Annotated in this window: 52 protein-coding genes and 1 pseudogene (2 of these 53 cut by a window edge); 24 read left to right on the forward strand and 29 right to left on the reverse strand. The window is 59.7% G+C overall.

What is annotated here, in order from left to right; translation table 11 throughout:
- The 7 genes from L904_RS10540 to L904_RS10570 form a co-directional block, all read right to left on the reverse strand.
- Positions 1–389, reverse strand: the 5' portion of a protein-coding gene (locus L904_RS10540; RefSeq protein WP_035264892.1) for an SDR family oxidoreductase. It extends 367 nt beyond the left edge of the window; 389 of the gene's 756 nt are visible here — the first part of the coding sequence; the start codon lies at positions 387–389; its stop codon lies beyond the left edge, outside the window.
- Positions 386–1,372 carry a D-erythronate dehydrogenase gene (denD, locus tag L904_RS10545; protein ID WP_035264895.1) on the reverse strand — a complete coding sequence of 329 codons (987 nt, stop codon included), beginning with the start codon at positions 1,370–1,372 and terminating at the stop codon, positions 386–388. The genes L904_RS10540 and denD overlap by 4 nt, the downstream gene beginning before the upstream one ends.
- 42 nt (positions 1,373–1,414) lie before the next feature.
- A complete protein-coding gene (locus L904_RS10550) occupies positions 1,415–2,926 on the reverse strand; it encodes a tripartite tricarboxylate transporter permease (RefSeq protein WP_035264897.1) in 1,512 nt (503 codons plus the stop codon).
- Positions 2,923–3,375 carry a tripartite tricarboxylate transporter TctB family protein gene (locus tag L904_RS10555; protein ID WP_035264901.1) on the reverse strand — a complete coding sequence of 151 codons (453 nt, stop codon included), beginning with the start codon at positions 3,373–3,375 and terminating at the stop codon, positions 2,923–2,925. Before L904_RS10555 ends, L904_RS10550 begins: the two co-directional genes overlap by 4 nt.
- Positions 3,376–3,448: 73 nt before the next feature.
- On the reverse strand, positions 3,449–4,117 hold the full coding sequence (locus L904_RS10560) for a 4-carboxy-4-hydroxy-2-oxoadipate aldolase/oxaloacetate decarboxylase (protein ID WP_035264905.1): 669 nt from the start codon (positions 4,115–4,117) through the stop codon (positions 3,449–3,451).
- Between the two features lie 97 nt (positions 4,118–4,214).
- A complete protein-coding gene (locus L904_RS10565) occupies positions 4,215–5,168 on the reverse strand; it encodes a tripartite tricarboxylate transporter substrate binding protein (protein ID WP_035264907.1) in 954 nt (317 codons plus the stop codon).
- Positions 5,169–5,262: 94 nt separating this feature from the next.
- Entirely contained in the window at positions 5,263–6,150 is an 888-nt protein-coding gene (locus L904_RS10570) for a LysR family transcriptional regulator (RefSeq protein WP_035264909.1), read from the reverse strand.
- A 198-nt stretch (positions 6,151–6,348) separates the two neighbouring features.
- Here L904_RS10570 and L904_RS10575 point away from each other — a divergent pair, with 198 nt between their 5' ends.
- Positions 6,349–7,278: a DMT family transporter gene (locus tag L904_RS10575; protein ID WP_035264911.1), complete on the forward strand. Its 930-nt coding sequence runs from the start codon at positions 6,349–6,351 to the stop codon at positions 7,276–7,278.
- Here the strand turns inward: L904_RS10575 and L904_RS28350 are convergent.
- Both L904_RS28350 and L904_RS28355 read right to left on the reverse strand, forming a co-directional pair.
- Positions 7,247–7,831, reverse strand: a complete 585-nt coding sequence (locus tag L904_RS28350) for a DMT family transporter (protein WP_245303279.1) — start codon at positions 7,829–7,831, stop codon at positions 7,247–7,249. The two genes, L904_RS10575 and L904_RS28350, sit on opposite strands and share 32 nt — an antisense overlap.
- Positions 7,828–8,172: an EamA family transporter gene (locus tag L904_RS28355; RefSeq protein ID WP_245303280.1), complete on the reverse strand. Its 345-nt coding sequence runs from the start codon at positions 8,170–8,172 to the stop codon at positions 7,828–7,830. The genes L904_RS28350 and L904_RS28355 overlap by 4 nt, the downstream gene beginning before the upstream one ends.
- A 194-nt stretch (positions 8,173–8,366) precedes the next feature.
- Here L904_RS28355 and accB point away from each other — a divergent pair, with 194 nt between their 5' ends.
- The 6 genes from accB to L904_RS10610 are packed head-to-tail and all read left to right on the forward strand — an operon-like array spanning position 8,367 to position 13,154.
- Positions 8,367–8,831 carry an acetyl-CoA carboxylase biotin carboxyl carrier protein gene (gene accB / locus L904_RS10585; RefSeq protein WP_035264915.1) on the forward strand — a complete coding sequence of 155 codons (465 nt, stop codon included), beginning with the start codon at positions 8,367–8,369 and terminating at the stop codon, positions 8,829–8,831.
- The gene (gene accC / locus L904_RS10590; RefSeq protein ID WP_051671943.1) at positions 8,828–10,219 is read left to right on the forward strand and encodes an acetyl-CoA carboxylase biotin carboxylase subunit; all 1,392 of its coding nucleotides are present in this window, start codon (positions 8,828–8,830) and stop codon (positions 10,217–10,219) included. Before accB ends, accC begins: the two co-directional genes overlap by 4 nt.
- Positions 10,216–10,656 carry a biotin/lipoyl-containing protein gene (locus tag L904_RS10595; RefSeq protein ID WP_035264916.1) on the forward strand — a complete coding sequence of 147 codons (441 nt, stop codon included), beginning with the start codon at positions 10,216–10,218 and terminating at the stop codon, positions 10,654–10,656. Before accC ends, L904_RS10595 begins: the two co-directional genes overlap by 4 nt.
- Positions 10,653–11,366 carry a 5-oxoprolinase subunit PxpB gene (gene pxpB / locus L904_RS10600; RefSeq protein WP_035264918.1) on the forward strand — a complete coding sequence of 238 codons (714 nt, stop codon included), beginning with the start codon at positions 10,653–10,655 and terminating at the stop codon, positions 11,364–11,366. Before L904_RS10595 ends, pxpB begins: the two co-directional genes overlap by 4 nt.
- Positions 11,363–12,361: a biotin-dependent carboxyltransferase family protein gene (locus tag L904_RS10605; RefSeq protein ID WP_035264920.1), complete on the forward strand. Its 999-nt coding sequence runs from the start codon at positions 11,363–11,365 to the stop codon at positions 12,359–12,361. The genes pxpB and L904_RS10605 overlap by 4 nt, the downstream gene beginning before the upstream one ends.
- 25 nt (positions 12,362–12,386) lie before the next feature.
- Positions 12,387–13,154: a 5-oxoprolinase subunit PxpA gene (locus L904_RS10610; RefSeq protein ID WP_035264922.1), complete on the forward strand. Its 768-nt coding sequence runs from the start codon at positions 12,387–12,389 to the stop codon at positions 13,152–13,154.
- A 153-nt stretch (positions 13,155–13,307) separates the two neighbouring features.
- On the opposite strand, the gene L904_RS10615 is transcribed toward L904_RS10610, so the two are convergent.
- Genes L904_RS10615 through L904_RS10630 form a run of 4 tightly spaced genes read right to left on the reverse strand, consistent with a single transcriptional unit; the run spans position 13,308 to position 17,255 of the window.
- Positions 13,308–14,411: an ABC transporter ATP-binding protein gene (locus L904_RS10615; protein WP_035264924.1), complete on the reverse strand. Its 1,104-nt coding sequence runs from the start codon at positions 14,409–14,411 to the stop codon at positions 13,308–13,310.
- A 9-nt stretch (positions 14,412–14,420) separates the two neighbouring features.
- Positions 14,421–15,497 (reverse strand): ABC transporter substrate-binding protein, encoded by a 1,077-nt coding sequence (locus L904_RS10620; RefSeq protein ID WP_035264926.1) that lies wholly within the window; start codon positions 15,495–15,497, stop codon positions 14,421–14,423.
- Between the two features lie 25 nt (positions 15,498–15,522).
- Complete coding sequence (locus tag L904_RS10625) at positions 15,523–16,326, reverse strand: ABC transporter permease (RefSeq protein ID WP_035264929.1); 804 nt, start codon at positions 16,324–16,326, stop codon at positions 15,523–15,525.
- Complete coding sequence (locus tag L904_RS10630; RefSeq protein ID WP_035264931.1) at positions 16,323–17,255, reverse strand: ABC transporter permease; 933 nt, start codon at positions 17,253–17,255, stop codon at positions 16,323–16,325. Before L904_RS10630 ends, L904_RS10625 begins: the two co-directional genes overlap by 4 nt.
- A 430-nt stretch (positions 17,256–17,685) precedes the next feature.
- On the opposite strand from L904_RS10630, the gene L904_RS10635 reads away from it, so the two are divergent.
- Both L904_RS10635 and L904_RS10640 read left to right on the forward strand, forming a co-directional pair.
- Positions 17,686–18,888, forward strand: a complete 1,203-nt coding sequence (locus tag L904_RS10635; RefSeq protein WP_035225097.1) for a pyridoxal phosphate-dependent aminotransferase — start codon at positions 17,686–17,688, stop codon at positions 18,886–18,888.
- 10 nt (positions 18,889–18,898) lie between these two features.
- Positions 18,899–19,591, forward strand: coding sequence for an SDR family NAD(P)-dependent oxidoreductase (locus L904_RS10640; RefSeq protein WP_035264933.1), 693 nt, complete (start codon positions 18,899–18,901; stop codon positions 19,589–19,591).
- A gap of 63 nt (positions 19,592–19,654) precedes the next feature.
- Here the strand turns inward: L904_RS10640 and L904_RS10645 are convergent, their stop codons facing one another.
- The 12 genes from L904_RS10645 to L904_RS10700 all read right to left on the reverse strand — a co-directional run bounded on the left by L904_RS10645 (position 19,655) and on the right by L904_RS10700 (position 34,939).
- Positions 19,655–20,560: a LysR substrate-binding domain-containing protein gene (locus tag L904_RS10645; RefSeq protein ID WP_035264936.1), complete on the reverse strand. Its 906-nt coding sequence runs from the start codon at positions 20,558–20,560 to the stop codon at positions 19,655–19,657.
- A 125-nt stretch (positions 20,561–20,685) separates the two neighbouring features.
- Positions 20,686–22,890 carry a methyl-accepting chemotaxis protein gene (locus L904_RS10650; protein ID WP_035264940.1) on the reverse strand — a complete coding sequence of 735 codons (2,205 nt, stop codon included), beginning with the start codon at positions 22,888–22,890 and terminating at the stop codon, positions 20,686–20,688.
- Positions 22,891–23,173: 283 nt separating this feature from the next.
- Entirely contained in the window at positions 23,174–24,673 is a 1,500-nt protein-coding gene (locus L904_RS10655) for an FGGY-family carbohydrate kinase (protein ID WP_035264943.1), read from the reverse strand.
- Positions 24,666–25,508 carry a class I fructose-bisphosphate aldolase gene (locus tag L904_RS10660; RefSeq protein ID WP_035265023.1) on the reverse strand — a complete coding sequence of 281 codons (843 nt, stop codon included), beginning with the start codon at positions 25,506–25,508 and terminating at the stop codon, positions 24,666–24,668. Before L904_RS10660 ends, L904_RS10655 begins: the two co-directional genes overlap by 8 nt.
- 2 nt (positions 25,509–25,510) lie before the next feature.
- Positions 25,511–27,235: a glycerol-3-phosphate dehydrogenase/oxidase gene (locus L904_RS10665; protein WP_035264945.1), complete on the reverse strand. Its 1,725-nt coding sequence runs from the start codon at positions 27,233–27,235 to the stop codon at positions 25,511–25,513.
- A gap of 120 nt (positions 27,236–27,355) precedes the next feature.
- A complete protein-coding gene (locus L904_RS10670) occupies positions 27,356–28,354 on the reverse strand; it encodes an aldo/keto reductase (RefSeq protein ID WP_035264947.1) in 999 nt (332 codons plus the stop codon).
- A complete protein-coding gene (locus L904_RS10675; protein WP_035264950.1) occupies positions 28,351–29,325 on the reverse strand; it encodes a sugar-binding transcriptional regulator in 975 nt (324 codons plus the stop codon). Before L904_RS10675 ends, L904_RS10670 begins: the two co-directional genes overlap by 4 nt.
- Positions 29,326–29,366: 41 nt before the next feature.
- Positions 29,367–30,368, reverse strand: a complete 1,002-nt coding sequence (locus tag L904_RS10680) for an ABC transporter permease (protein ID WP_035264951.1) — start codon at positions 30,366–30,368, stop codon at positions 29,367–29,369.
- 12 nt (positions 30,369–30,380) lie between these two features.
- Entirely contained in the window at positions 30,381–31,901 is a 1,521-nt protein-coding gene (locus L904_RS10685) for a sugar ABC transporter ATP-binding protein (protein ID WP_035264953.1), read from the reverse strand.
- A gap of 70 nt (positions 31,902–31,971) precedes the next feature.
- A complete protein-coding gene (locus L904_RS10690; RefSeq protein WP_035264955.1) occupies positions 31,972–32,988 on the reverse strand; it encodes a substrate-binding domain-containing protein in 1,017 nt (338 codons plus the stop codon).
- A 349-nt stretch (positions 32,989–33,337) separates the two neighbouring features.
- Positions 33,338–33,607: an acyl carrier protein gene (locus tag L904_RS10695; protein ID WP_035264957.1), complete on the reverse strand. Its 270-nt coding sequence runs from the start codon at positions 33,605–33,607 to the stop codon at positions 33,338–33,340.
- 420 nt (positions 33,608–34,027) lie between these two features.
- Entirely contained in the window at positions 34,028–34,939 is a 912-nt protein-coding gene (locus L904_RS10700) for an HNH endonuclease (protein ID WP_035264959.1), read from the reverse strand.
- 357 nt (positions 34,940–35,296) lie between these two features.
- Between L904_RS10700 and L904_RS10705 the strand changes: the two genes are divergently transcribed.
- The 7 genes and pseudogenes from L904_RS10705 (at position 35,297) to L904_RS28105 (ending at position 43,791) form a co-directional block, all read left to right on the forward strand.
- Positions 35,297–36,340 carry a LacI family DNA-binding transcriptional regulator gene (locus tag L904_RS10705; RefSeq protein ID WP_035264962.1) on the forward strand — a complete coding sequence of 348 codons (1,044 nt, stop codon included), beginning with the start codon at positions 35,297–35,299 and terminating at the stop codon, positions 36,338–36,340.
- A 16-nt stretch (positions 36,341–36,356) separates the two neighbouring features.
- Entirely contained in the window at positions 36,357–37,967 is a 1,611-nt protein-coding gene (locus L904_RS10710; protein ID WP_035264964.1) for an FAD-dependent oxidoreductase, read from the forward strand.
- Between the two features lie 28 nt (positions 37,968–37,995).
- Positions 37,996–39,255, forward strand: coding sequence for an ABC transporter substrate-binding protein (locus L904_RS10715; RefSeq protein WP_035264965.1), 1,260 nt, complete (start codon positions 37,996–37,998; stop codon positions 39,253–39,255).
- A 48-nt stretch (positions 39,256–39,303) separates the two neighbouring features.
- Positions 39,304–40,230 (forward strand): carbohydrate ABC transporter permease, encoded by a 927-nt coding sequence (locus L904_RS10720; protein ID WP_035264967.1) that lies wholly within the window; start codon positions 39,304–39,306, stop codon positions 40,228–40,230.
- Positions 40,220–41,061 (forward strand): annotated as a pseudogene (locus tag L904_RS28610) (carbohydrate ABC transporter permease). Before L904_RS10720 ends, L904_RS28610 begins: the two are co-directional and overlap by 11 nt.
- Before the next feature lie 15 nt (positions 41,062–41,076).
- The gene (locus tag L904_RS10730) at positions 41,077–42,120 is read left to right on the forward strand and encodes an ABC transporter ATP-binding protein (protein ID WP_035264971.1); all 1,044 of its coding nucleotides are present in this window, start codon (positions 41,077–41,079) and stop codon (positions 42,118–42,120) included.
- A 465-nt stretch (positions 42,121–42,585) separates the two neighbouring features.
- Positions 42,586–43,791, forward strand: a complete 1,206-nt coding sequence (locus L904_RS28105; protein ID WP_196248081.1) for a hypothetical protein — start codon at positions 42,586–42,588, stop codon at positions 43,789–43,791.
- A gap of 81 nt (positions 43,792–43,872) precedes the next feature.
- Here L904_RS28105 and L904_RS10740 read toward each other — a convergent pair whose 3' ends face one another.
- Positions 43,873–44,793, reverse strand: coding sequence for a LysR family transcriptional regulator (locus L904_RS10740; RefSeq protein WP_035265027.1), 921 nt, complete (start codon positions 44,791–44,793; stop codon positions 43,873–43,875).
- Positions 44,794–44,922: 129 nt separating this feature from the next.
- On the opposite strand from L904_RS10740, the gene L904_RS10745 reads away from it, so the two are divergent.
- From L904_RS10745 to L904_RS10780, 8 genes are read left to right on the forward strand one after another with little or no spacing between them, the layout of a single operon-like run.
- Positions 44,923–46,473, forward strand: coding sequence for an ABC transporter substrate-binding protein (locus tag L904_RS10745; protein ID WP_035264974.1), 1,551 nt, complete (start codon positions 44,923–44,925; stop codon positions 46,471–46,473).
- Between the two features lie 23 nt (positions 46,474–46,496).
- A complete protein-coding gene (locus L904_RS10750; protein ID WP_035264977.1) occupies positions 46,497–47,378 on the forward strand; it encodes a dihydrodipicolinate synthase family protein in 882 nt (293 codons plus the stop codon).
- Positions 47,379–47,411: 33 nt separating this feature from the next.
- Complete coding sequence (locus L904_RS10755; RefSeq protein ID WP_035264980.1) at positions 47,412–48,371, forward strand: nucleoside hydrolase; 960 nt, start codon at positions 47,412–47,414, stop codon at positions 48,369–48,371.
- A complete protein-coding gene (locus L904_RS10760; RefSeq protein WP_035264982.1) occupies positions 48,368–49,348 on the forward strand; it encodes a nucleoside hydrolase in 981 nt (326 codons plus the stop codon). The genes L904_RS10755 and L904_RS10760 overlap by 4 nt, the downstream gene beginning before the upstream one ends.
- Positions 49,345–50,319, forward strand: coding sequence for an ABC transporter permease (locus L904_RS10765; RefSeq protein WP_003519720.1), 975 nt, complete (start codon positions 49,345–49,347; stop codon positions 50,317–50,319). Before L904_RS10760 ends, L904_RS10765 begins: the two co-directional genes overlap by 4 nt.
- Positions 50,319–51,257 carry an ABC transporter permease gene (locus tag L904_RS10770; protein WP_035264986.1) on the forward strand — a complete coding sequence of 313 codons (939 nt, stop codon included), beginning with the start codon at positions 50,319–50,321 and terminating at the stop codon, positions 51,255–51,257. Before L904_RS10765 ends, L904_RS10770 begins: the two co-directional genes overlap by 1 nt.
- A gap of 4 nt (positions 51,258–51,261) precedes the next feature.
- Positions 51,262–53,067: an ABC transporter ATP-binding protein gene (locus L904_RS10775; RefSeq protein WP_035264988.1), complete on the forward strand. Its 1,806-nt coding sequence runs from the start codon at positions 51,262–51,264 to the stop codon at positions 53,065–53,067.
- A 12-nt stretch (positions 53,068–53,079) separates the two neighbouring features.
- Entirely contained in the window at positions 53,080–53,967 is an 888-nt protein-coding gene (locus L904_RS10780; RefSeq protein WP_035264992.1) for a ribokinase, read from the forward strand.
- A gap of 75 nt (positions 53,968–54,042) precedes the next feature.
- On the opposite strand, the gene L904_RS10785 is transcribed toward L904_RS10780, so the two are convergent.
- The 3 genes in view from L904_RS10785 to oppB are tightly spaced (at most 1 nt apart) and all read right to left on the reverse strand, a layout consistent with a single transcriptional unit that may run on beyond the window.
- Positions 54,043–55,653 (reverse strand): ABC transporter ATP-binding protein, encoded by a 1,611-nt coding sequence (locus L904_RS10785; RefSeq protein ID WP_035264994.1) that lies wholly within the window; start codon positions 55,651–55,653, stop codon positions 54,043–54,045.
- A 1-nt stretch (position 55,654) separates the two neighbouring features.
- Positions 55,655–56,785 (reverse strand): ABC transporter permease, encoded by a 1,131-nt coding sequence (locus L904_RS10790; protein WP_035264997.1) that lies wholly within the window; start codon positions 56,783–56,785, stop codon positions 55,655–55,657.
- A protein-coding gene (oppB, locus tag L904_RS10795) for an oligopeptide ABC transporter permease OppB (protein WP_035265000.1) crosses the window boundary here: on the reverse strand, positions 56,778–57,671 show its 3' portion. Its footprint extends 30 nt past the window's final position; only the last 894 of its 924 coding nucleotides appear in the window; the start codon falls outside the window, past its right edge — the gene reads right to left on this strand; its stop codon occupies positions 56,778–56,780. The genes L904_RS10790 and oppB overlap by 8 nt, the downstream gene beginning before the upstream one ends.

Genomic DNA, 57,671 nt, shown 5'->3' on the forward strand with positions numbered 1-57,671 from the left:
GCCTTCATCTGGCGAAACGCCGCCTGGGTGCAGAGAAAGGCGCCCGTGAGATTGGCCCCGACCACCGCGTTCCAGGTTTCGAATGGCACATCCTCGATATGGACAGCCGGTGCCGACATGCCGGCATTGTTGACCAGAAGGTCGAGACGGCCGAAACGTCCGGTGACCTCCGCAAACAGCCGTTCGACATCGGCCGGAACGGAAATATCGGCCGCGACGGCCAGAACACGGTCTCCATGTTCGCGCCATTCGCCGACGGCGGCGTCCAGAACGTCACGCCGCCGCCCGGTGATCGCAACGCTGTAACCATCTTCAAGAAGCGCCTCGGCAATCGCCTTGCCGACTCCTGTTCCTCCGCCCGTGACGAGCGCGATCTTTCCATCACTCATGCTGCTTTCCCTTCCAGCTCATCTTCCACATGCGCCTGAATGATTTCGGCAAACGACGTTTCCGCCCTGAAGCCGAGCGACAGGGCGAGCTGCGGATCGTAATCCTCGGCCCAGCCGTCGACGATACGGATGATCCGCTCGTCGGGAACGCGTTTGATAAGCGCCACAGCCTTTTCCCCGGCAAAGGCGCGCAGGGCCTCGATTTCATCGGCCACCGTGGCCGAAAGCCCCGGCATGATGAGATTGCGGCGAACGCCAAGCCCGGAGAGATCGACACTCGCGGCGCGCAGCAGGAAGGCGACGGCCGAACGCGGGCTGGCGAACCAGTGGCGCACGGTATCGGCAACGGGCAGCACCGCCTCCTGGCCCACCAGCGGTTCGCGCAGAATATTGGAGAAGAAGCCGGAGGCGGCCGCATTCGGCTTGCCGGGGCGGATGCAGATGGTGGGCAGGCGGATGCTGACGCCATCGAAGAAACCGCGACGGCTATAATCCGCAAGCAACAGTTCCACGATCGCCTTCTGCGTGCCGTAGCTGGTTAGCGGTGCGGGCAGGAACTCGTCGCCGATCACCTTGGGGAATGGCGATCCGAACACGGCGAGCGACGAGCAGAAGACCACACGCGGCCGATATCCGTCCTTCTGATGCTCCAGACGAATAGCCTCGAACGGTGAACGTCCGCCATCGAGATTGATGCGATAGCCTTTCTCGAAATCGGCCTCCGCCTCGCCCGAAACCACAGCGGCGAGGTTGAAGATCACATCCGGTCGCTTGGCGATCAGCTTTTCGGCGACGCCGACATTCGAAAGATCGCTGCGCTCGATGGTCAGCTTACCGCCGAAGCCTTTCGGCGCGGCCGGTTCGAAAACATCCGTCAGGGTCATTTCGGTAATCTTCACGCCGCCAAGCGTTCCGTCAGAAGCGAGGCGCTGCGTCAATTTGCGACCGATCATTCCGGCCGCGCCGATTATCAGAATATGCATGTTTCACCTTTGTTTGGCCGGCAACGCCGGCTCGATTGATCGTCATTCGTCATCACCCTGAAACACCACCTCGCGACGGCGCATGATCGCCGGCATCGCCATCATGATGACGACCATGCCGGACAAGGCGAGCAGGGTGGCGCTGATCGGATGGGTGACGAATGTCGAGAAACTTCCCTGCGAGATCAACAGCCCAAGGCGCATGTTCTGCTCCAGAAGCGGACCGAGAACGAAGCCCAACACCAGCGGCGCCGGCTCGCAGCCGATCTTGCGCAGGAAGAAGCCGACAATGCCGAAGACCGCGCAGAACAGAACATCCACGACACTGTAGGACAGGCCATAGGCCCCGATGGCGCAGAACATCAGAATGGCGGGGCACAAAAAGCGATAGGGAATGCCGAGAAGGCGGACCCAGATGCTGATGAGCGGCAGGTTCAGCACCAGCAGCAAAAGATTGCCCACCCACATGCTGGCGATAAGCCCCCAGAAGAGATCGGGTCGCGATTGCATGACTTCCGGTCCCGGTGTGATGCCCTGGATCATCATCGCGCCGACCATCAACGCCATCAGGCCGTTGGCGGGAATGCCAAGCGTCAGAAGCGGAATGAAGGAGGTCTGCGCGCCGGCATTGTTGGCGCTTTCCGGCCCCGCCAGCCCTTCGATTGCGCCCTTGCCGAAACGGGATGGATCCTTGGCGATCTTGCGTTCCAGCGCATAACTCGCGAACGAACTCATGATCGCACCGCCGCCGGGCAGAACGCCGAGGAAAGAACCGAGCGCCGTGCCGCGCAGCACGGCCGGAAAGGCCTGCTTGAAATCCTGCCGGGTCGGCATCAGCGATCCGGTCTTTGCCGCACCCGCATCGCGCTCCACGCCCTGCTGCAGGTTGAAGAGAATTTCGCTGACGCCGAGAAGCCCGATGGCGAGAACGACAAAATCGATGCCGTCAAACAATTCCGCCATGCCGAAGGTGAAACGCTGCTCGCCCGATGTCGGATCGATGCCGACGAGGCTGAGTGCAATGCCGAAGGCGACCATGCCGACCGCCTTGACCGGCGATCCGCTCGACAGGAACACGGCAAACAGCAGCCCGAAGATCACCAGACTGAAATAATCGGCCGGGCCGAAGGCAAGCGCAATGGCCGAAAGCGGCTTTGCGACAACGACGATCAGAACGGTCGCCACCGTGCCGGCGAAAAACGACCCGAGCGCCGCCGTTGCCAGCGCCACACCCGCCCTGCCCTGCCGGGCCATGGCATATCCATCGATGCAGGTGACGACGGATGAGGATTCGCCCGGCAGATTGACGAGGATCGCCGTGGTCGAGCCGCCATATTGCGCGCCATAAAAAATGCCCGCGAGCATGATCAGCGCCGCCGTATCCGGCATGGTGTAGGTAATGGGCAGAAGCAGTGCGACGGTAGCGGAAGGGCCGATGCCCGGCAGGATACCGATCATCGTGCCGAGCGTGACACCCAGCAGGCAATAGAAAAGATTGACGGGTGTGACGGCCACGCCAAAACCGAGAACGATATTGGAAAGAAGATCGGTCATGGCAGCAACGATATCCTCTGTCCGAGGCCCACAACGAAAATGAGAATGCAGGCGAGGATGAGCACGGCGGAAAGCAGCAGAACCTCAACCAGCCGGATCCTGCCATAAGCGATGCAGGCGAGCACGATGAGGACGAAGGCCGCCGCGATAAAGCCCAATGGCTCGATCAGCAGCGCAAAGCCGGCAATACCAGCCACCGCCAGAAACGGACGCATTTTCGGCGCCACCCAGGCTTCGGACGGTGCCTTTCCCAGCAAATCCTGCAAAAGCAGCGCGATACCCAGCGCGAACATCAAAGCCGCTATGACCGTTGGCATATAGCCGGGTCCGGGCTGGAAATTGGTGCCCATGCTCAGCGGCCGCGCGCCATAATAAAGCCCGGCGGCGGCCGCCAGAAAGAAGGCCCCCGACAGAATATTCGCCGTTAGTTTCGAGCCGTTTTCGGCCATGATTATCTCCCCTCCTCATCGAGGAATACGCCGTGCCTCCCGACACGGCGTATTCACATGTCGAAACACCGGCTCAATCGGCCCAGACACATCCCTTTGAGCGCATCATGTCGTAACGATCCTCGATATCCATCTTGCCCTGCCGGTGCAGCTCCATCATGTGGTTCTCGTGGTCGTCACGCTCCTGGCAGGCCTTGACGAGTTTAGGGATATCCTTCTCGCGAACGACGACGACGCCGTCATCATCGCCGCAGACGATATCGCCGGGGCTGATCAGTTCCCCTCCGACCACGACCGGATGGTTGATGGTGCCTAGCGTGTCCTTGGAGGTGCCCTTCATGCAAAGGCCGAGCGAGAACACCGGGAAACCGATCTCACGCAGCCCCTTGCCATCACGCACGGCGGCGCTGACCACGAAACCGACAATGCCCTTGCCGATGCAGGCGGCAGCCAGCACATCGCCGAAGCCGCCCTGATTGGGGTTGTCGCCGCCATCGATGACCAGCACATCGCCGGGCTTTGCCAGATTGATGGCCTCGAAGATCATCAGATTATCGCCGATATGGCATTTCGCGGTGATTGCCGGGCCGCAGATTTTCAGGCCGGGCTTGATCGGCTTGATGCGATAATCGAGAGCGCCGAGCTTGCCCTGTGCCTCGTGAATGGTGGCGGGGCTGAATTTGCCGATCGCCTCGATATCGGCTCTGGAAGGGCGCTGGAAATTGCGGATGACATGGGCCATGGGCCGGATTCCTTTCAACAGTGGGTCATGCCTGGGCCAAGCGCGGCCCAAGCGTCAATTTTCATTGGGGATGAGAGAAGCGGTCGGTACCGGCCACTTATTTTGTCCAGGGCTTGCTTTTCCAGAGCTCGGCCAGATTGGCGTTGCCCTTCTTGAGCGCCTCGGCAAATTCGGCCTGTGTCAGCGGCAGCATCGTCAACTCACGCTTTTTGGCATCGGCAAGATAATCCGGGTCCTTCAGCGCCTTCTGGAAGGCATCGACCAGCCTGGCCTCCACATCCGCCGGCAAACCCTTCGGCGCGCCGAAGCCCGCCAGCAGGCTGAACTGAACATTGTAGCCGGCTTCCTTGAAAGTCGGCACATCAGGCGAAAGCGGCGAACGCTCGGCACCGGAGGTCGCCAGCACACGCAGCGCGCCGGAACGATTGTCGGCAAAGACCTCGTTGAGATTCATGAAACCGAGCGTCACATGGTTGCCGAGCATGGCAAGCCGTGCCGGCCCGCCACCATTGAAGGGCACGAAATTGAGCTTCACGCCCGCCGCTTCTTCAAACAGCAGCGCGGTGATCTGGCTCGGATGACCGATGCCCGTCACGCCAACGACGACCGGGTTACCCTTGGCCGCCTCCACGAATTCCTTGGCGGTCTTGATCGGCGACACCTTGTTGACCGTCAGCGCCAGATCGCCGCCGATCTGGTTTGCGAGCGGCGTGAAGGCGTCCTCCTTGTAGCTAGCATTGCCCTGCACGATCGGCGAATACATGGACGGGAAATTCAGCGCTCCGATGGTGTAACCGTCAGGCTTCGCATTGGCGATATAGGTCGCGCCGATCAACCCACCGGCGCCTTCGCGGTTTTCCACCACAACGGATGTGCCGAGATATTTTTCAAGATAGGGCACCAGCGCCCGCGACTGGATATCGGTGCCGCCGCCGGCCGGATAACCGATGACGAGCGTTACCGGCCGCTCCGGATATTCCGCCGCCGCCCCTCCCGCAGCCAGCATTCCCGCCACCGCCAGCATGCCAAACAGAGATGTCTTCAAACGCATATCTTTTCCTCCCCGATACGCTTTCACCGGGGAGGCTAGGAAGAAGCCATCAACAATACAAATACCGAGTTTTCAATTTACCCATACAGATCGTTTATGGGTTAAATGCCGGCTCGCGTCTTGCGACAGCCCGCAAAAGGTCGCGGAACAGCCTGAACGTTCGCTCATCCACCTCCCTGCCCTTCAGCAGATGGATGGAGCGATAAATGACGGGCTCGGTAATATGGGCGGCCTGAAGCTGACCGGCTTCCTGCTCCTGCTGCACCGAATTCCATGACAGGATCGTCGCACCGATGCCGGCGCTGACGGCGCGCTTGATCGTATCCTGCCCGTCGATCTCCATGGTCACGTTCAGTGTTATTCCGGCACGGACAGCGGCCTCGTCGATCGATATGCGTAGCGGATTGTCCTTCGGTGGCAGGATCAGGTTGAGCCCTGCCGCAGCCTCAAGCGGCATCGACCGGCCGATAGGCCTTGAAGAAACGGCAAACAGGCTCTCCTTGACGATAAGATCGTCGGCCTTGTCCTCCGCACCGACCAGCGCAACGGCCATATCCACCTTGCCAAGACGAATGAGCCGCAGGGATTCGTCATTGCGCGCCTCTATCAGCCGCAACGAAACCTTGGACATCGAAGCGGCAACCTCGCTGATGATGCTCGGCGCAAAGGCGGTCGCCCAGGAGGGAATGAGGCTCAGCCGGATCACCCGCTCATCCAGATAGGCCATGGCCCGGATTTCCGCCTCCGCCTGCCGCACCTTCTCGGTAATCTCCCGCGCGTGGGAGAGCAGGACTTCACCCTTTTCCGTCGCCTTCACGCCGCGCGCCAGCCGGTGCAGCACGGGAAAACCCACCAGCCGCTCCAGTTCCGTAATGTGATGGCTGAGCGCCGGCTGGGCGATCCCCAATTGCCGCGCCGCCGCCGACATGGAGCCGCAATCGGCAATCGCGACCAGATATCGCAGCCTGCGCAAATCCAACATGCCCGCTTAAACCTCCCGCCGGTTCGAGATGCGATCATGACACCAAATCACCGCGGGGGCCTAGGGGAAAAGCGCCGTCCGGTGGTCCTGCCGGTCTTCAGGGGAGTGATGGGGTAAGACAAGATTCTTATGACAGCCGGCTAAGGCTTTTCTCAATGTCTTCCCCATGACACGGTCCTGGCTGCGATGGGGAGCGGGATGAATCCTAAGACCGGAATTTTGCTCAAGCTGACGGCCATGCTGGCATTCACAGTCATGTCCGCCTGCGTGAAGGGCCTGAACGGGGCGATCCCCGTCGGCGAAGTCGTCTTCTGCCGGGGATTTTTTGCCCTCATTCCCCTCTGTCTCTGGTTCATCGCCTCCTCGGAGCGGATAACCGTGCCGGCCACAAAGAACATCGGCAGCCTGCTCGCGGGCAGCTCGGCGGGGCTTGGCGGCATGTTCTTCGGCTTTCTGGCGCTCGCCTATCTGCCGCTGGTGAATGTGACGGTGCTGAGCTACACGACACCGCTTTTCACCATCATGCTGGCAGCGCTGCTGCTTGGCGAAAAAGTGCGGATATATCGCTGGTCCGCCGTGCTGACCGGTTTCATCGGCGTTTTCATCACGCTCTCGCCGAAACTGGTCTTCGATGCCGCCTCAGGCCCCGCCCAAATCGACAGCGTCGCGATGATCGGAACCGCACTGGCGCTGACCGGTGCGCTGTGCGCGGCCTTTTCCTCCATCGCCGTCCGCCATCTGAACAGCATCGAAAAGCCGTCGCGCATCGTGCTCATCTATACGCTGACGGGTGTGGTGGCCGGTCTCGCCACGCTCGGATTTGGATGGAAGATGCCGGATTTTCACCAGTTCCTGCTGCTCGCCGGCGGGGGCCTTGCCGGCGGCATCGGCCAGATCGCCATGACGCTCAGCCTGCGCCACGCCCAGGCCTCGCTGCTCGCGCCGTTCGATTACACCACGATGATCTGGGCAATCGCCCTCGGTTATCTCTTCATGGCCGAAGTGCCGACGGGTGCGACCATTATTGGCGCCTTGACGGTCATCGCCGCCGGGCTTTTCGCCATGTGGCGCGAAAACCGGCTAGCGAAACAGGCTGTCAGGGAGCCGACAGCGTCAGCTGTTCGGTGACACGCTTTTTGTGCAGCCGCCTTTCCCGCCACAGCGTGAACAAACCGGCGGCAACCACGATAGAAGCCCCCAAAATGGTCGTCAGGGCCGGAACCTGATCCATGAAGGCATAACCGATCAACAGCGCCCAGATCATCGTGGTGTAATCGAACGGCGCCAGCAGCGAGGCCTCGGCATAACGCAGGCTGAGCGTCACCAATATCTGCGCGATACCGCCAATAAGACCGGTGCCGATCAGCAGGGTCCATTGCCACGCGGTCGGCATTTTCCAACCCATGCCGATGCTGGCAAAGCCGATGAGTGTTGTAAGCAGGGTGAAATAGAAGATGATTGCGCCGGTATTTTCCGTCTGCGTCAAATGCCGGATCTGGATCATCGATATGGCGGAGAAAAAAGCAGCCGCCAGACCGAACAGGCCGCCGAGCATGGCGACGCCGGAGCCGGAAGCGACATCCGAAACATCGAAGGAAAAATGCGGCGACAGGATCAGCACGATGCCGCAGAGCCCGACGACCACCGCCGTCCAGCGGTAAATCCTGACGACTTCCTTCAAAAGCAACACCGCCAGATGACAGTGAAGAGCGGTGTCGCGTAACTGATGGCCGTCGCGTCGGCCAGCGGAATATAGGCGAGCGCCAGATAGCTGAAGACCATGCCGCCGGTGCCAGAAAAACTCCGCACCAGATGGCCGCCAATATGGCTGGTTGCCACCTGTCTTCGGAAACCGCCCTGCGCCGCCATCCACAGACAAAGCGGCAGCATGGCCACCGCCGATCTGAAAAAGACCACCTGCCCGATGGGTATTTCGCCCCTGAGGCTGCTGATGCAGGCACCCATCAGTACCAGAGCGAGCGCTGCGGAGATTTTGAGGAGAATGCCTTTGCGGGAATCCATGGTTCGTTCCTTCGGACGTCTTTGAACCGTTTCATCACGCGGCGGCGGGATATCAAACCGCAAAGCAGTGTCCATAGGAACTTCGTCTGACCCCATCAATCCCGCCCCCATGGTAGCTATTGCTGATGGACAGGGTGCGGATTCCGCTCCGCCCGCCTGCCGCCGTGGGGACAAAAAAGACGTTGGAAACCAATATGGATCTGGAAAAGATCAAGAAACTGATCGAGTTCGTCGGCTCTTCGCGAGTGTCCGAATTGACCGTGAGCCAGGAGGGAACCACGGTCCGGATCATCCGCGAAAACAATGCCGTTTCACCGCAGGCGTCATCGTCGCAGCCCCGGCCCGTTGCGGTAGCGGAAACGGCATCCGAGACACCCCGCGCCGAAGAAAAGGCGCCGGCATCCGCCGCAGCCGCACCGGCGTCATCCGGCATCGTCGCGGCACCCTCATTCGGCCTTTTCCATCGCGCCCCGAGCCCGGGCGCGGCGCCTTTCGCCGAAGCCGGCGACGAGGTGAAGGAAGGGCAGGAACTCTTCATCATCGAGGCGATGAAAGTGTTCAACACCGTGAGGGCCGAACGAAGCGGCAGGATCGCCAGATTTGTCGCCAATGACGGCGAAGACGTCGAACTTGGACAGCCGGTGCTGGAGTTCGAATGATGGATGCGACACTCCCAAAGGTGGCTGAGTCAAGAACATTCGACAGCGTGCTGATCGCCAATCGCGGCGAGATCGCATTGCGGGTTCAGCGCGCCTGCCATGAACTCGGCCTGAAGACCGTCATGATCTATTCGGAAGCCGATAAGGATGCCGACTATCTGAAAGCGGCCGATACCGCCATCTGCATCGGCCCGGCCTCTCCCGGCCAGAGCTATCTCAACGCGCCGGCCATACTGCTTGCGATGGAGCTGACCGGCGCTGGCGCGGTTCACCCCGGTTATGGTTTTCTGTCCGAAAGAGCGTCTTTTTCAGAAGCCGTGGAGGCGGCGGGGGCGGTCTTCATCGGCCCACGCGCCGACGCCATCCGCACCATGGGCGACAAGATCGCGGCGAAGCGGGCGATGATGGAGGCCGGCGTGCCCTGCGTTCCCGGACCCGATTCCGCCCTGCCGGATGACATGGTCGAAGTCTCGAAAATCGCCGCCGAAATCGGCTATCCCGTCATCGTCAAGGCGGCCGGCGGCGGCGGCGGGCGCGGCATGCGTGTCGTGCACGAGGCCTCTGCTCTTCAGGATGCCGTTCTCGTCACGCGTGAAGAAGCGAGCCGAGCCTTCGGAACGCCGGAACTCTATATCGAGAAATTCCTCGAACATCCGCGCCATGTGGAAATTCAGGTTCTCTGCGATGGTCAGGGCGGCGGGGTCTGGGTGGGGCTGCGCGATTGTTCCATGCAGCGCCGCCACCAGAAGGTCATCGAAGAAGGTCCGGCCATCGGCATCCCGTCCGATGTCGCGGCTTTCGTCGGCAATCGCTGCGTCGAAGCCTGCCGCCAGATCGGTTATCGCGGGGTCGGCACCTTCGAGTTTCTTTACGAGAATGGTGAATTTTATTTCATCGAGATGAATACCCGCCTGCAGGTCGAACATCCGGTCACGGAAATGACCTCGGGCGTGGATCTGGTGCGCCAGCAGCTTCTCGTCGCTCTCGGCCATCCGCTCGAGATTTCGCAGGAGGATATCGTCTGCGAAGGTCATTCGATCGAATGCCGCATCAATGCCGAAGACCCTTACAACTTCATCCCCTGCCCCGGCCTGATCACGGCGCTTCACCTACCGGGCGGCCCCGGCGTTCGCGTCGATACCCATGTGACGGCGGGTTATCGGGTTTCGGCCCATTACGATTCGCTGATCGCCAAGCTCATCGTCCATGCGCCGACCCGCGAACAGGCGATCCTGCGCATGCGGCGCGCACTTGGCGAAATGCGCATCGAAGGCGTTTCCACCAACCTGCCGCTGCATCGGGAAATATTGCAGGACCCGGCCTTTTCCGAAGGCGGCACGGATATTCATTACCTCGAGCATTGGCTTGCAGCGCGGAGTGCAAAGTGAAGCGACAGCCTGTTTCCATATCCCGCTACAGCGAGCCCGGCACGATTGCCGATCTTGCCGCTCACCTCGAGCGCAACAATGTCTCCGCCATTGAAATAGAGACGCCGGATGGATCATTGAAGATCGTCGCCATGGCAGGCGGTCAGGCACCTGCCGCACAGCGGCCCATTGAAGCGGCCAAAGCGCCGGTAAAGGCGGGGGATATTCTTGCGCGTGCACCGATGGCCGGCATCTTCACACCCGCGCATCCGCAGCGCCCCGACCGGGCGGTTCAGACAGGACAATCCGTAGCGAAAGGCGAGATCGTCGCATTCGTCGCGGCCGGACCCGTGCTTGTTCCGGTCATTGCCAAAAAAGCCGGCACCGTCAGCGAAATCGTGACGGAAGCCAGCGCGCTTGTCGGCTATGGCTCCACCCTTTTCAAGACCGAAACATGATGGTGACGTCGATGAGCAACCTCCCGCTGAAAACGCCCCACCTCACCCCCGCCCATCTGGGCCTGCCGAAAATCTCGATGATCGGCAACAAGACGTTTCTGATCGAAGCACCCGGCGAGCTGGACCTGCCCGCCCAGCGGCGCATCTGGGCGCTGACGCGCGCATTGAAGGACCGCCCCGAGGTGCTGGAACTCATACCCGGCATGACCAACCTCCTGATCGTGCTGCGCAGCACGCCTGAAGATGCCGGGCGTTTGCAAGATGAGCTTCTCGACATCTGGCAAAGGACGGCGGAACTCGATCTTCTGGGCAAGACCATCGAAGTGCCGACCACCTATGGCGGTGAACACGCCATCGACCTTGCGGCAATCTGCGATTATTCCGGCCTGCCGGACAAGGAAGTCGTGCGCCTGCATTTCGAGCGGACCTATACGGTTTTCGCCGTCGGCAGCGCGCCGGGCTTCGGTTATCTCGGCGGTCTCGATCCGCGCATTTTCATGCCCCGCAAGAAAGTCCCTTCACTGCGCATGCTGAAGGGCATGGTGACGATTGGCGGCATGCAATCCGGCATCTCGGTTCTGACCGGACCGAATGGCTGGAACTCGCTGGGTTTCACCGAAATCACCATGTTCGACGCCACCGCCGAACAGCCGGCGGTGCTGGCGCCCGGCGACCGTGTTCGTTTCCTTCCCGAAAGGATCGAACTATGATCCATATTCTTGCCTGCGGACCGCTGAACACCGTCCAGGATCTCGGCCGCGCGGGTTACCGCAATATCGGCATCACCGCCACGGGCGCGATGGACCCCATCGCGCTCAGGGTCGGCAATGTTCTCGTCGGCAATGGCGAAGAGGCCGCCGCGATTGAAATCCAGACCTTTCCGTTCCGCATCGAATTCGAAGAGGCGCTGACCTTCGCCGTAACCGGTGCGGATTGCGCCGCCCGGCTCAATGGTGCCGATCTGCCGCCCTACTGGTGCGTTAGAGCCGAGAAGGGGCAAACCCTTGAGCTTTCGACGCCCATGAAAAATGCGCGCGCCTATCTCTGCCTTCAGGGCGGCATAGACGTCCCCGTGGTCATGGGATCACGAAGCACCTCGCTTCGCGGCTCCTTCGGCGGCCATGAGGGACGCCACCTCACCACGGGCGACAGGCTGTCCGTTCTGCCATCCGCACCACTGGCGCTGCCGGCAAGCGGCCTCGGTGTCATGCCGCTTGCCGAGGCGATGCCGGACATGTTTCCGGTATCCGACAGTGGCGAATTGCTGCTGAGAGCCATTCCCGCCGCCGAACACGATCTTTTTGGCGAAGGTGCGGAACGTTTCTGGTCCGAAGCCTGGAAAATCACCTCGCAGAGCGACCGCACCGGCTACCGGCTTGCCGGCACGCCACTTATGCTTTCGGCTCCCGTCGAGTTGCGCTCCTATGGCGTCATTCCGGGTGTGGTTCAGGTGCCGCCGGGCGGTGAGCCAATCATCCAGATGAGTGACGCCAACACGGCCGGCGGTTATCCCAAGATGGCGGGTATTATCGACAGCGATCTTTGGCGGCTCGGACAGGCGCGCATCGGCAGTCGCATCCGCTTCGTGCAGGCAACAGTGCGCGAGGCGCTGGAAGTCGAACAGGCGATCGACGCCTATTTCGCCGATATCCGCAAAACCCTGCCGCTGGTCACCGCCGCACTCGGCACGCTCGCAAGACGATAATCCTGAAGAACACGGAGAGGGAACCATGAAGATCGATGTTAATTCCGATATGGGCGAAGGTTTCGGCGTCTATAAGGTCTGCGACGACGAGAAGCTTATGGAAGTCGTCTCTTCGGCGAATATCGCCTGTGGCTTCCATGCCGGCGATCCGGAAATGATGGCGCGCATGGTGCGTCTCGCCAAACAGAACGGCGTCGGCGTCGGCGCCCATCCCGGCCTTGCCGACCGTCTCGGCTTCGGCCGCCGCGAAATTCCCGTCGATGCGGAAGAAATGGAACAACAGGTTCTCTACCAGCTCGGCGCGCTCTCGGCGATTGCGAAAGCGCAGGATGTCGCGCTCTCCCATATCAGCTTCCATGCCGCCATGGGCAACATGATCAACCGCGATGCGGCGCTTGCGGAGCGGATCATGAAAAAGATCAAAGCGGTCGACCCCAATCTCATCGTCTTTTCGATGCCGGACATGCTGATCGAAAAGGCGGCTCTGGATTGCGGGCTGAAAGTGCTCAACCTCTTTCTCGCCGACCGGGCTTATGATGTGAAGGGCCAGCTCGTGCCACGCACGCTGCCAAATTCCGTCATCAAGGAAGAGGGAAAAGTCCGCGCGCGGGTGCGCCAGTTTCTGGAAAAAGGCACGGTCACGACCATTGAGGGCGAGACCATCCCCGTTCGCGCCAGATCGATCCTCGTCCACAGCGATACGCCCGGCTCGCTGGAGCTTGCGCGCACGGTACGCAGCGAAGTGGAAGCCTGTGGCGGCACCGTCGTGCCGGCTCGCGAAGTCGTCGGCTGAAGCGGCATACGTCTCATATTCTGAAGCACAAAAAATTACGGCACCGCATTCCAGGTCAGGAGCGCGGTGCCATAATTTTGTCGGCTATGGAATACGACACGGATTTCGATCCGTCGCCAGCCGGGCCGCCCGAGCGACCCGGCCGCGAAATCATCAATTCAGCTGGATCACGTGATTGCTGTCGCTCGTCCAGCTCAGTCTCACCCGGTCGCCAGCGGCGCTGACGGCATTGGTGAAACCTTCCGTCTGGGTCTGCCGGTAGGCGATCATCGGCTCGCCATTGTCCAGACGCAGGTAATAATGCAGCATGAAGCCGCGATAGACGACCTGCTCCACCCGCGCCGTGGTGGAATTGCTGGCGTTTTCACCTGCGTCCACCGCAAGCGGTGAGACCGAGATCGCTTCGGGGCGAACGGTTACGACGACCTTGTCGCCCTGAACCGCCCCCATATCCTCGACATCGAGCCGCACGCCCGAACCGGTGACCAGCCTTGCGGAGCGACCACTGCGCTCCGCCACGCTCGCCTCGAAGAAGTTCGAGGCGCCGATGAAACCGGCGACGAAGCGGGTCAGCGGCTTCTGGTAGATTTCGCCGGCCGGGGCGATCTGCTCGAGATTGCCATCCCGCATCACGGCAATCTGGTCAGCCATGGTCAGTGCCTCGTCCTGATCGTGGGTCACCATGATCGTGGTGAGGCCAAGCCGCTGCTGCAGGCTGCGGATCTCGACCTGCATGCTTTCCCTCAGCCCCTTGTCGAGTGCCCCGAGCGGCTCGTCGAGGAGCAGCATCGAAGGCTCGATCACCAGCGCGCGCGCCAGCGCCACACGCTGCTGCTGGCCGCCGGAAAGCTGCACCGGCAGCCTGTCGCCGAAGGCGTGCAGCTGAACGAGATCGAGCGCCTGTTTAACGCGCCCTTCCCGGTCAGCCTTCGAGATGCCCCGCATCTCCAGACCGAAGGCGACATTTTCGGCAACGGTCATGTGGGGAAACAGGGCGTAGTTCTGGAAAAGCATGCCAACATTGCGGCGGTGAACCGGGGTGCGCGTGGTCGGCTTGCCGCCGACCACGATTTCACCCGAGGTAGGATCGACAAGCCCCGCAATCATGCGCAGGCAGGTCGTTTTCCCGCAGCCGCTCGGGCCGAGAAGCGCCAGGATTTCCCCTGCCTTGACGGTAAGCGAAACATCATCGACGGCGACGACCTGACCGCTGTAATGCTTGGTCAGTCTTTCCAGGCGGACTTCTACGGATTTCATCAGCGTTCCTCAGCCGTTAAAGGTCTGGTTGTATTTTTCGAGCCATTGGGCGCGGCGCGGAATGATGTATTTCCAGTCCGGCGTGAAGAGGTTGAGCGATTCCATCTTCGCTTCCGGATAAGCGAGGAACTTCGCCGTATCTGCGCCGAACTCGATGCCCTTGACGGAAGGGGCGCTCAGCGTCGCTTCCGAAAGCATCTTCTGCACGCCCGGATCGAGAATGCGGTTGATATAGGCAAGCGCGAGATCGCGGTGCGGCCCGCCCTTTACCAGCGCGATGGAATTGATGCCGGTGAATGCGCCTTCCTTCGGGAAGGTCATGTCCAGCGGCACGCCCTTCTTGGTGTGCGGATAAACCGCCTTCGAATATTCGATGCCGCCGAAATCCGCCTGGCCCTGCGCCACCATCATCGTCTGCGCTTCCGCGTCATAGATCGAGAGCACGTTCGGCTTCAGATCGGCCAGTTTGGCCCAGCCGGCATCCGTATCATATTGTGCTTCTTTCAGCGGCTTGCCGGTTGCAAGGGCGGCCGCCACCATCAGCATCAGAACGCTCTGGGTGTTCTTCGGTGTGTTGAGCAGCATGCGGCGGGCATATTTCTTGTCGAACATCTGTTCGTAGCTTTCGAACGGCTTGCCCGTCGTCGGATTATAGAACAGGCCGGCAATCGAAATCGCAAAACCGACGCCGAAATTGTCTTCGAAAAGATAACGCGAATAGACGTTCTTGAGGTTGGGGATTTCGTCTGCCGGCAATTGCTCGATCAGGCCTTCCTCCTTGGCCTGCGGCACGCCGACATCGTCCATCGACATCACGCTATATTGCGGATTTTCGCGGGTGGCGCGCAGCGTGGCGATATTGGCGAGCGTCGCGCCTTCGGTCGTCAGCACCCGGCACTTATATTCCTTTTCGAAAGCCGGGATCACTTCCTTCTTGATCAGCCCGCCCTGCGCCGAATTATAGACGCCGACATACATGGTGCGGTCCTGTGCGGAAGCCGCGGTGTAGAAATAGGGTGTGGCGAGCGCGCCTGCGGTGACTGTCAGGAAACTGCGCCGTTTCATGATGATGGTCTTGTCTGTCATTTCCGGTACCCCTCTTGTTGTTGATTTACATAGCCATTGCCCGGCGCAGACCCACCAGCCTGTCGAGGACGAGCACGACGGTCACCGCCAGAAGGATGATGATGGTGGACATGGTCGCGACCGAAGGATCGAAGACCGTGCCGATCTGGCGATAGAGAACGATGGGCACCGGCAGGTTCGCGGAATCCGCCAGCCACATCGAAACGGGATAATTGTCGAAAGAAACCATGAAGCAGAAGATCGAGCCGGAGGCGACGCCGGGCGCGATCTGCGGAAAGATCACCCGCGTGAAAGTCTTCCAGCGTGTAGCACCAAGCGTGCGCGCCGCCTCCTCGAGGCTGACATTGACGAGCTGAAGGCTGGTCAGCACCGTGCGGATCACATAGGGCGACGTCACGACGGTGTGGGCGATCAGAAGCTTCAGCTTGGTATCCATCCAGCCATAGCCGGAGAAAAGCTGCAGCAATGCCAGGCCGGTCACCAGCACGGGAAAGATCAGCGGCGAAAGCAGCAGCCCCTTCATCAACGAGCGGCCGATGAATTTTCCACGGGAGAGTGCGAAGGCTGCCGGAACGCCGAGCGCCAGTGAAAGAATGGTGGTCGCCACCGCCAGTGCTGCACTGAAGGTGAGGCCGGCGGTAAATTCCTCGTTCTGCATTACCGCCGCATACCAGCGGAACGTGAAACCCTGCGGCGGGAAGGTGACGAAATAACTGTCGGAAAACGAGATGGCGACGACGAGGATGATAGGAGCCAGGATGAAGACCATCATGGCGGCGGTGATCGCATAAAGGACGATCGCGGGAGTGCCGGTCAGCTTGTTGTTCATGACGCGCTTGCCTTGATACGACGCCCGCCGAGCAACCTCATCGAAACGGCGTTGATCAGAATGACGATGAAGACGAGGATGGTGGCAATCGTGGCGCCGAACGGCCAGTCATAGACCGCGAGAACCTGCTGTTCGACCATGTTGCCGAGCATCTGCGAGCCGGGACCGCCGATCAGGGCAGGAATGACGTAGGATGCGGAAGCGAGCGAGAACACCAGCGTGAAACCCGCTAACAGACCGGGAAGGCTGAGCGGGAAGGTGATCCTCAGGAACACTTTCCATGCCGGCGCGCCCAAAGTCCTGGCGGCCTGCTGCAGATTCGGATCGATCTTTCCGAGAGCCGAGGACAGCGGCAGCACCATCATCGGGAAGAAAATGTGCAGGGAGCCGATAACCACGGCGGCATCCGAAAACAGCAGCGTCATGGGACTGTCTATGATGCCCAGATTCATCAGAACGTAGTTCAAAAGGCCGGTCGGACCGTTGCCGAGAATGAGCTGCCACCCATAGGCGCGCACCACGACGCTGACGGCAAGCGGCGCGATCACGATCAACGTGATGATACGGGTCGTGACGATATTGCCGCGCACGAGAACGGTCGCAACCGGATAGGCCAGTATCGCCGCAAGAACCGAGGTGATCAGGCTGATGCGGATCGTCGCCCAGAGGACCTTCTGGTAAAGATCCACCTCGAAAAACCTGACATAATGGGCAAGCGTGAAGGGGGAACCGATCAGCCCCTGCGAATTCTGGGTCATGACGCTGAAGCTCATCAGCCGAACCGCCGGCCAGAAGAAAAAGATCAGCAGAAAGATCAGCAGCGGCAGGATGAGGATGCCGGGCGAAAACAGCCGACGCTCGAGGGCCTTCCAGCCGGAAACTCCACGGCGTGGCGGGGCATGTGGTTCCATGATCGCAATATCCGACATCTATACTCCCGTCGCGTTGAATACGGCACGAGGCATCGCTTTGAGCCGAACGAGATCGTCCAGGCCCTATGACTAGAATTTGCTGGGTGTGCTCCCTGTCGAGGCATCCGGTCTTTTGCCGGCGCCTGTCGCATATTTCTGCATTTTCGCGCCGGTTACCTCTTTGGGTAACATTGCCCGACGCGTCGTTCCCTTGTTGTTGCGCCAAGCTTAGGGGCTAAGCCGACGGGCTGCATAATATTTTATTCCTCTGAGGTCATCGCATACGCATATGGACTGCCCACCGCATTTTGGCGGCGATGCATCAAAATCCCGTATGACCTCACATCGAAGTCGTATTGGGGAAACGGCGGAAAATTCCCGTAACCTCTTTGTCATGCACTGGCGTCGCGACGATGCCTGCCTTCACCGTTACAATCGGAAATAATCCATGCCCACCATCGCCCAACGCCTTAACAACGTCACCGTGTCAGCTTCGCTCGCCATGACCCAGAAAGCGCGCGACCTCGCCGCTCAGGGCATCAAGGTCATCAGCCTGTCATCCGGCGAGCCGGATTTCCCGACGCCTGCCCACGCGGTCGAGGCGGCGCATGCGGCGGCCCTTGCCGGCGACACGAAATATCCGCCAGCCGACGGAACGCCTGCGCTACGGGCCGCAATCCAGCGGAAGTTCAAACGCGACAATAATCTCGATTACGATCCGAGCCAGATTCTGGTGGCGGGCGGCGGCAAGCAGATCATCTTCAACGCCATCATGGCCACCTGCGACCCGGGCGATGAGGTCGTCATTCCCGCACCGTCCTGGATCAGCTATGCCGATATCGTGAAGTTCGCGGGCGCCGTGCCCGTGCCGGTGGTTTGCCCGGAGAATAACGGTTTCCGCCTGCGCGCCGAAGATCTCGAAGCCGCCATCACCCCGAAGACCAAGTGGCTGCTTTTCAACTTCCCCAACAACCCCACGGGCGCCGCCTGCTCCCGCGCGGAAATGAAGGAAATCGCCGAGGTCATGCTGCGGCATCCGCATGTCTGGATCATGACCGACGACATGTATGAGCACTTGATCTATGACGACTTCGAATTCTGCACCATCGCCGAAGTCGAGCCGCGCCTCTACGATCGGGTCCTGACCGTCAACGGCGCATCGAAGGCCTATGCCATGACCGGCTGGCGTCTCGGCTTCTGCGGCGGCCCGAAAGATCTCATCAAGGCCATCAGCAACGTCAATACCCAGAACAGCGGCGGTGTCGCGACCATCGTGCAGGCTGCCGCCGTCGCGGTTCTCGACGGCCCGCAGGATCTGCTGAAGGAGCGCGCCGATATCTACAAGACGCGCCGCGACTTCGTGCTCGGCAAGCTTTCGGAAATCGAGGGGCTCCGTTGCCACAAGCCGGAAGGTGCCTTCTATATCTTCCCGAACATTGCCGCGCTGATCGGCAAGACGACGAAGGGTGGCACGAAGATCGAAAACGATACCGATTTCGTCATGGCGCTTCTCGCCGAACATCACGTTGCGACAGTGCAGGGCGCGGCCTATGGCCTCAGCCCCTTCTTCCGGCTTTCCTATGCCACCAGCATGGAAAACCTTGCCGAAGGCTGCGCCCGCATCGCCGAATTCTGCAATGGAATGAAATAGGGAGAACAGCATGTTGGGAGGAAGTGGCCGTGTCATCATGGTTTCCGGTGCATCGCGGGGCCTTGGCCTTGCGATCGCCAAAAGGCTTCACGAAGCCGGTTTCACCGTCGCGGCGGGAGTGCGAAATCCAGCCGCCGTTGCGGTGAAGGATCGGCTTTCGGCCGATCGCTACGATGCGGAAGAGGCTGGCTCGGCGGAGGCCTGGGTTGAGGCCGTTGCCGCCAGATATGGCCGGATCGACGGGCTGGTGAATTGCGCCGGCATCAACCCCAAAGTCCGGGTCATGGATGCGGGTGAAGAAAGCCTCGACCAGATGTGGCGCATCAACGTCAAGGGTCCGCTGAGGGTAACCCGCGCCGCCATTCCCCATCTCGTAAAAACCGGACAGGGCAGGGTTATCAATGTCGCCTCGCTGGCGGGACGCCGCGTGGGGTCGAATGTGGGTTATGCCATGACGAAATTCGCCGTCGTCGCCCTCACCCACGGCATCCGGCAGGAATTGTGGGACAGCGGCGTCCGTGCCACCGCGCTTTGCCCCGGCTATATCGCAACCGATATGACCGTTGGCGAAACGGAAGTCAGCCGCGAGGATATGACCCAGCCGGACGATCTCGCCGAAATGGTCGAAACCCTGCTTCGCCTGCCGAACAACCTTTCGGTGGCCGAATTGCTGGTGAACTGCCGCAAGGAAGCAATGCTTTGATCTTTTCCACGCGCGGCACCGGGAGAGGGTGCTGCGCGTGGCTTTAAAACCGGCCTGACCCTTTTATTTCAGGGTCTCCGCCAGTTGCAGCAATATTTCCTTCACTGCAAGTGCCGGCTCGGAGAGCGGCGTATTGTCCGATACGCAGAAGGACAAGGTTTCCTCAATCATCGGGCTGGCGATCTGCCTGACAACGATTTCCTCATTGGATTCCGCCACGATACGGTCGGCGATGGCCTTGGGCGTTATGGTCGCGCCAAGCCCGGCATCCACGCCGCGCGCTATGGTCCTTACCGATTCCAGCTCCGCCATCACGATCAGATCCTTGCGGCTGCGGGTGAAGGCGAGATTGATGGCGCGGCGCACGAAATTATAGGTCGGCGGCAGAAGGAACGGCAAAAACGCCAGATCGGCGACCGTGATCGGCGCATCGCCCGCTTCCACGCCGAAGCTGCGATGTACGACCAGCACGAATTCCTCACGCAACAGTGGCGTGAACTTGACACCCCGGATTGGCCCGACGCCGTGGATCAAACCCATTTCCAGACGGCCGTTCATGATCATCTGGCTATAGGGCTGGCTGACGCTTTCCGTGATGTGCAGCAAAATGCCGGGATGAAGCCGCTTGGTTTCCTCCATCAGACGCAGCGAAAGCGTGGCGGCGCTGCTGAAGGGCGCAAGGCCCACGGATACCTTGCCGGAAAGCACAGCGCCCGCTTCGAGCGCCTCCGCCTGCGCCTGCTCCATCTGCCGCAAAATGACCTGCGCATGCCTGTAGACGACCTTGCCGGCATCGGTCATGACAACGCCCTGCTGGCTTCGGGTCAGCAGTTTCTGGCGGAAATGCTCCTCGATGCTTGCCAGTTGCTGGCTGAGCGCCGGCTGGGCAATATGCAGCACATCGGCCGCTCTTGTTATGCTACCCATGTCGACAATCGTGATAAACGATTTCAGGCGCCTGATATCCATCTGCTGTTGATCATCCCATTACTTGCTTGCAGGAAATAAGATGCTCAATTTGCAGACAAAGTCCATCTTCCATTTCCCCGCCGTGCCCATCGGCGCTGATGGACACGGCCGCTCAGGTAGCCCAGTCAGGCCGCCTTTAGAGAACTCCGATGAACACCTGTTCCCTGACCGAGTTCGAACTGGCCGAGCAGCCGGTTCAACGCATCGACCTCCGTTGCCAGCGTGTGGCTTGCGGCGGTCATCTCCTCGACCATCGCGGCATTTTTCTGCGTGTCCTGATCCATCTGGTTAACGGCGACGTTGATCTGCTGGAGGCCGGATGACTGTCCCTGCGCGGATTCCACGATCGCGGCGACGTGCTGGTTGATCTCCTGCACTTCGGCAACGATGACATCGAGCGCCTTGCCGGTATCGCCGACCAGATGCACGCCCTCTTCGACCTGCTGGTTCGACTTGGTGATCAGCGACTTGATTTCTTTCGCCGCAGCGGCGGAGCGTTGGGCAAGCTCGCGCACTTCCTGCGCCACCACGGCAAAACCCTTACCCGCCTCACCGGCACGTGCCGCTTCCACCCCGGCATTCAGCGCCAGCAAATTCGTCTGGAAGGCGATCTCATCGATCACGCCGATGATGCTGGAAATTTCGTTCGACGATTTCTCGATCCGCTCCATCGCCATCACGGCCTGACGCACGACTTCACCCGACCGTTCCGCGCCGATGCGCGTGCGGGAAACCAGCCGGCCCGCCTCATGCGCACGGTTCGCGGCATCTTTTACCGTTGTCGTAATCTCTTCAAGGGCCGCAGCGGTTTCTTCGACGGCAGCCGCCTGCTGCTCCGTTCGCCGCGCCAGATCATCGGACGCCGCCTTGATTTCATTGGCGCCGGCGTCGATGCCGGAGGCGTTTTCCGATACCCGCAGAAGCGCGTCCTGCAATTTCCCGGCCGAGCCGTTGAAATCGCCACGCACCGCGTCGAGCTGCTCGACAAAGGGATTGTCGATACGGCAGGCTAGGTCGCCGTCAGCGAGCTTCGCCAGCGCATAAGCCAGGCTGTCGACGGCAAAGCGGATGCTGCCCGCCTCATCGGCAGCCCTGCGTTCCCGCGCCGCACGCTCTTCTTCGCCAAGCGTGCGGTTGGTCTCGGCCTCCTGTTCCAGTGAGGCCTTCTGCCGATTGTTTTCGCGCAGAACATCGAGAGAGCGGGCAAGATCGCCGATTTCGTCCCTTGTCCCGATATCCTTCAGTGTGAGATGAAGATTTCCCTGTGCAATCTGGGCGGTCTCATCGATGATATTGGCGATGCGCCCGATGAACCGCCGCGCGATGAACCATCCCGCCAGTGCCAGCAGCACGGTGGCCGTAACGATGGTCAAAGCGGCGTCACGCATCATGGCATGCAGCTGCGCAAACACCGTTTCTTCCGGCACCGAGATGATTGCGTACCATTTCATGTCCTGGGTAAGCATGACGGGCAAGGCGATGGCGAAGGACGCCGTTCCATCCTGCGCGGTGATCTCGCGCTCCGCACCGGGATTTGCAATCAGCTGATCCCAGCCAGCGGTCTGCGCGCCACCGTCCGCGAGGCTTTTTCCCATGATCGCCGCATCCGGATGACTGATGATCTTGCCGCTGCCGCTGACGAGACTGACGAAACCCGTTCCCATGGGCCTCACCGTCGAAAGCGCCTTGCTTGTTTCATCAAGCGACAGGTCGAGGCCGGCAACCCCCTGAGGCTTGCCATCGACCATAACCGGCTTGGCAATCGAGGTAATCAGGACTTCCTTGCCGTCGATTGCATAGGAATAGGGCTCGACGACGACCGTTTTCTTCAGGGTGAAGGGCAATTGATAATAATCGCCCGGACCTGCGGTGGCATAGTCCGTCAAAGCGGTATTGCCTATTTTGCCGCCGCTGCGTACCCAATAGGGTATGTACCGGCCGGTCGCGTCATGCCCTTCCCTGTTGGCGAAATCCGCGTCCTTGCCGTCAAACGCGTTTGGCTCCCATCCTGTCCAGAGACCAAGGATGTCGGGGTTATTGGCCAGCATCTGGTGAATGATCTGATCGGCCTTACCACGGTCGGCATCGCCTGACTGTTTCATCGATTCCAGAACCGAGGCGAGGCTGTTGACGATATGGATCGTGCCGCCGATATTCTTTTCGGTCGCCAGGGCTTCGCTATGGGCGATCTGCCGCATACGCTCGAGATTGTTGGCCCTGGTATCCTCAATGGACCGATAAAGCAGCATGGCCGAGGCCGCGATTGTCGCAAAGACGCCGCATGCGGCGACCGCAAAAATATTCCGACCCGTTGTCGATTTAAAAAGCATGTCCCATCCCCCAAAACTATGCTGCGACGGTGGCGAGAGTTACGGGTGCGTGCGCAACTGTTGGCGACCGGGCTGGAGGGTGAGCTTAAGAAGTTATGTTTAAAATTTACTTTCAATTCTTTTTTCAAGCGCCACATCAAAACATCAATACTTTATAAAGTTGCAATATTGAAGTATATACAAACTATTGCGCGATATCCTCACCCCTTGCACAGATACTTTCTCTCTGCGCAGGGGCTCTGATTGATGCGGGCGCGCGATTGCGCCCTGCAGAAACCGGAGACTATTGCGGTAGCCGCAAAGCGCTCCAGAAGCCACGCAACTGTGCGGTCAATTCTGCATAGAGACCGTAACGCCGCCCATAATGCGAGACTTGCGCAGCATCGGGCCGGTAAGCATTCGCAACCCGTGTCATCGCCGCAACCGCCTCCTCATAATCAGGATAAAGCCCAATCGCTACGGCCGCGCCAATGGCCGCACCGAGCGCGCCCGTCTCGCGGGCCTCCGCGACACGCAGAGGAATTTCCAGAACATCCGCCATGATCTGCGGCCAATGCTGGCTGCGGGAACCGCCGCCGGACATCACGGCGCTTTCCACCGGCAGTCCCGCTTCGCGCAGGACGCCGATATGGCGGCGATGTTCGAAACACACCCCTTCGAACAGAGCGCGCAACATATGGCCTTCGCCGTGCCATCCCGCGAGGCCGTAAAAGCCGCCGCGAAATTCCGCACCCAGCCGCGAGCCGAAAATGAACGGATGGAAGAACGGATCGTCGGCGCGCGGTGTGACGGAGCCGACCAATTCGTTGCAGCGCTCGAAGGCGTGGTCGCCATGGTCGCCGCGAACACGGTGCACGTACCATTCGAGGTTGGCGGCGGAGGTGGCGCTGGATTCAATATTGACATAGCGGTCACGGCCGAAGGTGGTGACCATGAAGACATCGGGACTGATGACCGGCCTGTCCGCGAAAACCTGGTTGATGCTCCAGGTACCGGCGATGATGGAAGCTTCCCCGGCATTGATAACCCCCGACCCCATGGCGCTGGAGACCACATCGAAGAAACCGCCGATGACGGGCGTACCTTCGGACAGCCCCGTCATAGCCGCAGCCTCGCCCGTCACATGGCCGACGATGTCAGCCGATTCCACGTGACGGGGGAAAAACGCGAACGCGTCCTCAAGATCGTAAAGTGACAGAAGCTCGCGGTCGAGCCGCGCTTCCGGCAAGGCAAGCAGCCCCGCGCCGCTGAGATCGGAAATATCATTGGCAAGGCACCCCGTCAGGCGGAAATTGACGAAATCCTTGCAGAACAGGACCGTACCGGTCCGGGCATAGAGATCGGGGGCATGTCGCTTCACCCAGGCCAGTAGGCTGGGTGTCTGCGCGGGCCATGGCCGTTGCAGGCAACGGGCCTGCAATAACGCACCGCTTTTCCGGTCAAGCTCGGCCGCCACGTCGGCAGCGCGGCTGTCGAGCGACTGAATGCCGATCAGGGGCTGCCGGTCCTTGTCCAGAAGGTAGAGGCCATTGCCGTGGCCGGCGCAGCCCACGGCCAGGATGCTGCGGGGATCGACGGACGATTTCACCAGAAGCTGGCGGATCGCCTCGCAGCCGTTCCGCCACAATTCCTCGAGATCGCGCTCGACATAGCCGGGCTGGGGGAATGTCGACTGTCCGTCGATGGCGTGTTGCGCAACCTGCCGGCCTTCCGTGTCGAACAGCACGGCCTTGATGACCGTGTTGCCAACATCGAGACCCAATATGTGATTTTTATCAGCCACGATTATAGATATCCCATGCTTCCTCGCCACCCGCACCCTGATGGATGATGGCCATCAACGCCGCAACGACGGCCTTGGGATTGTCGTGCTGGTAAATATTGCGCCCGTAAACCATCCCGTTCGCACCTTCGGCCACTAGAGCCGCCGATTTTGTAAGCACGTTACGCAAGTCCTCACGCCCCCCGCCCCGCACCAGCACCGGGCACCGCGCGGCTTCGATCACCTTGTGAAAATCGCGCGGATCGCTGGTCGGATCGGCCTTGATGATATCGGCTCCCATTTCCGAGGCAAGACGCACCAGCGTGACGATCTTTTCGGCATCGCCATCCACCTGATAACCGCCGCGCACATCATTCGGCAGCATCACCAACGGCTCGATCATCAGCGGCATGCCGAAACGATGGCAATCTGCCCGCACACGGCTGATGTTTTCCACACATTGACGAAACAGCTCCGGCTCATCCGGCAGCATGAACAGGTTCACGACGACGCAGGCGGCGTCCATTTCCAGCGCACCGATGATCGGGTCCTGATGGTTCTGGAGCTGCGACCACATGGTTCTGTGGCGCGTGGAATTGTAAGGGTTGCCCATGTCGATACGCATGACGAGGGCCGGCTTGTCGCGCTCCGGCCTCTGCTGCAGCAGATCCGCCTGCCCATAGGCCATCTGTATGGCATCGGGACCGGCCTCGACCAGCCTGTCCACGGTCTGCGCCATATCCTCCAGCCCGACAAGGAAGCTCGGCTCGTTGCAAACCCCGTGATCGATGGCCACATCCAGGCAACCGCCATTGCGGAACAGCCGGTTCATGCGCGCCTTTTTCGAAATCCGCATCATCATGCATTCTCCTTGCATCTGTGTTGAAGCATTGCCGGCGTGACCCCATAAAAAGTCTCCAGCTCATGGATAAGCCGCTGCCGTTCCGCTGCTGCCTGGGTGGCCGGCCAGCCCAGCTCGCGGGCAGCAACGACGAGGATCGCGTCGATCAGATCGGCATCGATGACGCCGGTGATGGCGAGCGTCGTGCGCCGCAGGGCGAGATCGGTCAGGTGGCGCACGTGTTCGAAGCGCATCAGCCAGACCACCTCCGCGGCCGTGATCGGCGATTTTTCTGAAAGCCGGACATCATCCGCACGATCCCGGCAAAAGCCCATCAGATCGAAGGCACGGGAGCCATAAGCCAGAGCCAGATGCTCCGCCCGGTCTCCGACAATCGAAAATTCCTCCACCAGCAAGGCGGGCAGGCTGCTGGCACCGGTGGGAAAATTCCTGCCGCCGCCGATCGGGCGGTCCATGGTGCCGGTCAGCCGCCGGCGTCCAAGAAAGGCCAGAACCTCGTCGGTCACCTGCTCGCCAAAAGCCCTGAAAGTGGTCCACTTGCCGCCGATCATGCAGAGCTGCGGCGGATCGCCCGCAACGCGATGGATGAAATGGCTGCGGGAAATTCTTCCGGTAAAGGCGGCGTCGCTGCGCGGCAGCGGGCGTATGCCGCTGAAACTGAAGACGATGTCGGAATGAGCGATGGCAATCTGCGGAAAGACCTGACGGATGGCGTCGAGAATATAATCCCGTTCCTCGGGCTCGCAGCGCACCCGCTCGGGACGATCCACCTTGATATCGGTCGAGCCTGCGAGAACCCGGCCGAGATAGGGAAAGAGGATACAGACACGATTATCGTCATTCTCGAAGAAGATCATATGGCCGTTCAGGGCCTTCAAAAGCGCCTCGTTGGCAATGATCAGATGCGATCCCTTGGTTCCGGAGACGGTCGGTTTTGCTTTCTCCGCCATTGGCCCGGCGGTCAGCGTGCCAATCGTCTCGTCGATCCATGCGCCGGTTGCATTGACGACGATCCTTGGGCGGACGGGCAGGGCTTCATCCATGCCCTCCAGCCGAATACGATACGCGTCGCCAATACGGACAAGCTCCGCATAGTTGAGCGCAATGCTTTGCGGCGCATCGGCACGGGTGTCGATCAGAAGCTCCAGCGCAAGCCGTTCGGGCTGGCTGATCCACGCATCGTAATAGGTGGCCGAATATCTGATCTCCGGCGTCAAATCCGGCCAATGCTGCAAAGTCCCGGACGCACCGCGAAACGCATGACGGGGCAGGATACGGTTTTTGCGGGTGACGAAATCATAGAGCATCAGACCCGCCTTGATGGCGAGAGCGCCCCGGCTTGCAGGTTTTCCGCCGGAACCGGCAAAGGTTGCCGCCGCGTTGAACAGGCCGCTGAAAGTCGAAAAAATCGGGATCGTGGTCGGCAGCGGATGAACCATATGCGGTGCGAGCCTGAGAAGCGCATCCCGCTCGCGCAACGATTCTGCCACGAGGCCGAATTCACCGTTTTCGAGATAACGCAGGCCACCATGGATCATGCGCGAGGGTGCGGCGCTGCAACCGGAGGAGAAATCGTTGCGCTCCACCAGCAGCACCCGCAGCCCCTGCAAGGCGAGATCGCGATAGGCGGCAATTCCGTTGATGCCGCCGCCGATAACGACGGCATCGAAATCACCATCGAGCCGGATACGGCGCAGAGCGTCCTCGCGAAAACTGGGCATAGAAATACCGTTCGCCGGCTGATGACCAGCGTCCCAATGTTGTTGACCGTTTAAAGCGACGTGAGAGACGGGACGAAAATGATGCGCTGTTTGCCTGAAGTCCCGTCTCAGCCTACATAATCAGGTATCGAGCCCCACAAGATGCTCCGCGACACCGGCGCTGATGAGCGCCAGCTCACTCGCAGTGAGGCGAAGACGTGCCGCGGCAGCGTTTTCAACCGCCTGAGCCGGATCGCGCGCGCCGCAGAGCGAGAATGTTATGCCCGGTTGCGCAATCGTCCAGGCAATCACCACCTGCGCGACCGAAGCCCTGTGGGCAGCCGCCACCGGTTCCAGCACGCCCATCAACTGCGCAATCTTCTGACGGTTCGCCTGGCTGAAGCGCGGGTTGCCGTGGCGCTGGTCGTCTTCCGCAAAGACCCGTTCAGGCCCGACCTTGCCCGAGAGAAGACCGAGCGCCAGCGACGAATAGCTGAGGACCGAGACATCATTCTTTCGGCAAAGCGGCAGCAGCGTCGTCTCGATATCGCGCTTCACCATGGAATATTCTTCCTGAATGGCATCCAGCGCGCCGGTGGCGATATAAGCCTCGAGATCGCCGGGCGAGACGTTGCTTGCCCCGATGGAGCGGATCTTTCCCTCCTCTTTCAGCCGCACCAAAGCCCCGACCGTTTCGGCAATCGGCGTCGTGGCGTCCTGCCAATGGGTCACGTAGTGATCGATATAGTCGGTTCCGAGCCGTTTCAGGCTCTCTTCGACCTCGTGCCGGATGGAAGCGGCACCGAGATAACGGTGAACGGGCTTGCCATCCTGATGGAAGAAATAGGCACCCTCATTCACATGCCAGACCAGCCCGCATTTGCTGACCAGCACCACCTTCTCGCGCCTGCCGGCAATTGCCTTGCCAACGATGGTTTCCGCAAGCCCCATGCCATAGGCCGGTGCCGTATCGATGAGGGAAATACCCGCATCGATGGAGGCCTGGATGGCGGCGATGGATTGCCGCTCGTCGGTGCCGCCCCACATCCAGCCGCCGATGGCCCAGGTGCCAAGCCCCACGGCGGATGCGCCGATGCCGCTTCTGCCGATCGTCCGGGTCAATATTGCATTGTCCGTCACGCGGTTTCCCTTCCTTCATGATCCAGTAAATAGCCGGCTATCGCTTCGTCCACGACGAGCGAGGTCAGATAGCGGCCGGCAAGCGTGGCCGCCACCGGTCCGGCCTTGATGGCGCCTGCCGCCACACCGATGATATTCGGGCACCGGGCAAGCTGCCCGGGGTCCAGCGCCACCACGCGCGAGTTGAGATCGATGCGCGCCAGCTGTCCGTCCGCCATGGTGAGATGGGCGAGAAACTCGCCGGCAATGCCCGCGTCCACCAGCGCCTGCCCGCCACGGGCCGCATCCGGCAGAAGATCGTAATAGCCGGAGCCGGGAGCCTCCACGGAGCCGATGCCGACCAGCGCCACCTGCGCCTGCCGGGCCAGATCGAAGACCTCGCGGATCGATGCGACATTCATCAGAAGGTCGCGCTGTTCCTCATCCTCGGCAAACAGCGGCGCATGAATGAGCGATGCGCTGCCGCCGAGCTTCTCGGCCAGTTGCGTGGCGAGATGATTGACATCCGTATAGTGCTTGCCCTGCACGCCGCCGGTCAGCGGCACCACCCGCACATCGAAACGGCGCTCCGCCTCCAGATTGTCGACAACGGCACTCACCGCCTTGCCGCCGGTAATCGCGATCACATCGCCGTCACGAATGGTTTCCAGCAAGTGGTTGGCGGCCACCCGACCCACCATCTGCAAGGCGGTTTCCGGATTATCGGAGACCGTCGGCGTCACCACCGACTGCCTGAGGCCGAAACGGCGGGTGATCTCGTTTTCGAGGTCCACCAGCCTCTGATAGGGGCTGGCGATGGTGATCTTCACCATGCCCGCCTTGCGGCCGGCCGCAATCATGCGGTTCACCTTGGTATGGGAAAGATTGAGCCGCTCGGCGATCTCCGACTGCTTCACACCCTCGATGAAATGCAGCACCAGGACGGAATACATCTGTCTCTGTTGATCGAAATCATCCTTGATATCCAGCATGGTCGTCTTTCTCCAGTTACCCTCGGGCGAGCGAAGGGCGTTCAACGGCGGCGCCTGACCAGATAGTGGTCGAACAGGACCGCAGTCAGCAATATGCTGCCCCTGATGATGTCCTGCCAGTAGACAGACACATTGAGCAAGGCAAGCGAACTGGAAACCACCGAAAGAAGGATCGCCCCAAGGATCGCGCCGAGAATGGTGCCCGAGCCGCCCGAAAGGCTCGCGCCGCCGATGACCGCCGCCGCAATCACGTTGAGTTCCATGCCGACGCCGAAGCTTGGCTGGGCAGAGCCGAAACGGGCCATATAGATAACGCCTGCAACACCGCACAACATCGAACAAAGCGTGGTGGTGGCAAACACCACCCGGCCGACGCGGATACCGGAATAGGCCGCGGCCTTCGGATTGCTGCCGGTATAGAACACCTTGCGGAAGGCGGTCGTGCGTCGCAGCAGCAGATCGAAAGCAACAACCACCACCGCGAAGATGATCAGCACCAGTGGAATGCCGCCAAGCGCGCCCTGACCGATGAACTTGAATTCCGGCGGCAGGGAATAGAGCCCAAGCGGCCGCCCGCCCGTCGCCAACAGGCACACACCGCGCGCAATCACCATGACGCCCAGCGACACGATGAAATGATGCAGACCGATCACCGTCGTCAGGAATCCCATGGCCATGCCGATCAAGGTCGTAAGGCAGATCGCCAGCCCCGCCGCCACCCATGGGTCGACGCCATTGAGAAACAGCCAGCCAGCCGCCACCATCGCAAGTGCGGTGACGGAGCCGACCGAAAGGTCGATACCGCCAGAGATCAGCAGGATCGTCATGCCCACCACGACGATGCTTTCGATGGCGAAGACCATGGCCATGGCCCGCAGATTGTCCACGGTCAGGAAATACGGGGATATGAAAGACATCACCGCAAAAAGCGCGAGGATGATGACGATCAGCCCGGTTTCCCGCGCCTTGAGCGCCGGCTCCCACCAGGCGGTGCGGCGAACCGCCGTCTCAGCTATGCCCGAAGGTGTTTCCGATGTTGCCATTTTCCCGCTCCCTCAGGCCCTTTCCGGGCTATGCACAATATTGATCGATGCGAGCTGCATGATCTTTTCCTCCGTCATATCGTCGCCCTCGACCTCACCCGTGATCCGCCCCTCGCGCACGACCAGCACGCGGTCGCTGACGCCGATAAGTTCCGGCAGTTCCGAGGATATGACGACCACACCGACCCCCTCGCGCGCCAGTTCCCTGATCTGGCGATGGATTTCCGCCTTCGCCCCCACATCCACCCCGCGTGTCGGCTCGTCCAGAAAGATGACCTCCGGCTCCACCGAGAGCATCTTCGCCAGCGCCACCTTCTGCTGGTTGCCGCCGCTCAGGGTTGATACCGCATCGCCGATGCTGTTCGCCCGAAGTTTCAGCCGGCGTCCCAACTCATCGGCGCGCTTCATTTCCTTGCGCCGTTCGATGAAGCCCATGCCGTTCGATACCCTGCCGATATCGAGCGCGGAGACATTCGAGGCGATGGACATATTGAGGAAAAGCCCATCCCCCTTGCGATCCTCGGACAGATAGACCAGCCCCTCGCGGATGCTGTCGCGATAATCCTTGAGCCTCAGCGGCCGGCCGCGCAGCGTAACCTCGCCTCTCGGCTTCCCCTCCAGCCGGCAGACCGCCCGGGCAATCTCACTTCGGCCCGCACCGATCAGCCCGGCAAGCCCCAGGATTTCGCCGCGGCGCAGATCGAAATCGACATCGAAAACCCGCTTTCCTTCGTTCAGGCCCCGAACAGAGAGAATGACGTCATCCGATTTTTCATCGTCCGAAAGCTTTGGCGGGTAGAGCTTGTCGAGCACCCGTCCCACCATGCTGTTGACGACTTCCTCGGGGGAAATATCGGCAATATTCTCCGTCCTGATATGACAGCCGTCGCGCATGACCGTTATGCGGTCGCAATGTTCGAAAATCTCCGCCATACGATGCGAGATATAAACGATGGCAATGCCCCGTTCCGCCAGCCGGTGCATGATCCTGAAAAGCGTCTGGGCCTCGGTTTCGGTCAGGGCCGCCGTTGGCTCGTCAAGGATCAGGATGCGGCAATCGAGTGTCAGCGCCTTGGCGATTTCGACGATCTGCTGTTGCGAGATCGACAGGTCACCGGCCCGGAGGGCGGGATCGATATCACCGATTTCCCGCAGCACAATTGCCGCCCGCTTTTCGAGATCGCGATAATTCATGAACCAGGAGCGACTTTGGCCCGTCTGCGACATAAACATGTTCTCGGCGACCGAAATCTCCGGGCAGAGCGCGATCTCCTGATGCACGAAACCGATGCCAAGCCGGTTCGCCGCATTGGGCGAGGATATCTTGACCGGTTTGCCATCCAGCACGATTTCCCCGCCATCCGGCTGCAGAATGCCGTCGATGATATGCATCAGCGTCGACTTGCCGGCGCCGTTTTCACCCGCCAGCGCATGGATTTCGCCGCGCCGCAACTCGAGTGCCGCATTGCGCAGCGCCCGCACGGGGCCGAACGCCTTGTGAATATTCGTCATGCTGAGGATAACCTCACCCATAACGCCCTCCCGAACCTGCTTCCCCTTTTGGCCGGCGAAGCGCAAACCCCGCCGGGTCCAGAGCGACGCGTCAGCGCCCCTTCATATAGTCGTTGAGATCGAAGGAAGCGGCGTTCGCCTTGGTGATGACAGCGAAACCATTGTCCATCGAAGGAACCTGCATCGGGTTGAAGCCGGAAACCTTGTAGTCGTTGAACGGGTCGATCAGGTCCGAATGGGCGCCCAGAAACGTGTTCATGAAACCCATGAAGCCCTGCACGCCCTGATTGGGATTGATGGACATGTAGATATTGCCCTGCTTGATATGTTCCAGCGTGGCCGGGGTGATATCCGCATGCAGGATCAGGACCTTCTTCTTCGCCTCAAGAACGGCAGCAGTCGCGCCTTCGGCCGAACCGGCTTCGGGAATCCACAGGGCGCCCAGATTGGGATTGGCCTGCAACAGGGCGCCAACGGCCTGGTAGGCAAGGTTCGAATCCTGATTGGTCGCCTGGCGACCGACCAGCTTCATCTGCGGATAGGTGCGCCCCATATAGTCGATGAGAGCGGTGACGCGCAGATCGTGATTGCTCTGTCCCGGATTTTCCAGAACGGCATATTCACCTTTTTCGCCGAGTTTCTTGACGATTTCATCGGCCGCGAATTTCGCCTCGGCGACATTGTCCGAGGTGATATAGGCGGTGCGCTTCGACTTCGGCGAATCCGCCGCAAAAGTCGTCACCGACACACCGGAACCGATCGCCTTGTTGATCGGTTCGATAAAGGGATCGGCCTGCATCGGGTGCAGCAGGATGCCTTTCGGCTTCTTCACCAGTTCCTGCTCGAAAGATGCGATCTGCTTGGTGATGTCATATTCCGGGGTGCCGGTGAAAACGGCCTCGCAGCCGAGCGCCTTTGCGGCCTGCTTGAACCCCTCGAAGACCGGCACCCAATAGGGGTGGCTGGAAACCATGACGTTCATCACATAGGTCTCACCCGGCTCGCAGGCAAATTTGCCCGCAGCAGCGGTGGCCTGCGAACCGGCACCAGCGGCAATCGCCACGGCTAAAACACCCGCGGCAGCGGTCGATTTCAGAAAAGCCAACATATTCCCCTCCCAAGGACAATGACTTAGTCCGCAATAAATTTTATTCGATGTAATTTATTGCATGCGAATTGGGATAGCCGGAAACCGAGCGGCCGTCAATGCTGTTTGAATTTTATTTTATGATGTGAATTTTATTTCAGTTCATGCGGTAGGATGGAGAATACGGCTTCTCGTCGGGGAGCTTCAAGGCAAACCGGGGCCGTAAGGCACGGAAGCGATGGCCGGCGCCTAATCGGCGCCGAGCAAATAGAGGATGAATTTATAGAGGACATAGGCGCCGACAACGGCGGGAAGAAAGTATATGAAGGGATGGATTATCGCCATATCGAACGCGCCCTTTCCAGATCGACTAGGTCGTTGCCAACTGAATGAAGCGAATGGCATCACCGACAGTGGAAAGACTGTCTGCGGCAGCATCGGGAATTTCGATGCCAAATTCCTCTTCGATCTCCATGACGATCTGAACGACCTCAAGCGAATCGGCATTCAGATCTTCGGAAAAATCAGCTGTATCGACTATTTTATCATCAGCTATTCCGAGCTGCTCGCCGATGATTTTTGTCACCCGGTTTCTTATCTCGGATACTGCGGTATCTGTCGGGACCGAAAAACTCACCATCTCGATTCCGACTTCCTGTTTTCCGTGCCGATGCCATCCGACATCCATCGATAGAAGGCGAAAATGCCTATCGCGAAGACAAAAAGGGATATGAGGCTACCCAGGTTCGACATTGCTCTCTCATTTCTCCCCCCGATAAAATCTAAGCTTCAGAATGAGTGACCTGCAATGAAGATTTTGTAATTTATTGTTGCCCGTAACCGGCTTTTAGACCGCCCTCTGTCTCGGAACTTTTCCGGCTTTCATGAATTGTATCCGGCTCGCAGGCGCACTCCGGTGACATAGACAATGAAATGGATTGCCGGTCCGGCACTACGTAGCGCAGACCGCTTTGGTCTGCACCAAATAGGTCTACGATATCTGACCTAGCCCTGCCGAACGGGCGATGAACAGTAACCTCCAGATTGCACGCACCGAGCCTCAGGCCTTAAAACAGTTCTCCCGATGCCATTGCAAGAAATGTGGATGAGGCCTCTCGAACGGCCTAGCTGGCACGATTGCCCGGCCAGACTTGTTGATCAGATGAAAAATGCTTTCCGGATCATTGGCCTGGCGGGAAACGATAATTTCGAGGCTATCGGACAGGCCGATCAGCCCGCGGTCGAACATCCAGTGAGCCGTGCCTGAAAGGGCGATACCGTTGCTTATGATGTCGGGACCATTTGCCTCGACAGGACGTATGTCCGCAGCGTCAACTTCTGCCCGCCCGCCGCCATTGATAAGCTTCAGGCCTGTAATTGCGCATCTCTTGTCATAAGCCTGCAAAACCAGCCGGCGAAACAGGCGGTTTCGAACAAGGCGCGAAGAGAGCATCGTGACACGCTCCCGCTCTTCCTCCAAGACGAAGGGCGTCTGAGGCTCGTCTTCGAACGCCAGTGGGCCTCCCGTTTCCTCCGGCTCACCAAGCCGCGGTAATTCCACTTCAAGCTCCGCCAATCCAATAGAGACGATGCGATTAAAATCTGCCGATGATATCGAGCGCACGGCCGCCTGCGCACGGCCGGAAATCCGGCCCTCATCATTCAGCAACCCGCGCTCGACAATTCCATCCTGCCCACCGAACGCAACAGGATTGACAAAGTCGAGGTAGCTTCCTGGCTCGATCAAAGCCAGATACATCCCGGAAGCCTTGGGGTCGGCAATGACTTCGGCTACTTTGGCGACAGCAAAATAACCACGCGTCGCGACAACCTTGCGCGGCTCGTAATAAATGATCCAATCGCCGACGCAGGCTTGCACACGTCCGAGATATTGGCTCGGAAACTGATATTGCTCCGCCGGACTGTCGTCGTAGATTGAATCTAACCGATGAATGAAAACCCCGAATCCCATGTGCGAATATTAGCATCAACGCGACGGGTAAGTGCAACCTGGTTTTATTATCAATCAAAATCAGCTGTGATCCCCAGATCGTATCACTCGTTTCTGAGCGTATCCGGGATAGAGTTTGGCAATAGATCGAGGCCCGACGGCGTTTGCCAAAAGCAGCGAAAATTTTCTTCACATCTCTCACGAGAGTCATTCAGCAAGCATCTTGCAATTTCGCGTGCCGCCTATAGCGGCACCATGCCCCGTGCCGGAACCAACACATCCTCGCGGCGTACCTCACTCTTGACATCCTCTCGCAAACCTTGTTTATACGCATAAGCAGCTAATACGAATTAGCAGTCGGCAGGAAACGAGGTTTCGATGGTTAGGCGCTTGACGCAACGGGACATTGCGATCTTCGCGGGGGTCAGCCAGGCGACGGTTTCGCTCGTGCTCAACGAGGCGAAATCCGCTGAAGGTCGCATTCCGCCTGAGACGCGCGAGCGTGTGCTGAAGGCCATTCGGGACACGGGTTATGTGGCGGACCCCATTGCGCGCAGCATGGTCAAGGGCGCCAATCGGATTCTGGGTGTTTTCACCTATCAGCCGGCTTTCCCGATTGCGCAGGCGGATTTCTACACGCCTTTTCTGATGGGGATAGAGGAGGAAGCGGAGAGGTTGGGCTACGACCTTCTGCTGATGACGGCTGCGGCGCGCGACGACAACGGGCGCAAGCGTATCTTCGGGGAAACGGGGCGGCTTCGACTTGCAGACGGATGCCTGATTCTGGGCAGTCAGTTCGACCGCGATGAACTGGCCCAGCTGGTTGCCGGTGACTATCCCTATGTCGCAGTCGGTCGTCGTGACGACGCCGGCGGGCCGGTGCGTTATGTTGGCGCGGATTACGTGACAGCCACGCATGCTCTTGTCCGAGAGGCGCTTGTCGCCGGCCATCGCCGCTTCGCCTTTATCGGCGCGACGGGCCCGGCGGAATCCATCAGCGACCGCTGGCGTGGTTTTCTCGCCGCAATCGAGGGCACGGCGGAACTGGTCTATTCCCACGAAAGCGAAAATGGCGACCCGGCCGAGCAACTGGCCGCCGTTCGCGCCAGCGGAGCGAGCGTCGTTTTTTTTGCCGAAGTGGCCGAAGCGGTGGTCTTCGACAATCAGGCACGCGCCCAGGGGGTGAGCGTCCCCGGCGATCTTTCCATCGTGGTGCTGGGCAGCGGCACACGCACGTATACGCTCCGGTCGCAACGCGTCTTCACCTCCTATGCCATCCCCCGCGAAGAGATGGGCAGGCAGGCGACCTCCATGCTAGTCGAAACCCTCACCAACCCCCCCGGCCCCGTAAAGCAGATACTGCTGGGCTGCGACATCGTGGCGGGCGAAACGCTTGGCTCCCCAAATCAAGGCCCAACTTAATGAAAGAGAACCTGACGTGAGAGAATACAATGCAGATATTCTTGTGGTTGGCGGCGGGCTTGGCGGCGTGGCCGCGGCGCTTGGGGCCCTGCGCAACGGCCGCAGCGTTATCCTGACAGAAGCGTTCGACTGGATTGGCGGCCAGCTGACAAGCCAGGCCGTGCCGCCCGACGAGCACAGCTGGGTCGAGCAGTTCGGGATCACGGCCAGCTATCGCGCCCTGCGCACGGGTGTGCGGCAATATTACCGCGACCACTATCCGCTGACGGACGCCGCCCGGGCGGATCTGACGCTCAACCCCGGTGACGGCAATGTATCTCGCCTCTGCCACGAACCACGCGTTTCGCTGGCGGTGATGGAGGCAATGCTTGCCCCTTACGCGGCCGGCGGCAAGCTGATCATCCTCAAGCCCTATGAACCAATCGCCGCGGAGACCGACGGCGACACCGTACGGGCCGTGACGCTGCGCCATTGCACTACAGGCGATCTCATTTCCTGCTCGGCCCGCTACATTATCGACGCTACCGAATTGGGCGATCTGTTACCGCTGACCGCAACCGACTATGTCACGGGTTTCGAGGCTCAATCCGAAACCGGCGAGCCGAGCGCACCGGCGGAGGCGCAACCCCACAATCAGCAGGCTGTCTCGATCTGCTTCGCCGTCGATCAGGTTGACGGCAATCATGTGATCGACAAACCCGCCCGGTACGACCACTGGCGTCAGGTTGCCCCCGAATTCTGGGGTGGCCCGTTGTTGAGCTGGGACTCGCCCAATCCGCGGACACTGGAGCGCAGCCGCCGGTTCTTCGATCCCAACCCGGTCGACAACGCAACACGCGACGTTGCCGACCAGCGTCACAGCGCCGGCGATATGAGCCTGTGGATATTCCGCCGTATTGCTGCCCGCCATACATTTCGGCCCGGCGCCTATGCCAGCGATATCTGCCTCGTGAACTGGCCGATGATCGATTATTTCGAGGCACCGATCATCGACGTTACCCCCGAACAGTATGCCGAGCGGCTGGCCGATGCGGCAAGCCTGTCCTATTCCATGTTCTACTGGATGCAGACCGAGGCGCCCCGCCCGGATGGTGGCCAGGGCTTTCCGGGCCTGCGCCTGCGCGGCGACATTACCGGCACGGAGCATGGCCTGGCTATGGCGCCCTATATACGCGAAAGCCGTCGCATTCGCGCCCTGACCACGGTGGTCGAGCAGGATCTGTCGCTTGCGGTGCGCGGCGATCGCGGCGCGGTGCATTACCCGGACAGCATCGGTATCGGCATGTACCGCATCGACCTGCACCCCTCGACGGGCGGCGATAATTATATCGATGTCGGCGCCTGCCCATTCGAAATTCCGTTGGGTGCTCTTATTCCCCGCCATAAAACGAACCTGCTGGCCGCTTCCAAGAATATCGGCACCACGCATATCACCAATGGTTGTTACAGGCTGCATCCGGTCGAGTGGAACATCGGCGAAGTGGCCGGCATGCTGGCCGCCTATTGCCTCGACAAGGGCGAGACCCCGCATGGCGTGCATGCCGACGAAAAACGGCTGGCGAAATTCCACATCCATATCGAACGCCAAGGGGTGGAGCGCCATTGGCCTGATATTCGCGGCTACTAGCTAATACGTATAATCTGGGAGGATTATTATGCGCAGGAGTATAGTGAAAATTGCAGTGGCCGGTTTTCTGGTCACATCCGGGCTGGTTTCGCCAGCTTTGTCGCAGGAATTGCGGATGGCCATCTGGAGCGCCAACGAAGCTCATCTGGCCCTGTTCAACGAGATCGCCGATGAGTTCGAGGCGAGCCATCCCGGCGTCAAGATCACCTACGATTCGCTTGCCTACGAAGGCTATGCCACCACTCTGACCACCCAGATCGCCGGCGGCAACCCGCCCGATCTGGCCTGGCTGTTCGACACGACCGCGCCCGACTTCATGGCGGCCGGGGCGCTTTATCCCCTCACCGAAACCTTTGCCAATACCGAAGGTTACGACATGGGCGACTTCCCCCCGGCAACGCTCACCGCCTGGTCGTATGAAGGGGTACAATATCTCTATCCGTTCTCGACATCGCCCTTCGGCGTCTTCGTCAACAACGACATGATCCGGGCGGCAGGCGCAAAGACGCCCGCCGAGATGATCGCCGCCGGCGAATGGAACTGGGACAATGCCATTGCGACGGCGGCAAAAGTCGCGACGACCGGCAAACAGGGATTGATCATTCGTGATTTTGAATACAAAGCATGGGAGAATCTTGCCGAAGTCTATACCGGCTGGAATGCCTATCCCTGGTCGAAGGATACCAAGTCCTGCGCTTTTGCCAGCCCGGAGATGGTTGACGCCATGCGCTTCATCCACGATGCGATCTTCGTGAAGAAAGCCATGCCGGGACCTGGCGTTTCGGCCGATTTCTTTGCCGGGGATGCGGCGATGACGACCACCCAGATCAGCCGCGCATCGCTGCTGCCGAAAGGCGACAAGGCCTTCGACTGGGATCTCGTGCCGTTGCCCACAGGGCCTGCCGGCGACTATGCCGTTACAGGTCGCGCAGGCATTGGCGTCATGGCCAGCGGCAAAAACCCCAAGCTCGCGGCGGAATTCCTGGCGTTTTTCTCCTCCAAGCCCAATGTAGCCAAGCTCGCGCGCTTTTTCCCGCCTGCACGGCAAAGTCTGCTCACCGCCGATGTGCTTGCGGCCGCCAACCCATTGCTGTCGCGCGAGCAGATAGAGGCCGTAGTCATTCGCGGCGTCGCCACCGGTCAATCGACGCAGCAGGTTCTCAATTTTGCCCGGCTGCAACAGACTGTTCGAGCTGGCCTCGACGGTCTCTGGCGACCCGATGCCGATGTCGCGGCTGTCCTGCAAGCGCTTTGCAGCCGTCTTGACCCATTGCTGGCGGCCAATTGACGCTTCGCAGTCATCCGGTGGATGCGAAAGGCAGAAGGAAGAAGAGCCATGACGCTTGCCCTCCAAACAGCGCAAACAGAGGCCCGGCGCGGTTTCTGGACAATGGCGCGGCGTGACGCCGCCACCGGTTATCTGTTCATCGCGCCGCAACTCGTCGGTATCGTCGTTTTCGTGCTCGTTCCGCTGGTACTGGTCTTCTGGTATTCGCTGCATGAATGGAACGTGCTGGCGGGATCTTTCCGGTTCACCGGCCTTGCCAATTACCAGAAGCTGCTCAGCGATCCGGCCATAGGCGAAGTGATGGCCGTGACCGCCGTGTTCTCCGCCGGGCTTGCCCTGCTCAATATGAGCCTGGCACTGGGGCTTGCCTTGCTGTTGAACCAGAAGCTCGCCTTCATGACACTGTTCCGCACGCTGTTCTTTTCGCCGGTGGTGGTGTCGCTGGTCGCCTGGACAATCGTCTGGAGTTTCTTGCTGCAGAACAATGGCGGCATCAACGGCCTCCTGCAAACGATCGGTGTCGAGGGTCCCAACTGGCTGCGCCATCCCACGACAGCGATGATCTCGGTCATCGTCGTGCAGGCGCTCAAGAATCTCGGCCTCAACATGATCCTGTTTCTTGCCGCATTACAGGGCGTGCCGCGGGAACTGTTCGAAGCCGCGCGCGTCGACGGTGTGCCGCGCTTCAAGCAGTTCTATCGCATTACCCTGCCGATGATCAGCCCGACGATCCTGCTCGCTTCCATCGTCACCATCGTCGGCGCGTTGCAGGTCTTTGCGCAGATCATGATCCTCACTCAGGGCGGGCCGGGTTTTTCCACGACGGTTCTCGTTTATTACCTCTATCAGCAGGCCTTCCAGTTCTACCTCTTCGGTTACGGTTCGACACTCTCCATCATCCTGCTGGTCATTGTCGGCGCTCTCACCTTCATCCAATGGCACTTGCGCAGAAAGTTCGTATTCTATGAAAACTGAACTCAGCCCACGCGCGCAGGCGCTGATCTATTTCATACTCTGCGTGCTGCTTGTCCCCTTTGTCTTTCCGACCTGGTGGATGGTCACGTCGTCGGTCAAACCCGTCAGCCAGATATTTGCCTTTCCGCCGGATATCTGGCCGCGCGCCTTCGATTTTTCGTCCTACTCCGACGTTTTCAGAATACAGCCCTTTGCGCTGCAATACTGGAACTCCGCCTATATCGCCGCAATCGTCACCATCGGCACCATGGCAGTGGCCTCAATGGCCGGATATGCCTTTGCGCGCATCAGGTTCCCCTTCGCCAACGCCATTTTCATGGTGGTGCTGGTGGGGTTGCTGATCCCGTCCGAAGTGACGCTGGTTCCGCTGTTCCGGTGTTTCTCAAATGGGGCATGATCAACACGCACTGGCCGCTGATCCTGGTGCCGATCTTCGGTGCGCCGGCGGTCTTCGCCACCTTCATCATGCGCCAGTTCTTCATCTCCCTGCCCGTGGAACTGGAAGAAGCCGCGCGGGTCGATGGCCTCGGCCGGTTGAAGATATTCTGGACCATCGCCCTGCCGCTTGCCCGTCCGGCGCTGGCCGCCGTTGCGATCTTCACATTTCTCGGCAGCTGGAACCTCTATCTCGAACCCATCGTCTTTCTTTCCAGCCCCGACAGGTTCACTCTGCCCCAGGCACTGACACAATTTACCGACGCCTATGGCGGACCGATGTGGAACATCCAGCTTGCCGCCGCAACGATGACCGCCATTCCCGTACTCATCGTCTTCATCGTCGCGCAGAAACAATTCGTCGAAGGCCTCGCCCATACCGGGCTCAAAGGCTAATCGAAAGGCTGACCCATGGCACCCGTTACCCTTAGATCCGTCAAGAAAAGCTATGGCGCACTCGCCACCATCCACGGTGTCGATATCGATATTGCCGATGGCGAATTCGTTGTCCTCGTCGGCCCTTCGGGCTGCGGCAAATCCACCCTGCTGCGGATGATCGCAGGCCTTGAAACCGTTACCAGCGGCGATATCTCGATCAGCAGCCGTGTCGTCAACGAGATCGAACCGAAAGACCGCGACATCGCCATGGTCTTCCAGAACTACGCGCTTTATCCGCACATGAGTGTGGCCCGAAACATGGCATTTTCGCTCGAGCATCGCGGCGGCAGCAAGGCCGAGATCACTGAGCGGGTGAACTGGGCAGCGGATATATTGGGGCTGACGCCATTGCTCGAGCGGTTCCCCCGCCAGCTTTCCGGCGGGCAACGGCAGCGTGTCGCCATGGGCCGCGCAATCGTTCGCAATCCTCAGGTTTTTCTGTTCGACGAACCGCTCAGCAATCTCGATGCCAAGCTGCGTGTGGTGATGCGCGGTGAAATCAAGGCGTTGCACCAGCGTCTGGGGGTCACGACCGTTTATGTCACGCATGACCAGGTGGAGGCCATGACCATGGCTGACAAGATCGTGGTGATGAATGCCGGACGGGTCGAGCAATGCGGAGCGCCGCTCGAGCTTTATGACCGACCCGCCAATCCCTTCGTCGCCGGCTTCATCGGTTCGCCGGCGATGAATTTCATCAAGGGACGGCTTACCGCCGCTGGCTTCGAGGCTGACGGCGTCGTCCTGCCCCTCCCGCCCGGCCCTGCCACAGGCGAAGCGATCTACGGCATCCGCCCGGAACATTTCGAACTGGTCAACCATGGCCTCACAGCAACCGTTTTATTGGTGGAGCCGATGGGGTCGGAAACGCAGGTCACGATGATGATCGGCGATCACCAGGTCATCGGTGTCTTCCGCAAGCGCGTCCAAGCGCAGCCGGGCGCAACCATCCAGGTTCAGCCGGATCTGGCATCGATCCACCTGTTCGATGCCAGAACCAGTCAACGGCTCAATTAGCGGACCGCGCGCCATGACATCGCCTGAATGCAATGATCGCGGAATCGCAGCGCAAGACGGGATTCAATGATTAAAAATCACTGCTTGCGGGAGGCGTTTGGCGTTGAACCTGGGATAGACAGTATGAAATCGACGTGTCAGGTGTTGGAAAGCCGTAATCGGAGGGAGACGCAAATTCGCACGAACGCAACGCGCCGTAATATCGGTCTGGTCCCTTCCCTCTTTCTCGCCGCCGGGCTGATATTCCAGGCAACGATGGCAGCCAGCCCGGCGCAGGCGGTGGAGAGCGTGACCGTTCCACCTTACGAGCCTGCCGTCGGGACTGAGCTTCATTATCGGGTTCAAAAGACGACCGAGACCGATATGTCGCTTTGGTTCGACAGGCCGGAAGCATCATCCGTTGTCATGCGGGGTGATTTCCGTCAATCGGCAACGGTCCTGTCGCGGAACGATGAGGGGATGCGGATGAAATGGAGACTTTCCGCAGACATTCCCCCGGATGCGACGGGTGCTGCGGATTCCTATGCGATGAACGCCATGTTCCGCAATTCGCTCGCCGCTTATGGTGTCGAGGAGCTGGAATTCGACGCGGATCCGAGCGGTGCTCCGACGGCGCTTGTCGGCGCCGATCAGATCATTGCCAATATGGAAATGCTCCTGTCCACATCCTCGTCGGATAACACGGCCTCCCGCATGCTCCAGACCGTTAAAGGTAATCCTCTTGTCGTTATCAACGTGCTTGCGCCGGAAAGCATGATCCTTGCGCTCGGGCAGTCCTCCGAAGCTTTCACGACAGATATCGGGCAGGAATGGACGGTTGCGGGAAGCGAAGAACTGAAGGGGGTGCTCGTTCCGACAAGCACCGTCTGGAAACTCGAAGCCGCCGACAAGGCCCGGCAAACAGCCACATTCAGCGCGACGGTCACCTACGATCCGGCTGCCCTGCTGCAATCCCAGCAATCTTCGATCGATGGCATGATCGCAAGCTTCGCAGACCGGGCGAAACAACTGACCGATGCGCAACTGGCGCAGGCCAGAAGCGCCGGCAAGTCGCGGACTGTGACCTATGTGAATTCAACACGCGACGGCTCGACAATCGAAGTGCTGGAAAACACGGTCGCAAGTGTTGGCGGCATGAAGGTCACCGTGAGTGTGCATATCTGGCGAGAGGATCAGCCACCGGTCCTGCCCGCGCCGCATGCCTGGACCGCCGAGACCCTGTCTGGCCAACGCGTTGAGCCGCTACCCAAAAACAATACGCAGGCTTCGATCGATCTGGACCAGTACCGCCCGAAGGCCGACGCCGATACCGCTTCCTCTCCCAACCAGAATGAGGGTGGCAAAACCTCTGCCGACAGCGGCGGGGACATTGCACCGATTTCGCTCAAGGTCGCAAAGGTGAAAACCTCGATCAATCCCGCTGCCGGACCTGCGGTGGAAATTACCTTGACACCGGAAAGCGCCAAGGCCTTCGAGGATTTCACACGCGCGGCTCTCGGGCAGAAGACCCAGTTGCTGGTTGATGGAGACGTCATCTTCGAACCGGTCGTGAGAGAGCCGATTATGGGCGGCAACGTCACCATCAGTGGCCTTGATTCAGCGCAAGCTCTGGCCGTCGAACGGAAATTGTCGTCTTCGGAGGCCACGATCATTGTGCGGTTGGTGCCATAATCCTGCAAAAGGGAAATGGCGATCGCTGCTGGTCGCCAAAGGACGCGAGCAAGGCAATAACCGGGAACGATCCGTATCTCCTCAAGACTCTCGTAATGTTAGATACGAACCGAGGTCTCCTGCGGCGCTCATCATTTGGCGGATGCGCTCAATCAACTCATCAAGAACGGCAATTCTCTGCGCACCGATTGGCCGTATCGCGTAGTAGGACACTTCGATCTTCGGTTCGAATGGTATCGCCACCACTTCGGCACCGGCAGAGCGCAGGCTGGTATGATCCACGATGCCAACGCCCATGCCCGCCGATGCAAAGTGGCAGCAGTTCAGCATTGACGTTTCCATCGTGCTTATCGGTTGGTGATCTTCGATTGAGAAGGCGCGGTCGAGTGCCAGCCTGAGCGGAGAATTGCGGCCGGGAATGAGCACTCGTTCATCGAGAAGGTCATTTGGCGTGACGACCCGGCGGGATGCCAGTCGATGATCTGCCGTCATTGCGGCAACGGCATAGGAACTGTGCAGAGGCGTGGCGTTCTTGTCCGCCATTCTGGGAGAGCCGAACACCAGCCCGAGATCGTAGCGGTTCTGGTCGACCATATCCCATATATGCCGGCTGTTTTCGACGTCGATCACCAGCGGAATATCCAGCCGGTCGCCAATGGTTTCAACAATCGCCCGATGCAGGTAGGGGCGAACCAGCGATGTTACGCTGCCAATGCGCAGAACGGTGTTCTTGTGCGCGCGTATGTCGTCGGCGGCCTGGGCAATCTGGTCGAGGCCGAGATAAAGCCGCTCGACCTCCCGATAAAACTGTGTGGCTTCGGCGGTTGGCACCAATCTGGCGCCCACGCGTTCAAACAGCCGCATTTGAACGATCTCTTCGAGATCGCGGATAAGGCGACTGACGGCCGGCTGGGTGACGTTCATGGCTTCGGCCGCGGCGGTAATGCCACCGGTCATCATCACGGCTCGAAACGCTTCGACCTGCCTTGGTTTCAGTCTCACCTGGTTTCCTTCCATAACATTGCGGCATGGCTTAAGTACAAAATGCAATTTTTCTTTTGCCAGGTAAAACGTTAATTCGTCTTTTACCCGCAGGGAGCGCGGGCCGGACAACCTGGAGGAGTCCCCGTTATGAAGTTTTCTGTTTTCGCAGCCGCATTGGCAGCGTCTGTTTTCGCCATGCCGTTCGCGAGCGAGGCCCGGGATCTGACCGTTGGTCTTTCCGCCTCCACGACGTCCATGGACCCGCAATTTTATGTCGTCGGCCCGAACAGTGCGATGGCGCGCAACATTTTCGATGGCCTCGTCAATCAGGACGACAAGCAGCAGATACAGCCGGCGCTCGCTGTTTCCTGGAAAATCGTCGATGACAAGACCTGGGAATTCAAGCTGCGCGAAGGCGTGAAATTCCACGACGGCAGCGATTTCACCGCTGAAGACGTGGTCGCCAGCATCAAGCGCATTCCACTTGCCTCGACCAACAGCCCAAGCTCTTTTGCCGCTTACGTGAAGGCTATAACCGAGGTCGAAGCCGTCGATCCGCTGACGGTCCGTATCAGGACTGCCGGCCCAACGCCGCTTCTGCTCAACAATCTCAGTCGTATCGCGATGCTTCCGGCCGAAATGGAAAAGGTTACGACGGGCGAAATGAACACCGGCAAGGGCGTTATCGGCACCGGCCCGTTCAAGTTCGTTTCCTGGTCGCCGGACGACAATGTCGTTGTTGCGCGCAATGATGCCTATTGGGGCGAAAAAGCTGCCTGGGACAAGGTGACCTTCCGGGTCTTCAAGAACCCGAGCGCGCGCGTTGCCGCCATGCTTTCGGGCGATGTCGACATGATCGAAAGCATCCCGACGGCCGATACCCGACGGCTTGAGGCATCCGACAAGCTGAAGGTCGTCAACATTGCCGGCAACCGCATCATGTATCTGCACATGGACCAAGCCCGCGAAGAATCGCCTTTCGCCAAGGGTCCGGATGGCAAGAACCCGCTCCTGAAACCGGAAGTGCGCCGCGCGCTGTCCCTGTCGATCAACCGCGAAGCGCTGGTCGACCGCATCATGGACGGGCAGGGCGTGCCGGCCGGCCAGGTCGTGCCGGAAGGTTATTTCGGTTATGATCCCGCCATCAAGGTCGACGCCTATGACCCGACAAAGGCCAAGGAACTGTTGGCGAAGGCCGGTTATCCCGACGGTTTCCAGCTGACCTTCCATGCATCGAATGACCGCTATCCGAACGATAGCAAGGTTGCGCAGGCCATCGGCCAGTTCTTCAGCCGCGTCGGCGTGAAGACCGAAGTCGCCACCCTGCCGGGCAGCGTCTATTTCACCCGTGCCTCGAACCTCGAGTTTTCGTTCATCATGGGCGGCGCCGCCGTCGAAACCGGTGAGGCTTCGGGCGTTCTTGGGCCGATCCTCGAGACCTACGGCGAAAAGGCGGGTCAGGGCAATCGCGGTCGTTATTCCAACCCGGAATTCGACAAGGCCCTGAACGAAGCCCGCTCGACGCTCGACGACGCCAAGCGTGAGGAACTTCTGAAGAAGGCCACGGAAATCGCGATGACGGATCTCGGTGTCATTCCGGTTTTCTATCTCGCCAACACCTGGGCGGTGAAGAGCGATATCAACTATGCGGGTCGTTCCGACGGTTACACGCTTCCCTATTACGTGAAGCCGAACTGATCGAAGAAAAGGAGCGGTCCACCATGTCTTTCAGCGGTGTATTTCCCTATCTCGTTTCCCCGGTCGATAGCGCCGGCGAGGTGATGCCAGGTGTGCTGACGGATCTGGTGGACCACCTGATCGACGCGGGCGTGCATGGTCTGACGCCGCTCGGCAGCACGGGTGAATTTGCCTATCTCTCCCAGGAGCAAAGACGCCGCGTCGTCGATACCGTGATCTCGGCCAATCGCGGTCGGGTTCCCGTTGTCGCCGGCGTGGCGTCGACTTCCACTGCCGACGCCGTTGCCCAGACGGAATATATGGTCGCGGCCGGTGCGGATGGCATTCTGGCGATCCTCGAAGCTTACTTCCCGGTCAGCGACGAGGGTGTGGAAGCCTATTTCACTGCGATCGCCAGGGCGGCCAAAGGTCGTCCGGTGGTGCTCTATATCAATCCGCAATTCCAGCGTTCCGATCTTTCGTTGCCGATTATCGAGCGACTGAGCCGGATCGATAATATCCGCTACATCAAGGACGCGTCGACCAATACGGGGCGCCTGCTTTCCATCATTGAGCGGACCCGCGGCCGGATGGAGGTATTTGCAGCCTCCGCGCACATCCCTGTCTGCGTGATGATGATTGGCGGCGTGGGCTGGATGGCCGGTCCGGCCTGCATCGTGCCCAAGCAGAGCATTGCGCTCTATGAGGCGGCCAAGGCCGGTGACTGGACGCGTGCAATGGACCTTCAGCGGCCGATGTGGAAGGTCAACGAGATTTTCGCGAAATATTCGATCGCCGCCTGCATCAAGACGGCGCTCGATCTGCAGGGTTTTGCCGTCGGTGCGCCGATGCATCCGCAAATGCCGCTCGGCGAGGCCGCGCGAGCGGAAATCGCCAGTGTGCTGCGCGATGTCGGCGCGCTCTGAGTTTTCTGATCCCACACATTGAAGGCATTGAGAATGAAGCCGATTTCGATCATCGTCGATTGTGATCCCGGTATCGATGACACGATTGCCCTGCTGACCGCATTCGTGTCGCCGGAACTTAAGATTCTGGGCATTACACCCGTCTGTGGCAACCAGCCGCTGGAGCGCACGGTGCGCAATGCGCTGCAGGTCTGCGAACTCGGCAATCGTGCCGACATCCCGGTCTATGCCGGCTGCTTCCGACCGATGCTGCGTGAGCCGATCCATGGCCAGTTTCATGGCAAGACCGGTCTCGGCAACACCGTATTGCCGGAACCGGTGAAGAAGGCGGAAGAGACGTCCGCCGTCGATTTCCTGATCGACGCGCTGGGCAAGGCCGCCGAACAGGGCGAGCGTATCACGCTCTGCTGCCTGGGACCGCTGACCAATGTCGCGGTTGCCTTGCGCATGAAGCCACAGATTGCCGAAGGCATCGAACGTATCGTCATGATGGGCGGCGCTTATCGCGAACCGGGCAACCGCACCATGACCTCGGAATTCAACGTTCTGGCTGACCCGCATGCCGCACATGTGGTGTTTTCGAGCGGCATTCCGCTTGTTGCCCTGTCGCTGGATGCCACGCATCAGGTCATGTTGAAGCCGGAGCATGTCGCCGAGTTTTCGCGTGTCAGCGGCCGTATTTCCGAAACATTGGCCGAGTTGATGGCGTTTTGGGATCGCAACGATGTGCGCCGTTATGGTTCGCGAGGCGGCCCGCTGCACGATCCCCTGGTCATGGCCTATATTCTTGCGCCACATCTGTTCGAAACCCAGAGGGCACGTGTTTTCGTCGAGTATGAAAGCGAGCTTTGCATGGGCCAGACGATTGCCGACTGGTACGGCAAGAGCGGCTTGGAGCCAAATGCCGACATCGTCACCAAGGTCGATGCGGAAGGCGTGATCGCTTTCTTCCTAGAGCGCCTGTCGTGTTATGCCGAAAAGGTCGTCGCATGAAACCCCACAAGGTCATCATCGATGCGGATCCGGGCGTGGACGATGCCGCCGCCATTCTGATGGCGCTTGCCTCGCCGGAAATCGAGGTTCTGGGACTGTCCATTGTCGCCGGCAATGTGCCGCTTCGCGATACGGTCACCAATGCCTGCAAACTTGTCGGCCTGAGCGGACGGCGTGATGTGCCGGTTTATGCCGGTGCCAGCGGTCCGCTGGTGCGCGAACAGGTCTATGGGAAATATGCCCGCATCGGCGCTTTCGACGATACGCTGGTCAAGGCCGGCGATATCGTTGCGGCGGAAGAAAACGCGGTGCGGTTCATCGTCCGCACGGCGCGGGCGGCGGCAGCGGCAGGCGAGCCGGTCACCATCTGCGCTATCGGGCCGATGACGAATGTGGCGCTGGCGTTGATCCAGCATCCGGACGTTGCCCGCGGCATCCGCCGGATCGTTTCGATGGGGGGCGCTTTCACCGCACTTGGCCATCGCACGCCATGGGCCGAATTCAACGTCTATGCCGATCCGCATGCCGCCGAAATCGTCTTCCAGTCCGGCGTTCCGATTGTGCTGATGCCGCTCGACATGACCTTCCAGGCGCTGTTTACGGCCAAACATTTTGAACGGTTCCGTGCCGGCGGCGAAGCGGGCGATGCCCTTTTCAATCTTTTCTCGACCTTCGACCGCAGCGATGTCAAACGCTTCGGTCGACCGGGCGGACCGATCCACGATGCGACGACGATAGCGTGGCTGATCCGACCCGAATTGTTCACCAGCCGCGAGGCTTTTGTCGGCGTTGAGGTCACCGGCCTCACGATGGGTTACACCTATGCCGATTTCTACAAGAAGATGGACCGGGCGGCGAACACCACCGTCGTCACCGATGTCGACGAGGCCGGTTTCATCGAATTGCTGATCGAGCGCATCGCCCGCCATGGCGGTGCAGCGCTCGGCAGAAAAACCCTGGGAGGCTCAAGCTCATGAGCGGATATCTTCTAAGCCGGTCGCTACAAACCGTGCTCACGCTTTTTGTCATGTCGGTTCTGGTCTTTGTCGGCCTCTATCTCGTCGGCAATCCGGTTGACGTTCTGCTGAGCCCGACTGCGACACCGGCGGAACGCCTGCAGGTCATCCAGTCCTTCGGCCTCGACAAGTCGGTTTGGGAACAATACTGGCTGTTCCTCACGCGAGCGCTTTCCGGCGATCTCGGCAATTCCTTTGTGTTCAACCAGCCGGCGCTGACCCTGATTTTGAACCGCATGCCGGCAACGCTGGAACTTGCATTCGTCGCCCTGTTCATGGCGCTTGTTATCGGCATTCCCCTCGGCGTTTATGCCGGCCTCAAGCCGAAGGGCTTTATTTCCAAGTCGATCATGACCTTCTCCATCCTCGGTTTCAGTCTGCCGACATTCTGGATCGGGCTCGTCATGATCATGCTGTTCAGCGTCTATTTAGGCTGGTTGCCCGCATCGGGTCGCGGCGAGACTGTCAACGTCCTTGGCGTGCCGCTCAGCCTCTTCACGTTCGATGGCTTGACGCATCTGCTGCTGCCGGCCTTCAATCTGGCGCTGTTCAAGATTTCGCTGGTCATCCGTCTTACACGCGCCGGCGTGATGGAAACCATGCAGCTCGATTTCGTTCGTTTCGCCCGCGCCAAGGGTCTGCCGGAACGCCGTATCGTCACCGTGCATGTGCTGAAGAACACGCTGATCCCGTTGATCACCGTCATCGGTCTGGAACTCGGCTCGCTGATCGCTTTCGCTGTCGTCACGGAAACGATCTTTGCCTGGCCGGGCATGGGCAAGCTGATCATCGACGCTATCGGCGTTCTCGACCGTCCCGTCATCCTCGCCTACCTGATGATCACCGTGGTGATGTTCAGCATCATCAATCTTCTGGTCGACATTCTGTACTCCATCGTCGACCCCCGCGTTCGCCTTGAGGGGAATTCGTGATGACCGACAACAACAGCTCGACCGTTTCGGTTCATGCCGCCGCAAACAGCGGCGCGAAATCCACCTCGCGTTCCCCCGCACGGGAGGTTGTCCATGCGCTGCTGCACGACAAGCTCGCGCTCGTCGGCATCATACTGGTGACGATCTTTATCGTGGCGGCCATCTTCGCACCGGTCATCGCACCGCAAAATCCGTATGATCTGGCTCAGCTCGACATTCTCGACGGTCGCCTGCCACCGGGTTCGGAAAGCATGTCGGGCATGACCTATCTGATCGGCACCGACACGCAGGGCCGCGACCTGTTCAGCGCCATTCTCTATGGCCTGCGCACCAGTATCCTCGTCGGCCTCTCCAGTGCGGCAATCGCGCTCGTCATCGGCGCATCGATCGGCCTCACCAGCGCCTATGTCGGCGGTCGGCTGGACTCGGTGCTGATGCGTATCGTCGATATCCAGCTCAGCTTCCCCGCGATCCTGATTGCGCTGATTTTCCTCGCCATTCTCGGCCAGGGCGTCGACAAGATTATTCTGGCGCTGGTGGTGACGCAATGGGCTTATTATGCCCGCACGATCCGCGGTTCGGCGCTGGTCGAGCGCAAACGCGCCTATGTCGATGCCGCCCGCTCGATGGCGCTGCCGGACCGCAACATCCTGTTCCGGCACATCCTGCCGAACTGCCTGCCGCCGCTGATCGTCGTCGCCACCATGCGCGTCGCTTATGCCATCATGCTGGAAGCAACGCTTTCCTTCCTCGGCATCGGCCTGCCGGTGACGGAACCGTCCCTTGGTCTGCTGATCTCGAACGGCTTCGAATACCTGCTTTCCGGTGACTACTGGATCAGCCTATTCCCGGGCATCGCCCTTCTGTTGCTCATTGTCGCGATCAACCTGATCGGCGATTCCCTGCGCGACATCCTCAATCCGCGTCGTGAGGGCTAAGATCATGACCAATCCAATTCTTTCGATTTCCAATCTCAACACGGCCTTCCGCGTCGGTGGTGAGTGGCGCAATGTCGTGCATGATGTCAGCTTCGATATCGCGCCGAAGGAAACCGTTGCCGTTGTCGGTGAATCCGGTTCGGGCAAGAGCGTCACGGCGATGTCGATCATGCGGCTTCTGTCGCCGGGCAATTCGCGCGTGGCCGGAAAGATCGAGTTCGAGGGCAAGGATCTTCTGTCGATCCCGCTTGAAGACATGCAGAAAATCCGCGGCAATCGCATTGGCATGATCTTTCAGGAGCCGATGACCTCGCTCAATCCGGTGCTGAAGATCGGTGCGCAGATCACCGAGGTCCTGCGCCAGCATCGCGGCATGACGGAAACCGAAGCGCAGGCGGAAGCCGTGCGGCTTCTGGAAAAGGTCCGCATTCCTTCGGCAAAGTCGCGGCTTAACGAATACCCGATGAATTTTTCGGGCGGCATGCGCCAGCGTGTCGTTATCGCGATTGCGCTTGCCTGTGATCCCAAGCTGCTGATCGCCGACGAACCGACGACGGCGCTCGATGTGACCATCCAGGCGCAGATCCTCGAACTCATCAAGACACTGCAGGAAGAGGAAGGCATGTCCGTTCTCTTCATCACCCATGACATGGGCGTTGTTGCGGAAATATCCGACCGTACGGTGGTGATGTATCGTGGCGAACAGGTTGAGACCGGCACGACGCATGATCTCTTTGCCGGCGCCAAACATCCCTATACCCGCGCGCTGTTGTCGGCAGTACCGCAGCTTGGCTCGATGACCGACAAGGATCGTCCGTTGCGGTTTCCGCAGGTGGACATGGCAACCGGGGAAATCCAACCGGTCAAGCCGACCGAGGATACGGTCAAGCGCAATCACCCACCGATCCTCAAGGTCGACAACCTGATTACGCGCTTTCCGATCAGGAAAGGTTTCCTGCGCAAGACCATCGGCTGCATCCACGCGGTCGAAGGCGTATCGCTGGAATTGCGTCAGGGAGAAACCCTGTCGCTGGTCGGCGAATCCGGTTGCGGCAAATCTACCACCGGCCGCTCGATCATTCGGCTTACCGATGCGGTATCCGGTGAAGTGCAGATTGGCGGCAAGAATGTACTCACGGCCGGCAAGAGCGACCTTGCCGATATCCGCCGCGAAGCGCAGATGATCTTCCAGGACCCGTTCGAAAGCCTCAATCCGCGCATCCGCGTCGGCCAGGCGATCGCCGAGCCGATCATCACCCATGGTCTGGCGCCAGCTTCGCAAGCGCGTCAGCGCGTTGGTGACCTTCTGGAACGTGTCGGCCTTTCCGCTTCGATGGCGGATCGCTTCCCGCACGAATTTTCCGGTGGCCAGCGTCAACGCGTCTGTATCGCCCGCGCCCTGGCGCTGGAGCCGAAGCTCCTGATTGCCGACGAGTCGGTGTCCGCGCTCGATGTCTCGGTCAAGGCGCAGGTCATCAATCTGATGCTGGACCTGCAGGAAAAATACGGCCTCGGCTATCTCTTCATCAGCCATGACATGGCGGTTGTCGAGCGCATCAGCCACCGCGTCGCCGTGATGTATCTCGGAGAGATCGTCGAAATTGGCCCGCGTCAGGCCGTCTTCGAAAACCCGCAGCATGAATATACCAAGCGGCTGATGGCGGCGGTCCCGATTGCCGATCCCTCGCGCCGACAGACACGCCGTATCTCCAATGACGAGATCAAAAGCCCGTTCCGCGCTGCCGATTATGTGCCGCCGAAGCGGACCTACGAGGAAGCCGGCGAAGGTCACTTCGTTCAGATCGCTTAAGGAGACCGCGTCATGATCATCACCTTCGGCTCAATCAATGTCGACTTCGTCTATGAGGTCGAGGACATGCCGCAGCCGGGCCAGACGCTGCTTGCCAAACGTTTCCGCACGGAAGCCGGCGGCAAAGGCGCCAATCAGGCGCTTGCAGCGGCCCGCGACGGAGCCGAGGTGGTGATGGTGGGTGCAGTCGGGCAGGATGGTCTGGCCGAGATCGGCTTGCAGAACCTGAAGACGGCAACGGATATCAGCCGCGTCGCCTCTCTCGGCGAACCGACCGGCAATGCCTCGATCCATATCGACGCCAAGGGTCGAAATATGATTGTGGTGGCGGCTGGCGCCAACCTCGCGGTTTCTTCGAATTGCGTGGAGGAGGATCTGTTGCAGCGGGCCAATGTCGTGCTCATGCAAATGGAAAACGATTTGGCCGAAGTGGAAAAGCTCATCCGCCGCACGCATGCCTCAAAGGCCATCTCGATCCTCAACCTCGCACCGGCATTTCCTTTGTCGGAAGAAGTTCTGTCTTTATGCGATCTGATTGTCGTCAATGAAGACGAAGCCGAGGCTTTGGCGGGTTGGCTCGGTTGCGATGCATCGGCAGAGGCCTTGTCTGTGCGTCTTGGCACCGGCGTTCTGCGCACACTCGGCGGGGATGGGGCGGAAGCCTGCGCGTTTGGCGAACATGTTCGTATCGCAGCCATGCCCGTCGACGTACAGGACACAACGGCAGCCGGCGATTGTTTCGTCGGCGTGCTTGCCGCAGGATTGGACTGCGGCTTGCCGCTGAAGGCGGCGATGCGGCGGGCGTCCATCGCTGCAGCGCTGACATGCTCGCAAAAAGGCAGTCAGAGCAGTATTCCCGAGCGGCGAGTTACGGATTCCGTCGAAAATAGGTGCAACTAACCTGGCTGCATAACGTTGCCGCTCTTTTTTAAGTGGTTCAGGGCCAGAGAAGGCCTGCCACGGCCGTGCTATAATCTATGGTGCCGCTTCCACTGAAAAAGCAGATTTGATGAGTGTTTCGGTATATTCAGCCGTCGGATTGTTGAATATGGCTTCCGTTTCCCCTTCCTCCACAATCTTCCCGTTTCTCATGACGATGACGTAATCCGAAATCGCCTTGATGACAGAAAGGTCGTGGCTGATGAAGATGTAAGAAAGGCCATGCGTCTTCTGCAAATCACGCAGTAGATCGATAACTTGTCCCTGAACGGATCGGTCCAGCGCGGATGTCGGTTCGTCGAGAATGACGACATCCGGTTTGAGGATGATCGCGCGGGCGATTGCGATACGCTGACGTTGTCCGCCCGAGAACTCGTGAGGGTAACGGTTGCGAGCGGCGGGATCGAGACCGACTTCTTTCAGTGCTTCTATTGCCCGCTTGTCCCGTTCCGCTCGGTTCAGTCGTTGCTCATGCACAAACAGGCCTTCCGTGATGATCTCTCCGACCGTCTGTCTTGGCGAAAGCGAGCCATAGGGGTCCTGGAACACGAGCTGCAGACGCCGCCGCAATGGCCGCATTGCCTTCCGATCAAGTCCGGTAATTTCCCTCCCGCCGAAGAAAATACGGCCATCTGCCACAATTAGACGCAGAAGCGCACGACCGAGCGTGGACTTGCCTGACCCGGATTCACCGACGATGCCTATGGTCTGTCCCTGGTGAAGGTTGACATTGACGCCATCGACGGCTCGGAACCTGCGAGACTTCGACAAGAAGCCACCAGGAATTGTATAATCGATCGTCACGCCCTGGCCGGAGAGGACGACCGGCGCCTCTGCACTAATGGCCGGCTTGTGCCCGCTGGGTTCGGCATCGAGAAGCATCCTGGTGTAATCCGCCTGCGGGCGATCGAAGATATCTTCCGTCTTACCGGACTCGACAATCTCCCCACGGCGCATGACAGCCACACGATTGGCAAAATGGCGGACCACGCCAAGATCATGCGTGATCAGGACGATGGCCATGCCGAAACGTTGTTGCAACGACTTCAGAAGGTCGAGGATTTGCGCCTGGATCGTCACGTCCAGCGCAGTGGTCGGCTCATCCGCAATCAGAATATCCGGTTCATTCGCGAGAGCCATGGCGATCATGACGCGCTGGCGCTGGCCACCGGAAAGTTCGTGGGGATAGCTGTCTATACGCCGCTCCGGATCGGGAATTCCCACGAGCTTCAGCAGTTCGAGAACGCGGGCGCGCGCCTCTTTTTTGCTGCCACCCCTGTGGTGAAGGATCGGTTCGGCGATTTGCGCGCCGATCCTGTAGAGAGGATCGAGCGAGGTCATCGGCTCCTGGAAAATCATGGTGATTTTCGCGCCCCGGATATTGTTCAGCTCGCCGACCGGCAGACCGATCAGCTCTCGTCCGCGATATTTTGCCGAGCCTTCAATAACGCCGTTGGATGCCAGCAACCCCATGATTCCCATCATGGTCTGGCTTTTGCCGGAACCGGATTCTCCGACGACGGCAAGCGTTTCGCCCTGCTTGACGTCAAGATCGATGCCCTTGACGGCTTTCACCGTGCCGTCCGGCGTCGTGAAATCGACCTTGAGATTACGGACGGTGAGGATGGTTTCAGATGTCGTATTCATGTCAACGATCCTTGGGATCGAGTGCATCACGCAACCCGTCACCCACAAAATTGAGCGAAAACAGGGTCAGTACGAAGAAGATCGCCGGAAATATCAGGAGCCACGGGGCCGATTGGATATTGTTGGCGCCTTCGGAAATCAGCGCACCCCAGCTCGTAAGCGGCGCCTGCACGCCAAGACCGAGGAAAGAGAGGAAGCTTTCCAGAAGAATGACTTTGGGTACGACGACCGTGACGAACACGACGACGGGCCCGATCGTATTCGGGATGATGTGACGGCGGATGATCTGCCAGTCGCTCAAACCCAAGGCCTGTGCGGCGCCCACAAATTCCCGCCGTTTCAGGGCAAGCGTCTGACCGCGGACGATACGCGCCATATCCAGCCATTCCACCGCACCGATGACCAGAAAGATCAGGATGAAGCTGCGGCCGAAAAAGACCACCAGAACGACCACCAGAAAGACAAAAGGCAGCGAATAGAGGATTTCGACGAAACGCATCATGACATTATCGACACGCCCGCCGATATACCCCGCAGTTGCGCCGTAAAGCACGCCGATTCCGAGCGAAACGAGGCTGGCGAGAACGCCGACGGCGATTGAGATTTGCCCACCCAGCATCACGCGCGCCAGCATGTCGCGACCGTTCGAATCCGTGCCGAAGAAGAAGTACTCGCGGTTGACGTCGCCTTCCAGCTTCAGCGTTCGACCCTCATCTTCGGTGGCGACGACCTTTGTGTTTTCGAATTCGTTGGCGCGGTCGAAATAGCGTGTCGTGCGCGGGTCAATCGGGCTGCTGGAGGTGACGGTTGCCGTGAAGGTCTGCCCTTCGACGGAGAATTCCTTCAGCTCCACGCGCGCCCGGCTGGCAACACCCTCCATCACGCCCTGAAGGTTGTTCACATCCGGGCGCGGCTCAAGGCTCGGCGGGACGGAGACATAGGACGAAAACACCTGATCGTAGGTATGTGTGAGGAAATGCGGACCGATGAACGAGAAAAGCGTGATCAGCAGCAGCATGACGGAACCTGCCATGGCGGCCTTGTTTCGTCTGAAACGCAGGGCTGCCAGCTGGAACAGGCTTCGGCTTTTTACCAATGTTTGAGGGGCAATATTGCCGGGGATATCAGTCATGTCTGACCCTCGGATCGAGCAGGCCGTAGAGAATATCGACCACGAGATTGAACAGGATGACAAAAATGGCGACGAGAACGACGGTTCCCATCACCAATGTATAGTCACGATTGATCGCACCAAGAACGAAGTAGCGGCCGACACCCGGAATAGTGAAGATCGTCTCGATGACTGCCGAACCCGTCAACAGTGCTGCGGCGCAGGGAGCCAGATAGGAAACGACCGGAAGCATCGCCGCACGCATGGCGTGGAATACCACCACGTTGCGCGCCGGAAGGCCATAAGCCTTGGCGGTGCGAATGTGGTCCATCCGCAAAGCCTCGATCATCGCACCGCGTGTCAGGCGCGCGATGACCGCAAGCTGTGGTAAAGCGAGCGCGATCATCGGAAGGATGAGATATCGCAGCGATCCGTCGCCCCAGCTGCCGGCGGGCAGAAGCCCGAGTATGACGGCAAAGACAAGCGTGAGAACCGGTGCGACAACGAAGTTCGGTACGGTAACGCCAACCGTCGAAATCGACATGATCGAGAAATCGAAGGCACTATTCTGCCTCAGCGCAGCCAGCGTCCCGGCAAGAACGCCGCCGACCAGCGCCAGCAAAAGAGCATAGCTGCCAAGTTCCAGCGAATAAGGCAGACCTTTGCCGATCAATTGCGCGACGGTATTGTCCTTGTAGACGTAGCTCGGACCAAAATCGCCGGTGACGGCATTGCCGAGATAGATGAGATACTGGCGCCACAATGGTTCATCCAGATGATAGGTTCTCATCAGGTTTTCCATCGTCTGCGGCGGCAGGGGACGTTCAAGATTGAACGGACCACCCGGTGCGAAACGCATCAGGAAAAACGAAATCGTGACGACGATAAACAAAGTCGGCACCGCACT

This window comes from Agrobacterium sp. LY4 (assembly GCF_001526585.1).
Lineage (GTDB): Bacteria > Pseudomonadota > Alphaproteobacteria > Rhizobiales > Rhizobiaceae > Agrobacterium > Agrobacterium leguminum.

What these genes read in the sequence shown, in the direction of transcription:
- denD (WP_035264895.1), bottom strand. Translation starts at nt 1,372, where the DNA reads ATGCATATTCTGATAATCGGCGCGGCCGGAATGATCGGTCGCAAATTG.
- L904_RS10550 (WP_035264897.1), bottom strand. Translation starts at nt 2,926, where the DNA reads ATGACCGATCTTCTTTCCAATATCGTTCTCGGTTTTGGCGTGGCCGTC.
- L904_RS10555 (WP_035264901.1), bottom strand. Translation starts at nt 3,375, where the DNA reads ATGGCCGAAAACGGCTCGAAACTAACGGCGAATATTCTGTCGGGGGCC.
- L904_RS10560 (WP_035264905.1), bottom strand. Translation starts at nt 4,117, where the DNA reads ATGGCCCATGTCATCCGCAATTTCCAGCGCCCTTCCAGAGCCGATATC.
- L904_RS10565 (WP_035264907.1), bottom strand. Translation starts at nt 5,168, where the DNA reads ATGCGTTTGAAGACATCTCTGTTTGGCATGCTGGCGGTGGCGGGAATG.
- L904_RS10570 (WP_035264909.1), bottom strand. Translation starts at nt 6,150, where the DNA reads ATGTTGGATTTGCGCAGGCTGCGATATCTGGTCGCGATTGCCGATTGC.
- L904_RS10575 (WP_035264911.1), top strand. Translation starts at nt 6,349, where the DNA reads ATGAATCCTAAGACCGGAATTTTGCTCAAGCTGACGGCCATGCTGGCA.
- L904_RS28355 (WP_245303280.1), bottom strand. Translation starts at nt 8,172, where the DNA reads ATGGATTCCCGCAAAGGCATTCTCCTCAAAATCTCCGCAGCGCTCGCT.
- accB (WP_035264915.1), top strand. Translation starts at nt 8,367, where the DNA reads ATGGATCTGGAAAAGATCAAGAAACTGATCGAGTTCGTCGGCTCTTCG.
- accC (WP_051671943.1), top strand. Translation starts at nt 8,828, where the DNA reads ATGATGGATGCGACACTCCCAAAGGTGGCTGAGTCAAGAACATTCGAC.
- pxpB (WP_035264918.1), top strand. Translation starts at nt 10,653, where the DNA reads ATGATGGTGACGTCGATGAGCAACCTCCCGCTGAAAACGCCCCACCTC.
- L904_RS10605 (WP_035264920.1), top strand. Translation starts at nt 11,363, where the DNA reads ATGATCCATATTCTTGCCTGCGGACCGCTGAACACCGTCCAGGATCTC.
- L904_RS10610 (WP_035264922.1), top strand. Translation starts at nt 12,387, where the DNA reads ATGAAGATCGATGTTAATTCCGATATGGGCGAAGGTTTCGGCGTCTAT.
- L904_RS10615 (WP_035264924.1), bottom strand. Translation starts at nt 14,411, where the DNA reads ATGAAATCCGTAGAAGTCCGCCTGGAAAGACTGACCAAGCATTACAGC.
- L904_RS10620 (WP_035264926.1), bottom strand. Translation starts at nt 15,497, where the DNA reads ATGACAGACAAGACCATCATCATGAAACGGCGCAGTTTCCTGACAGTC.
- L904_RS10625 (WP_035264929.1), bottom strand. Translation starts at nt 16,326, where the DNA reads ATGAACAACAAGCTGACCGGCACTCCCGCGATCGTCCTTTATGCGATC.
- L904_RS10630 (WP_035264931.1), bottom strand. Translation starts at nt 17,255, where the DNA reads ATGTCGGATATTGCGATCATGGAACCACATGCCCCGCCACGCCGTGGA.
- L904_RS10635 (WP_035225097.1), top strand. Translation starts at nt 17,686, where the DNA reads ATGCCCACCATCGCCCAACGCCTTAACAACGTCACCGTGTCAGCTTCG.
- L904_RS10640 (WP_035264933.1), top strand. Translation starts at nt 18,899, where the DNA reads ATGTTGGGAGGAAGTGGCCGTGTCATCATGGTTTCCGGTGCATCGCGG.
- L904_RS10645 (WP_035264936.1), bottom strand. Translation starts at nt 20,560, where the DNA reads ATGGATATCAGGCGCCTGAAATCGTTTATCACGATTGTCGACATGGGT.
- L904_RS10650 (WP_035264940.1), bottom strand. Translation starts at nt 22,890, where the DNA reads ATGCTTTTTAAATCGACAACGGGTCGGAATATTTTTGCGGTCGCCGCA.
- L904_RS10660 (WP_035265023.1), bottom strand. Translation starts at nt 25,508, where the DNA reads ATGCGGATTTCGAAAAAGGCGCGCATGAACCGGCTGTTCCGCAATGGC.
- L904_RS10665 (WP_035264945.1), bottom strand. Translation starts at nt 27,235, where the DNA reads ATGCCCAGTTTTCGCGAGGACGCTCTGCGCCGTATCCGGCTCGATGGT.
- L904_RS10675 (WP_035264950.1), bottom strand. Translation starts at nt 29,325, where the DNA reads ATGCTGGATATCAAGGATGATTTCGATCAACAGAGACAGATGTATTCC.
- L904_RS10680 (WP_035264951.1), bottom strand. Translation starts at nt 30,368, where the DNA reads ATGGCAACATCGGAAACACCTTCGGGCATAGCTGAGACGGCGGTTCGC.
- L904_RS10685 (WP_035264953.1), bottom strand. Translation starts at nt 31,901, where the DNA reads ATGGGTGAGGTTATCCTCAGCATGACGAATATTCACAAGGCGTTCGGC.
- L904_RS10690 (WP_035264955.1), bottom strand. Translation starts at nt 32,988, where the DNA reads ATGTTGGCTTTTCTGAAATCGACCGCTGCCGCGGGTGTTTTAGCCGTG.
- L904_RS10695 (WP_035264957.1), bottom strand. Translation starts at nt 33,607, where the DNA reads ATGGTGAGTTTTTCGGTCCCGACAGATACCGCAGTATCCGAGATAAGA.
- L904_RS10700 (WP_035264959.1), bottom strand. Translation starts at nt 34,939, where the DNA reads ATGGGATTCGGGGTTTTCATTCATCGGTTAGATTCAATCTACGACGAC.
- L904_RS10705 (WP_035264962.1), top strand. Translation starts at nt 35,297, where the DNA reads ATGGTTAGGCGCTTGACGCAACGGGACATTGCGATCTTCGCGGGGGTC.
- L904_RS10715 (WP_035264965.1), top strand. Translation starts at nt 37,996, where the DNA reads ATGCGCAGGAGTATAGTGAAAATTGCAGTGGCCGGTTTTCTGGTCACA.
- L904_RS10720 (WP_035264967.1), top strand. Translation starts at nt 39,304, where the DNA reads ATGACGCTTGCCCTCCAAACAGCGCAAACAGAGGCCCGGCGCGGTTTC.
- L904_RS10730 (WP_035264971.1), top strand. Translation starts at nt 41,077, where the DNA reads ATGGCACCCGTTACCCTTAGATCCGTCAAGAAAAGCTATGGCGCACTC.
- L904_RS28105 (WP_196248081.1), top strand. Translation starts at nt 42,586, where the DNA reads ATGAAATGGAGACTTTCCGCAGACATTCCCCCGGATGCGACGGGTGCT.
- L904_RS10745 (WP_035264974.1), top strand. Translation starts at nt 44,923, where the DNA reads ATGAAGTTTTCTGTTTTCGCAGCCGCATTGGCAGCGTCTGTTTTCGCC.
- L904_RS10750 (WP_035264977.1), top strand. Translation starts at nt 46,497, where the DNA reads ATGTCTTTCAGCGGTGTATTTCCCTATCTCGTTTCCCCGGTCGATAGC.
- L904_RS10755 (WP_035264980.1), top strand. Translation starts at nt 47,412, where the DNA reads ATGAAGCCGATTTCGATCATCGTCGATTGTGATCCCGGTATCGATGAC.
- L904_RS10760 (WP_035264982.1), top strand. Translation starts at nt 48,368, where the DNA reads ATGAAACCCCACAAGGTCATCATCGATGCGGATCCGGGCGTGGACGAT.
- L904_RS10765 (WP_003519720.1), top strand. Translation starts at nt 49,345, where the DNA reads ATGAGCGGATATCTTCTAAGCCGGTCGCTACAAACCGTGCTCACGCTT.
- L904_RS10770 (WP_035264986.1), top strand. Translation starts at nt 50,319, where the DNA reads ATGACCGACAACAACAGCTCGACCGTTTCGGTTCATGCCGCCGCAAAC.
- L904_RS10775 (WP_035264988.1), top strand. Translation starts at nt 51,262, where the DNA reads ATGACCAATCCAATTCTTTCGATTTCCAATCTCAACACGGCCTTCCGC.
- L904_RS10780 (WP_035264992.1), top strand. Translation starts at nt 53,080, where the DNA reads ATGATCATCACCTTCGGCTCAATCAATGTCGACTTCGTCTATGAGGTC.
- L904_RS10785 (WP_035264994.1), bottom strand. Translation starts at nt 55,653, where the DNA reads ATGAATACGACATCTGAAACCATCCTCACCGTCCGTAATCTCAAGGTC.
- L904_RS10790 (WP_035264997.1), bottom strand. Translation starts at nt 56,785, where the DNA reads ATGACTGATATCCCCGGCAATATTGCCCCTCAAACATTGGTAAAAAGC.